Consider the following 57,671-nt stretch of genomic DNA (forward strand, 5'->3'; position numbering starts at 1 on the left):
AACAAGATGGGAACGTGCTAAGCATGCTGCAGAAGGCCAAGGAACGACTGAGTTCGTCCGAGACCTTACCCGATAAGCCTCAGGCAGAGCCAAAGAGTAACAATAAGCCTGAGGATCAGAAGGAACAGAATAAGACACCCGAACAGAACGGGCAGACGACAGAGCCTGCCAAACCGGAAGCTGCAGCATGGAAACCATCAGCCGTAACAGGCCTGCATGGTACGCCAGTATATTACGATGAAGTGCTGACACCGATCGGTACACTAACGCTCTGTGCCACGGATAAGGGCCTGTGTCACATTGATTTCGGTGCATTCCATGTGCGCGAGGCGCATCTGCAACAATGGGCCCGTACATGGATTGGCGAATATCGATATGAGAAAAATGAAGAGAAGCTGAGTGAAGCTGCACAGCAGTTGAAGCAGTATTTTGCAGGAGAACGAAAAGCGTTTGAACTGAAGCTCGATTTGTTTGGAACACCATTCCAGCTACAAGTATGGCAAGTCCTGTCCGATATATCTTATGGAGAGGCCTCAACACACCAACAGGTTGCGGAAATCATCGGTAGGCCCAAAGCTGTTCGAGCAGTTCTGGATGCCATTAGTAAAAATCCGATTCCGATTATTATTCCCTGTCACCGCATCAGCGGTAAAGACGGAACCCTGGTGGGTTATGTAGGTGGGCTGCAAACCAAAGAGCAATTGCTCACATTGGAGCAGCAATCGTAAGAGCGGGGGACGTTCATGAAGTATGTTAACGTGGAGAGCGTGGAAGCGGGAGAGTTTCTGGGCAAAACAGTATATTCCGGTAACGGTACGGTATTGCTGTCTGCCGGAGTCCAACTCACCGTATTTATGGTTAATACGCTGAAGCGTATTGGCGTGACCATGCTATACATCCAGGATGAAGCTTATAAAGATGTGGATACAGAAGACATTCTGGATGAAGCCACGAAAAAAGCAGTTATTAATGAAATGAGTGTAACTCTTGAATCTATCCGTTCCGGGAAGGACTGGAGCCCGAAGAAGGTCGCCATCAGCATCGATAAATTGTTGAACGATGTTCTGAATGGGCGTGAACTGCTTGTCCAGCTCACAGATATTCGGACCAAAGATAACGCACAGTATGTTCACGCCATGAATGTATGTTTGCTGTCTTCTGTCATTGGTCTGAATCTGGGGCTTAACTATGTGCAGCTCAAGGATCTAGCCGTCGGAGCTCTATTGCATGACATCGGTAAAGTGGGGGAGCCACCCGGCAGCGGTTCAGCAGCGAATTCCTCCCTGCATCACACGTGGAGAGGGTTCGAGTTGATCAAGTCCAAACGGGAGTTCAATCTGCTTGTGGCACATACAGCTCTGCAGCATCATGAGCATGTGGATGGAACGGGACAGCCGAGAGGTATCAAGGGAAAAGACATTCATCTGTTCGCCAGAATCGTCAGTGCAGCTAACACGTATGATAATCTGATCAATGGCCTTTCGGGTCGAAGGTTGCTGCCGCATGAAGCCTGTGAAGAGATGATGGCGATGTCTGGCACGAAGCTGGATCGTGACATTTTGATAGAATTCAACCGGAGTGTATCCGTTTATCCGAATGGAACAGCAGTTCGATTGTCTACCAGAGAGACCGGAGTCATTGTGCGTCAGCACCGGGGTTTGCCCGGTAGGCCGGTCATTCGGGTGGCACGTGGCAGTACACGTTATGATCTGGATGTGATTGAAGTGGATCTGGCTCAGCATACAACCGTTTTCATAGAGGCGGTACTGATGTAACTTATACGGATGTTCCTGAAAGATTTATTGAATGTTTTCGATCTGTTTTCTGGATGTTAAATTCAGTAGATAGCTGGAAAATCCGTTTGCTCAAGGCGTGCGGAAATGCTATGATAACTTTCAGGAAATCCGGTGCGTGTCATGTTTGCATTGTGAGCGTATAACATCATGTGCTGACACGGATCATCAGGCTTTTTAGATTGCATACAGAGGTGTCTAAGAGATGGAAATAGCAATACCGATTATTACATTGATTGTTGGTCTGGTCGGAGGATTTTTCATTGGGGTATACTACTTGCGGAAGCAGCTTGAGAAAATGCAAAGCGATCCCGACATGCTCCAGAAGATGGCGAAGCAAATGGGTTATAACCTGAATGGCAAGCAGATGCAGCGCGCCCAGCAGATGATGAAGAACCAGCAGCCTGGCACTAAGATGCCTCAGCCGCAACAACATCCTGCGCGTAAAAACTCGGGCCGCCGAAAATAATAGCTGTGAGTGAGCATTTTGCTTAATGCTGGAGTGAATGGCTACTTACAGCATGTGGTTCGAAAGGAGGCGTTCGGCAGTGGCTGGCGTTAAAGATTATTTGAATTCAAAAGTATCCGACAATCGGGAGAAGATCGAGTATCACATTGAGCAGATCTTGCAATTGATCGGTGAGGATAGTACGCGGGAAGGGCTGCTTGAAACGCCTGCACGCGTAACCCGGATGTATGAAGAGATTTTTGGCGGGTATGAAGTGGACCCGCGCGATGTACTTGGAGTGACGTTTGACGAGAATCATGAAGAACTGGTCATTGTGAAGGACATTGTCTATTACAGCCAATGTGAACACCATATGGCGCCTTTCTTCGGCAAGGTGCACATTGGATATGTACCGAGTGGCAAGATTGTGGGATTAAGCAAAATGGCCCGTCTGGTGGAGGCAGTTACCCGCCGCCTGCAGGTTCAAGAGCGCATTACCTCACAGATTGCCGATATTCTGACTGAAGCGGTAGAGCCGAACGGTGTCATGGTTGTCGTGGAAGGCGAGCACTTGTGCATGTGTTCCCGCGGCGTGAAGAAGCCGGGCAGCAAGACGGTAACGTCTGCGGTACGTGGTTCTTTCCGTGACAATCCGGCACAGCGTGCCGAGTTCCTGTCGCTGATGAAAGATTAAGATCGGCTCATTCCACTCGTTGGACAAGCCAGAAGCATTGGATCCTTTGGCACCATCATGTTGTTTCCATTCGGCAATTTGCTGGATCTGAAATGGCAGTATAGATGCTTGTGCCAATGGAAGCTTTCATAAATAAGCCGTGTTCCCTGGGGAACCGGCTTATTTATATATTACTTTTGCATTCATGGGGATACATAAGGATCACGTAATTATTTCAATTCATCCAGATTAGTTTAGTCGGAGGCTATCTTATATGAGTGTACCGTCCAATTCAGATCAACCCGGATCGCCGGGAATAAAGCAGCAGATGCAGCTGGATCATTCATTGCGTCTACAGATTTGGGAGACACCGCTGCTGCGGCACGGGAGCAGTGTGCTTGAAGCATTTGCTTGGGAAGAAGTCATGTGCCGCCGGGTGGGAGAGGGTCAGTTGCCCGTTGCTCATATATGGCGGCATCCAGATGCCTTTGTAGCAGGGCTACGGGATCGGAGGCTACCACAGGCGGTAGAAGCGATGGAACGCATTAGAAGCCAGGGAACAGCGGTCTGCGTTCGTCCATCCGGTGGTGCAGCAGTTCCCTTGAATCCAGGGGTGGTTAACGTTTCTTTAATTTTGCCCAACCCTGGACGAGCCATCAATATACACGATGATTTTCGGGAGATGGCCTCACTGATTGCTGAATCGCTAACACCGTGGTCGAGTCAGGCACGTACGGGGGAGATCGAAGGCGCCTTCTGTCCTGGAGATTATGATGTCAGCGTGGGTGGACTGAAATTCTGTGGTATTGCCCAGCGCAGACAGGCCAAGGCTTATATCATTACGGCCTTTATCATCGTGGAAGGACAAGAGGGGACCAATTGGCAGCAGACGTGCGTAAGTTCTATCAGGATGCAGCAGACGGTGCCAGCGAAGGCTATCCGGATGTTCGGCCCGGAACGATGGCGAGTTTGCAGGAACTGGCAGGTGTCCCTTCTGCTGCGGCGTATACAGCTTCGCTGGTACGTACACTGCGTCAGCGTTTTCCCCTGGCGGAGACGAGCCGTGTGTTGACCGTGGATCGGGAAGCCGTTAGACGGACGGCTGAGCAGATGAAACTACGTTACGATTAGGTTCAGAAGCTTGGACTTGGAATTGGGTAATAGAGATGATATGATGTGATTTCGGAAGGAGAGTGTCTACATGGAAACTTTAAGATATACGTACTTATATGAGGTCATTTCTACAGGCGAAAAGTCTGAATTCAGCCAAATGGCTACAAGCAAGGAAGAAGCAGCTGCCCTGATCGTTGCACGTATCGCTGATCTTGAATTTACAGGTGAAGAAGATATCAAGCTGGGCGATCTGATCGCAATTAGCAAACAGGTTGGCGACAACTATGTTGCCTGTGAAGGCTGCGCGTCTTAAGGTAAACGCTCTGCACAGTGGTTCTCAAATGATAAGCAAGTCTCTAGTATAGAGGCTTGCTTTTTTTGTATCTGCATTTGGATTATTCGATTCAGGCGCGCCCCGCTGAACAACAAATTGCACGGGAAGAAACATGCTTATTTGAAAGTGGTTTTGCGAAAATGCGAGAAAAGGCATATTTTCACGAAAAATGACGATAAATGTTCAGAATCCGTTCAGAGCTGATAGTTATAATCTTCCTACAACAGAAAGAGAAGGGAAGATTCGAACATGCGAAAAAAGGATCACCAGAAGCGCGCCAGGCTCCTGAGACGAATAGGGGTCGTGATATTATCGTTCCTTATGGTCTTCGGTATGCTGCCAGTTGTGTTTCAACAAGGCGTCGTTCAGGCCAAGAGTTGCTATGAAATAACGGAAACGGATTCTGATGATGTTGAATGGAAGCTCATTAGTACGCCTGAAGAGCTCTATTGCGTAAGAGAAGACTTAAACGGTAATTACAAGCTGAAGAATGATATTTCTGAAGCAGCCATGAGCACGTTTTTGAACGGAGGATCTTGGAATCCAATTGCTGACATCATAGAAGGTGAGCTTATGCCTTTTACAGGCAGGTTCGATGGGAATGGTTATTCAATTTCTGGTTTGAGAACAACAGATGATACCCATAAATCTGTGGGGCTGTTCTCAGTTTTACAAGGTGCTGAGGTTAAAAATCTTATATTAAACGATGTTTCTATAAAAGGAAATGTGATCGTAGGCGGACTTGCCGGACGGAGCATAGAGTCGCGTATTGAAGGGATCCAAATCAGTGGAAATATACAAGGGAATATGAGAGTAGGCGGTATTTCAGGTTTATCGGACGACAGTGAGTATATAAATAACAGCACTAATGTCGAGGTGATCGCCTTAGGTGAGGATGGCGACTCACTCGGGGGACTTGTTGGAGAAAGTAATAAGAGCACAATCATTGCAAATGCTGCTGAGGGTATAGTGAGTGGTTATGAGGCTATAGGTGGACTGATCGGAGAGTCGAATGATAATTTCATTCATCAGAGCTACGCTTCAGGACAGGTGACGGGTAACTACCAGGTAGGCGGCTTGATTGGCCAACTTAATTATGAATTTAGCCAAACCATTGCGGATAACTATGTGGTTGGTTCAGTGAGATCTAATGCTACAGGGGATAATGATTTTTCTGCTGAAGGTATTGGCGGCTTGTTTGGTGAAGTGAATAAAGTACGTGACTCGAGTAACAACTCTCAAATAAATGTACTTAATAATTATGTGGCGGCATCTGTAAACGTTATGTCTGATAATTCATCATCACCTATTGATGATCAGACAATAGGGTCAGTCATTGGTAATCTGAATGATCCAGAGAATCAAGTTATCTTTACTAATAACTACTATGATTTAGCCAAGAGTAGTACGAACCAGCAGAATGGTTTTAATTATGCAACGGGTCTTACTACCGAACAGATGAAACAAAATTCTAATTTCAATGGATGGGATTTCGATGGAGTTTGGACAACTCGTAACAGGATCAATGATGGGTACCCGATCTTGCGTTCATCCAAGCTTATGAATGCACCGACTCCACCACTGCCCGATCCTACAATAGATTATCTATATCCATTTCCTGTTAATGGAACAATTACCCAGTCCACATCTAAAGTTAAAGTGAAGCTTAATGAAGCCGGTAGATTTTATTTTGACAATCAATTGTATGATGAGGAAATCGTAGGACAGTCTGACGAAGATACTAAATTACATGCCTTAGCTAACCTATCTTATGTTGATCTAGAAGCCAATGAAGAGAAATCGTTCTTGTTCACAGGACTGGACGAGAACTCTTCGTATCGAGTGTTCCTGGCGGTAGAAGATAAGAATGGTCAGCTCAAGAACATGGGAGATCGGGGATATTCAACACTTGCAAACTCAACTCCTCTTCCACAAAACGTAGTGGCTACATCTGGTGATGGTCAGGTTGCCATTGAATGGACTACAGAGCCAGAATTAGATTATCGCGTGTATATGTACCAAGGAACAGCAGCACCTGAGGATCCCGATCTGTGGACGGATGTGACGGACAGTTACAGTGATGGACATATCAGTGATCTGACAAATGGGCAGTCCTATATATTTGCAGTTAGATCGTATACTTCCGATGAAGAAAATTCAGATTATGTTGCATCTAACGTTGTGATCCCGCAAGAGGAAAATAATAATGGTGGTGGATCTAATCCAGATCCAGACCCGAACTTTCCTGTACCACAGCATGTAGTGGCAACAAAAGGTGAGAAAAAGGTTACGTTAACTTGGGATCCAATCATGAACGGATTAGCTTCGGTCTATATGTACGAAGGTTCATCAGCACCAGTAGACCCTTCACAATGGGTACTTGTTACTTCTAATATTATGAATAGTAGTTGGGAAATTAATGATCTTAGAGAAGGCGAAAAATATATTTTCGCGGTTAGAGCTGTATATGAAGATGGCGTATCCGAATATGGAATATCTAATTCAGTGAAGATTAACATAACTCCATCCAATCCAGAAACGCCAGGTAATGGGGGAGGTGGGGGAGTTATTACTCCAACTCCTGTAACGCCAACAACTCCACAAGCTCCACAGAAAGAAGTAATCAAAGTGGATGTAGCGAATGGGGATCAAGCTTCAACGATCGCTTCCTTGGAGATTAATCGTACTCGAGGAACAGATGGTACGGTTAAGGATGAACTTTTTCTTGATCAGAGCAAAACGCAAACCATTATCGACCAGTTGAAACAGACAGGCTCCCGTACAGCGGTTGTCTTGATTCCAGACGCAAAAGATGAAGTATCACAGTGGGATCTGAAGCTTTCTCCACAATCGTCAGCAATGCTGGCTGAGCAAGGAGTGAATCTGGTTATTTCCAATCCTAATGTGAAGATTATCATTCCGGCGAGTTCCTTGAACGGACGCACAGATGATATTTATTTCCGTCTTGTACCGGTGAAGAAGGAATCCCAACGTTCAGAGATCCAAACGAGAGCACAGGCGAATGAGTCGATCATCCAATTCGTAGGCACAACGGATATCCAGATCATTGGACGTCCAATGACGATCGAAACGAATCTACAGAGCAGACCTGTTACGCTCATATTGCCTTTGGATGCTAATCAGGTTGCAAGTGTGAAGTCTGAGGAGCTAGGTGTATATATTGAGCATAGTGATGGAACGAAGGAGCTTGTACACGGCAAACGGGTTACCCTAAACGGTGATCATCAGCAAGGCGTCGAGATTGAAGTCAACAAATTCAGTACATTCTCCGTTGTTAAGGTCAAAGACTGGACAGACAACACATTGAAAGCACACCCTTATATTCAGGGGTACACGGATGGCAGTTTCCGGCCAGAGCGTAATGTAACTCGTGCGGAAATGGCAACATTAATCACGCGTATTCTGGGAACATCGACTCTTGAGGGAAGTCATGAATTTACAGATGTTACATCCAGTCACTGGGCAGATTCGGCTATCTCAGCAGCAGCTCAATCCGGTTATGTTCAAGGCTATACAGATGGCAGCTTCAAGCCGGATCAAGCGATTACTCGCGCGGAAATAGCTGTCCTGTTACAGCCGTTATTAACATCTGATCAGATGACTACTGCTCCGACAGCATTTACCGATGTAAACGAGCATTGGGCGCAACAAGCAGTAGAACAATTAAGTTCGGCGGGTGTAGTTACCGGATACAAGGATGGCACGTTCCGTCCAAGCCAGCCGATCACCCGCGCTGAAGCTGTTACAATGCTGAATAAGCTGATCGGTTTTCAAGCTGAAACGAATGCGGTAGGACAGTGGTCGGATGTACCCGCCACACATTGGGCTTATGAAGCGATTGAGGCAGCTTCTATCCGCAAGTAAATAGTTGTATTCAAACTCAAAGAGAGATATCTTTCAGTCATTTGGCTGGAGATATCTCTTTTTTTACATCAAATTATTGAACCATGGATTCAATGCGCTCCAGAGTACTCCCCGATGCTATGCTTAGCCCGAGAATACTAATAAGGCGGCCATAAGAGCTTGCGCGCAGTTTCGTAACGTTCCGCCACAGCTGGCCAGTACACAACCTTCCACCAATCCTCGATATATTTTTTGCGTTCATTCTGGTGTTTCAGATAGTAGGCGTGTTCCCATACATCAAGCGGCAGGAGAGGCACGATGTCGGACTGGGAAAGGTTCTGATGTTTCTCCGCCTGCAAAATCTCCAATCTGTGCGCCCGCGGGCTCCAGACCAGCATGGACCAGCCACTGCCTTCCACTTTGTTGGCGGCTTCGGTAAATTGATTCTTGAACGCTTCATAGCTGCCGAAATCCCGCTTGATCTGCTCTGCGAGCATACCGGAGGGTTTGCCTCCACCCTTGGGATTCATAATCGTCCAGAAAATGGTATGCAGGTAGTGACCTGCACCATTAAATGCGAGTTCACGTTCCCAATGTTTAACGAGTTCAAAATTATTCTTTTTGCGCGATTCCGCCAGCTTTTTCTCCGCGGTGTTCAGCCCATCCACGTAGGATTGATGATGCTTGTCATGATGGATGCGCATCGTCATCTCGTCGATATGTGGTTCCAGCGCATTGTAGGCATAGGGTAGGGGTGGCAGTGTGTGTCCACCAATAGGGACAGGTTTCTCTTTGACTAGCGCTGCTGAAGAGTTGGTTGTGCCCTCTGCGTTTGCATTGGGAGACTGGACAGCCGCTGAAGATTGTGCCTGTACCGCTGGAGTGGAGTTATTGATTTTTCCCGCAGCATTGGACGATTCTTCTACAGCTTCACGATAGGCTTGTTCAGATACGGGCGTTGAAGCAACTTGTACGTTGGGATCAGCCGGTTGTTCTGAGGTTTGAAGAATATGGTCCAGTGAAAAAGATGGATCAGACACCAAATCTCGCAAAGCTCCAGATTGTTTCAACGTTTCAAGTACCCCCAGGAAATACTCCGATTCACGTATGAAATGCAGAATAACCACTTTGGCAATCGGCACCTGCTGAACAGCAGTACTTTGCTCCAGCAGGACGTACAGCTGTCTAATGAACTCACGCGATTGTGTGCAGGCCGCAGCCACGAGCTGTTCAATACAGCGGATGATGTAAGGAGCAGGCGGTTGGGTTCCCGGCAGTATTTGCTTCAACAGCTGATTCGCGACTCGTTCGCTATTCTCAAAAATCGCTTCCCATTCCGCAAGCCATTTGACATATGAGGGTTCAAGATCAGGAACCAAGGCACGAATGACAATCGTATGTTCCTTCTCTTGCTCTTTCCAGAAACGGACTTCTTCGAGTACCCGCAGAGGCAGCAGATGCCCATATCCATACCAATTCATAAGCGGTATACCTCCGTTCAGATGAATTTGAATTCAGATCCAGTAGCAGAAACGAATTGCTTCCCCGGTTCGCTCAATTTTGTATTGTACAAGGTAGAGCTGCCTTTAATTACATCCCAAAAGTATATTCTTCAGGCATGTTGTCCTATGTATACACAAAAAAAAGAGCCCCTAGGGGCTCTTGAATTACCGGATTTTCACGATTCTCCGTTATTCGTATTTTCCACATCATCGCTGCTCGTCTTGGTCACATGACTCAGGAATGTGGAGACACGGCGCAGATATTCCTTCGGATGCTCCCGGAAGATCAGCTCATGATGCGCACCGTCCACAATCCATTCATCGGAATTCGGATTGGTTTGGTTGCCGGCAAGCAGCTCTGCAATCGGGTAAGGAGCTTTCTCATCCTCGGTACCATGGATGAAGAAAATCGGGAAAGGATAATCTTCTTTTTTCACTTCTTGATACGGAATTTGCTGCAATCCGGTCCCGTTCAGAATCGGGAACAGCAGGTTCATAATCTCCAGCGTAGGCTGCCGCGGAAGATCAATCTGATTATGGATGTTGTGATACAGCGTATCCGGCTCAAGCAGGAACGTGCTGTCCAGAATCATAGCATCCACATCTTTGGTAATAAGCCCAGTCTGCAGGGCTGTACCTGCACCCATGGAGAAACCCCATACGACAAGCTCCTGAGCTCCGCGCTGCTTCGCAAACTGGATAGCACCAAGCAGCTGCTGGGACTCGGCTTTGCCGCCTGTGGCAACAGCTTTGTTCACCTGTGAAGCGAAACCGTAATCGAACATCACCACATTGAAGCCAAGTTGGTGAGCATAATGGGCCAGATCATACATTGGTACCCAGGTCTCTTCACGATTCGCACCATATCCATGGCTGAATATGATGGTTTTGTTTGCATTATCATCAGCCGGAATATACCAACCCTGCATCGTTCGACTGCCGTCTGCTGCCGGGAACGTGATGTCTTGATACTTCATGTTCTTCGCCTGCATGGGATTGGAGAATACAGGCGCTACAGTTGGATTGGATAATACCCAAGCAATATAACCGTGTAGTGCAATGAAACAAAAGAGCAGAAAAAATACAACGGAGAGCAACAACGCCACGACAATATGCTTGAACCGGATCAGCCTCGGTGATAACGAAGAAGGCAGATCTGACACTTTCGTTTGCAGCGGGGCTTCGCTCTGGGATGTCGGATACATGATTGCCCCTCCTTTAAAAATCAAATGAAGATAACAACGAGACGAACAGAGCGGATAAATGATTTTTCTGACTACATATGAAGCAAAATCTTAATTTAATATATCTTTATCGTATGTTCCAATATAGTCAAAGTCAATTGATTGAGGCCATTTGTTACGCAATTGTTATATAGTTTTGAAGATATATGGGTAACATTTCCTTAGGGTGCAAATTGCAGGGGATTCTAATTTATAAAAAGAAAATATTTACAAATATCCCTATTACAAATGGCGCTTTTTGGTTTACAGATGAGACCGTTTCTCATATAATTTATGTAACCAAGTTTCATGTGATGAAACATGAGGAGGGCAACTTGCCATGGAAGACCGAAAGTTAACCGTCCGGGCTGTAGAACGGGCGCTGGATATATTATTGTGTTTTACAACCCGCAGTGATCTGGGGCTCACGGAAATTGCGAGCCAGATCGGTCTGCACAAAAGTACAGTCCATCGTCTGATGGCTACTTTGGAGGACAAGGGGTTTGTGATCCGGGATGCAGCAACCGAGAAGTATCGACTCGGCATACGTATCTGGGAACTGTCTGCCCATATGTCTCGCAGCGATGATCCTGCCATTTTGCTCCTTCCTGCGATGGAGCGGCTGAGAGATCGACTGGGCGAAACCGTGAGTTTATATCTGCGTGATGGCAGTGAGCGGATTCGAATTCAAGCCGTACAGAGTGATCAGGCGATTCGTCGTGTAGCTCCGGTGGGCGTCAGACTTCCGTTATCTGTGGGAGCATCCAGTAAAGTGTTAATGGCTTTTGCCACCGAAGAGGACCGCGAAGATCTGATGAATGGACCGGAATGGCCGGTATTTATCGATCCCAAAGTATATTTGGCCCAGATGAAAGACATTCTGGAATATGGCTACGCAACAAGTTATGAGGAGCGTGAACCAGGAGCCGCGGCAGTATCTGTACCCATCATGGATCGGAAAGGCAACATCGCTGCTGCTCTGTCGGTATCCGGGCCTGTTAGTCGCCTTTCGCAGGAGACGTTGCATGAATATGCACCTGTACTGAAGGAAGCTGCTACACAGATGGGACTTATGTTATCCTGATTTTATGTTCTGGAATATAAAGGTTGTTTTTATGATTCGGTTGCGCTACTCTGTAATGGACGGCCCAACAGGGTCAGCAATTGAATATAAATTTGCGGCTTAAATGCTGCAACTTGTTAACGTTACTGGGGGAGTCCGAATTGTCCGGACTGAGACGGAATCGCATGAGATTCTGGACCCTTTGCACCTGATCTGGATCATACCAGCGTAGGGAAGTAATCGGCGATACGACCACGAACACCGTATAATGTGACCTATGGATGGACTCCGTTATGGAGTCTCTATAAGGTATGTTATTGGTGATGGACATAAGCCGGTTCCCTTGGGAACCGGCTTTTTTTATACAGTAAACAGGCGGAAGCTGGTGTCAGATCTGCTTTTGGATAAAGGGCTGGGTGCCATTGGCGAGCATTGGGTGTAAACCTTTTGCTTCGACTGTCTGTATTAATTGAAGTGTATGTCCCTATTTTGTGTGGTATGGTCGCTCTTCCTTTTTCTATGTTGTGGATGATTTGGACCCGTGAGCAAGCATTTCAATCCAGGCAATCACTAATGAGGAGGAGACAAGAGCGATGAGCACAGGAAACCGAATGATGGGACAGGACAAGCAGAATCTGCAGTTGGCAGAGGAAAAAGGTACGACAGGACGGGTTCAGCCCTTCCCGGGCAGCCGCAAAGTATACATTCATGGCTCACGACCGGACATTGCTGTACCGGAGCGCGAAATTGCCCTTCATGACACCAATACTCCCCAAGGAGTGGAGCATAACGAACCGCTGCGTGTTTACGATACGAGCGGACCAATGACCGATCCTGGATTTCATGCCGATATCCGGGCAGGGCTGCCAGCGCTGCGCACCCGCTGGATTACGGAGCGTGAAGATGTTGAAGCCTACCAGGGAAGAACGGTCAAACCGGAGGATAACGGATTGAAACCAGGAGGGAAGCGAACTGGAGCCGAGAAGTATCCAGGCTTGCGTGCTAAACCATTACGTGGACAGGCAGGGCGCAGTGTGACTCAGATGCATTATGCACGGCAGGGAATGATCACGCCGGAGATGGAGTTCGCCGCTATTCGTGAGGGTGTGGAGCCAGAGTTTGTGCGGCAGGAGCTAGCGAGTGGAAGGGCCATCCTGCCGTCGAATATTAATCACCCAGAGAGTGAGCCGATGCTGATCGGGCGTCATTTTCATGTGAAGATCAATGCGAACATCGGAAACTCTGCGGTATCCTCCTCCATCGAGGAGGAGGTGGAGAAGATGACTTGGGCCGTACGCTGGGGATCGGATACGGTGATGGATCTTTCCACAGGCAAGGACATTCATACGACCCGCGAATGGATCATCCGCAATTCACCTGTACCGATTGGAACAGTACCGCTCTATCAGGCGCTGGAGAAGGTCAATGGCGAAGCAGAAGCACTGACATGGGAGTTGTATCGTGACACGCTCATAGAACAGGCAGAGCAGGGTGTGGACTATTTTACGATCCATGCAGGTGTGCTGCTGCGATATATTCCGCTGACCGCCAAACGTATGACGGGCATTGTGTCCCGGGGCGGGTCCATCATGGCAGCATGGTGCCTTGCGCATCATCAGGAGAATTTTTTGTATACCCATTTTGAAGAAATCTGCGAGATTATGAAAAGGTATGACGTGGCGTTCTCACTCGGAGACGGACTGCGTCCAGGAAGCATCTACGATGCTAGTGATGAAGCCCAGATGGCGGAACTGGCTACGCTTGGTGAACTAACACAAATCGCCTGGAAGCATGATGTGCAGGTGATGATTGAAGGTCCGGGACATGTGCCGATGCACAAGATCAAGGAGAATGTCGATCTGCAAATGGAGATTTGCAAGGAGGCGCCGTTCTATACGCTGGGGCCGCTGACGACCGATATCGCCCCAGGATATGACCATATTACCTCGGCGATTGGGGCGGCGATGATCGGCTGGTTTGGCACGTCGATGCTCTGTTATGTTACGCCAAAAGAACATCTGGGCCTGCCCAATAAGGATGATGTGCGGGAAGGCGTTATCGCCTACAAGATCGCTGCTCATGCCGCTGATCTGGCGAAAGGTCACCCACGTGCCCAGCGGCGGGACGATGCGCTGTCCAAGGCACGGTTTGAGTTCCGCTGGAGGGATCAGTTCAACCTGTCACTGGACCCGGAACGTGCGCTGTCCTACCATGATGAGACGTTGCCGGCAGAAGGGGCTAAGGAAGCCCATTTCTGCTCCATGTGCGGCCCTAAGTTCTGTAGCATGCGTATTACGCAGGATATTCGTGCTTTTGCGGCAGACAACGGCTTGTCCGAGAATGAGGCTGTGGCCGCGGGTATGTTGGAAAAGGCTGAGGAATACCGGACACGCTCTTAAGCGTCGTTACAGCGCAATCTGGGCGGCCTGACATGGTGAAAAGCTGTTCTTCTCCGTGATTGAGGAGAGGAACAGCTTTTTTCTAATTTCTTGTATGTGTACAATCATCTGAACAATCAGTTCTCATCAGTATGAGTTTCTTGATTTTTCTTGTTCCACATTTTATATAAAATCCCCGCAATAACAAATAACAGTGCATCACTGAGTTTGAGATTACTTCCATGTAAAAATGCCGAACAGGCAAATCCAACTACAAATAATATAACAACATAAAGAAAACGCACGCTTATTCCTCCCGTCAATTGTAGATGTAGATGGTTTGAATGGCTTACGTCTCGGATTCAAAGTCTAACGCCGCTTCAAGCTCAACTTCTTCTCCAAATACGCCGCTAGCGATGCCAGCGGGCTATAGATCGCCATGCCTGTATCTGATGTGACCCGTGCTGCTGCGGGAGCCATCGACAGTTGAGCGGCTACGACAGTGCTATCTGGATACTGCTCAGCAAGTTGCTGTAATCCGGTGCTCACTGCTGCAAGATAACTTTCCTTATCGCCTCGCATAATTAACTCGAATGTGCCCGGGATCAATACTGCTTCGATCCCGTTTCGCTGCTCATCCTTATCATCTTGCTGCAAAGCCAGATTCACCCGCGCCATCGTTCCTTCAATCGTTGCGGGGTTGGTAAACGCTAGGATATACTCGCCAGGATTCTGCTGTATTTCCTGAAGTAATGGATCATCAATTCCAATCACGGGCACGGGAACATGCTGTGCCTCCTGCTCAAGTACGGCTGCAAACAGGGTACAGGTGACGAGGATGGCATCTGCATGACAGTGGGCGATCCATTGCAGCGTCTGTGATACTTTCTCATGCGTAACTGCTTCGCTGAAATCATCATCATGTTTGAGGCGATCCAGACCCGGATCGACATAATGTACAAGTTCAACCTCATAAGGAGCGAGTGCTTCTTCAGTTAGTGCAATATTAGAATAGTGAGCGTGAAAACAGCCAATGGTCATCATCATACTATCCCCCTGAAATGGATTATGTCTCATATAAGTTCGAAGATTTTTAACCCATTATAGAGATTGTGACAATAGACTGTACATATTTAAAATAATTGAGGTAGCAACATTTATCGTGAAAACGCGAATAACCGTTCATCCACAACTTCGCAGAGGAACGGTGCGAACCACGTAAGCGATTCTCAATTCGCTCATCATTTCATTTATCGCATAGAAGGGGCAGCATTCTTTTTAGCCATTTTTTGTTGCAAAATTTCATGAAAGGATAGACCTTGAGTGTTCTCATTCTCCTTTTTGGGAGCAGTGGTCGCCGTGTTGCGCGGATATTGGTGGTGGTACGGGATCATTTGCTGAATAGGCATGCGGATCATCTTGGTTCCTCCTTTAATGCATTTTCGAATATGCATATGTGATTATTAATAGGTTATGTATTCCGACGGGTTATCGTCTCTGTTACGCAAATAGGTATATGTGACTTGTTAGACGAAACAGGCAACTTAAGGTGTAATTCCAATTGGATTGTAGTGATTTTACCCCGTATTCAGGAGATGTAAACGTTTTTAAGTAAATTCAGGAGGAAAGGACCGCATATGTGAGGTTTTGTATGGGAGGATAGAAGCGGTCGTTAAGTGAATAGACCCAGTTTTGGGAATGCCAGTTGTGTCGAAATTAAGACATATTGTCTGGTTGTATAGGTACGACGCAAGCTAGCTAACTTGGTACCATGGTCGGTTGTCGGGTGCATATTAGAGCAATTTTGAACGGACAGACAAAGGCGGAATGCCAAAAAGCCGCCAGGAAAACCTGACAGCCTCACATCATTTTGCGTAAATCCCGCGAGCGGTATTCGATTGGCAAGATATAGATCGAAACGGTGCAATTGGAATTAAGAAATGATCATAATCACTTTTTTCTTATTTTTCCTGCCGAACAGCGATATATAGATCTACTTGTACATTCTCAGGATCCAGACTTCGTTCATCATACAATTCGAAGTCCCCGGTAAACGTGCGTTCCCCCTGATTGTTCCAGGCCCACACCGCACCCCAGGCCTCACCTACGACCTCGGCCATTGGGCCCTTTCTAGAGGTGAATACCGCATATGTTGCAGGTGGCAGCTCAACGGAACTCACTCCCTCAGGCAACGCTTCATCCGGACCCACCTCATGACCCACCAATATGGTGTATTCTCCATTTATACCATCTGTATAATCAGCGTAACAGCCAAAGCGGGCGGCTTCAGGGGCAGGCTGTTGATCTGAGGCGAAGTAGCTGTTCCAGAGTCCCTGAATACAGCCTTTGCCACTCATCTCAATGGCATTGGTTGTTCTGGCGGACACACCTGCAAGGCGCTTCTCTGGCAGCGTGACATACCGAATGGGCTCTGTGGAAAGCCGATTGTCGTGAGTTCCTTGATTAAATTCAACGGACTCATCCGAATGTTCTGCCCCAAATGCCACGTTCCGTTTTGAGCCGGATGCATTCCATCTTTTCAAAAAAGGAAGTTGGTTGCGCAGCATTGCCCTTGCTGATTCCTCGTCCATTCCTTCCTGATTCAAGATGGCGGTGCACATTTCAATCATGCCCTCCAGTGTAATATCGGGCTGCTCGAACTGGCCTTCTTTATAACAATAGATACAGTATTCGCGGGTTGTAGTACCATCCGTTTCTGTTCCGAATTGAGCAGGGGTAGTAAGTGGCATTCCGCAACTCTGGCATACTGTGACGTTCATCAGCAATTCCTCCTCGTTATGTACAGCTTGAATATAGTAGAAGTATAACGGGAGGAACTGGACACCTGTCTGTCAGGTTAGGGGCGGAGCTTTATAATTTTGCACAATTTGTTCAGCAATTCTACGAATCTCTTCCCGAATATGTAGAGGCTCCAGCACTTCAACATCCGCGCCAAATCCAAGAATGAACCCATACAACCAGTTGTCCTCCGGGAATGCGACTTGGCTGATATAATACCCCTCACCATCCGAAACGACGTTCTCTATGCCAAACCATTCCTCTGCGATGTGACGGATACGAGCATGGAATCTCAGGCTCAGGGCCACTTTATTATCCGGAGTTGCCCACTCTTGCTGCCAGGGCCTGTCCTGCAGGTTGATCGGCTTGCGTTCGAAGCTTCCTTGGGCAAGGACGACATCTCGCATGCGGACCAGCTTGAACATGCGGAAATCGTTTCGTTCGTGACAGAACGCATAGAGGTACCAGGAATGCTTTTTGAGCACAAGAGTATGCGGGTCGGTCGTTCTATGAGTTTGAGTACCTTCTGCACTACAATAGGTAAATGTAATGGGCCGCAGTTGATCCATGCCCTGTTCAATAAGCTGAAGTTTGATTTGCAGCTCTTCGGGATGCGTCCACATCGAATAATCCACAATGAAGCGGCTGGTATTGGCCTGGAAGTCCTCATTTTTGGCTTCAGGTACGATGCTGCTGAGTTTCTCCATCAACAGATCCCGTGCTACATTCGTATGGGAGGTGGAGACACTGCGCAGCGCAGTGACAATGGAGGCCAGATCCTTGTCGGTCAGTACATTTCGGTCAAGACGATAGCCCTCTGCCAGGCCAATACCACCGCTTGCACCCTGATAGGTGACGACAGGAATACCCGCCTGACCCAGGGTGTCTATATCCCTGTAGATGGTGCGGATGGATACTTCAAACGTATCCGCCAGATCCTTGGCCTGCACCCGCCCACGATTGATTAACAGCACAACAATGGCTAATAAACGGTCCAGTTTCATATATTGGATTCCCTTCAATCATTTATAAGTTGGATTCAGATATGTTATATTGTTGAGCATCACATATAGGAGTGGAATAAGCAATGAAGCGTATTACGATTTTGATCGCAGATGATGAAGTTGAGATCGCTGATCTGGTTGCATTGCACTTGCAAAAAGAAGGATATCACATCATCAAGGCATTCGATGGGAAAGCGGCGGTTCAAGCCGTTCAGACACAAGCAATAGATTTGGCCATTTTGGATATTATGATGCCTGGTATGGATGGATATGAGGTGACCCGCAAAATTCGGGAGCAGTATCACCTGCCTATCATTTTTCTGAGTGCCAAAACCTCGGATATGGATAAAATCACCGGGCTCGTGATGGGCGCAGACGATTACATGACTAAACCATTTAACCCGATGGAACTGGTCGCCCGGGTCAATTCCCAACTGCGCCGTTCCCTTCAATTCAGCCAGTCTGTACCGGTCCAGCGCTCCATTCTGGAGAAAGGCGGGCTCATTATCTCGCCAGATCAACATAGCGTTACCCTATACGGCAAGCCAGTAGAGTTAACACCGAAGGAGTTTGACATCCTGTATCTGCTCGCAAGTCATCCCAAACAGGTGTTCAGTGCGGAAAGCATCTTTGAACAAGTGTGGGGAGAGGCTTATTATGAGAGCGGCAATACCGTGATGGTTCATATTCGGACCCTGCGCAAAAAGCTGGGCGAAGATGTGGACAAGAACAAGTTTATCAAAACGATCTGGGGTGTGGGGTACACGTTCAATGAATAAACGCAGAAGTTTTCGAACGACCATGATTCTGTTGCTTGGTTTAAGCATGCTGGCATCTGGCGCGATTACCTTTGGGGTATATAAAGTGATGCAATACTATTACACTGGTGTGCGTGCGGAGGATCAGTTAGCAGAATATCGTCATTTTATGAGAAGTATAGGGGATATTTACTTTTTCCTCATCTTGTTCATACCGCTTGCGATCCTGTTTTTCTTCTGGTTTACCAAGCCGTATGTTACCTACTTCAAAAATATTTCCACAGGTATCCGGCAACTCGCGAGTGGTGATTTCCAGCACCGTGTGCAAATTTCGACGAAGGACGAGTTGGGCGCGATTGCAGAGGATATCAATCTGGCGAGTCTGAAACTGAGGGAAGCGGTAGAACGGGGAGATTTTGCGGAGAGCAGCAGGGACCAGCTGGTTGTAAACCTGGCGCATGATTTGCGTACCCCTTTAACATCAGTATTGGGTTATCTGGATCTGTTGATGAAGGATGATCAGCTGACGGAGGAGCAGGTCAGGCACTTTACAGCGATTGCTTTTACCAAGTCTCAACGTCTTGAGAAACTGATTGATGATTTGTTCGAGATTACACGAATGAACTATGGCATGTTGCCGATTGAGAAAAAGAGGCTTGATCTTAGTGAACTGCTAAGGCAGATGAACGAAGAGCTCTACCCTGTTTTTGAAAAGAACCGCTTGGTCACCCGGCTGCATATCGATTCCGAGTTAACCATTTCCGGCGATGGTGAGGTGCTTGCGCGCGTGTTTGAGAACTTGTTGATTAATGCAGCGCGTCATGGTACAGATGGTCTTTATGTGGATATCAACGGACACCGTGATGCAGGACAGGTTATCATTCAGATCATGAACTATGGGGGACATATTCATCCGGATGATCTGCCTCATATTTTCGATATGTACTATACCGGAGATCGTGCGCGGACACCTCAGGAAGGTGGAACAGGTCTGGGCCTGTTTATCGCCAAAAATATTGTGGAGCAGCATGATGGGTCCATTTCGGCCCAAAGTGATATCGTACGGACCGTATTTGAAGTGCGATTGCCTGCATTAGAATGAAGTAAAAGGCTGAATTTAAGAAAAACTTTAGAATTGCCCTGCTTTTTTTTAACTAGTTTTCTCTATCCTTGAATTACGAGGTAAAGGAGGAGCATGGAATGAAAAAGTGGGGATTTTTGATATGTATCATTGTACTGGGATATATCTTTTCCAAGTCACCCGCACTGTTTGAGCAGAAGGAAGAGGCGAATCTGGAAGTTCAGGATATGGGTGAAATTCGTGCAGGATATACCAAAATAATTAACGTGGATATGCAAGATCAAGTACATAAAGGGAATTTATTGCTAGTCAATTCGGAGTATCCCGTTCATGCGGAGGGGATTAGAACCGATATTGTCAATCTGGCTGAACAACAAGAACTGATCCGTGGATACGGATTGCTGGATAATAACATTATGTTGTCAAAGTACGTAGCGCAAGCATTCCAGAAGATGGTTGAAGCTGCTGGGAAAGATGACGTACGATATTTCATCATCAGCAGTGGCTATCGGGACTTTACGAAGCAAGAACAGCTTTATGAGGAAAAGGGATCGGACTATGCGCTTCCCGCAGGTCATAGTGAACATAACTTGGGCTTGTCCATGGATATCGGCTCTACGCTGGCTGCTATGAGTGAAGCGCCGGAAGGAGCCTGGCTGGAAAAGAATGCATGGAAATTCGGATTCATCTTGCGTTATCCGAAGGATAAAGTGGACATCACCGGCATCCAATTCGAACCATGGCATTTCCGGTATGTGGGATTGCCGCACAGCGCCATCATGTATCATAATCATCTGGTGCTGGAGCAATATTTGGAGCTGCTGCAGCAGAAAAAGAGTATTTCCGCTGAAGTCGGGGGCGAGCACTATCTTATACGTTATTACGATGCATCCAAAGATGAAACCATTAATATACCTGAGCATGGTCAATATGAGATATCGGGAGACAACATGAAGGGAGTTGTCGTGACGGTGGAGGAATAAACAACTAGAAATACATGGAGGTTCATATATGAAACCAAAGGAGTTCAACATGAAGATGATATGGGTCGCGGCATTGATCGTCTATCTGTATCTGCTAACCAAGCTGATATTATTCAAAGGGCATACGGTGGATTGGGACATTGTGAGGGTTCAACTTATGGCGATCGCGCAACAGCCGGATCTGATTCATACGCGAACCGTTAACCTGACGCCATTTCAGGAAATCTCAAGAGACTGGCATAGCCTGTCGTTACATCGTCCGGGTACCGCAATACATCTGCTGGGCAATGTCATGGCCTTTATCCCACTGGGTATTTTCATTCCAGTGCTGATGGGGAACAAGCTGTTGTCAGGGGCCAAGGTACTCGTACTTTCCTTGCTCTTAAGTTTTGCTTTTGAAGCGACACAGCTATTGACAGGCATGGGCATATTCGACGTGGATGATCTTATGTTGAACACCTTTGGTGGAATGATCGGTTATGTTCTGTACAGCCTGCTTATCGGTCTGAAACGGATAATCATAGGTGGAGCAGCTCGCACTACCAGAAAAGAGTATAATTCCAATCAGAGTCGCGTTTAAGGAGGGGGAGCACACACTGCAATCCCTTGATCAAGTTTCACATTACATTGGACATTAAAAGGAAGTGTAGAGGCGTTACACAGCCTTTGTCATATTAATAAAAAAAAGCTCCCCGTCACCGTGCAGAGCACACGTGACGGGGAGCTTTTTTGTATAACTTAATTGCATTAAATATAAATGCGATTAAGATTTTTTCATCATTTGACGCAATACGGTTTGCAGGATACCGCCGTTGTGGTAGTAGTCCACATCAACCATGCTGTCCAGACGAGCGATGACAGGGAAGTCGAACTTGGTGCCGTCCTCACGAGTTACGGTAACCGTCAGTTCTTGTCCTGGTTTCACATCATTGCTCAGACCTGTGATGTCATACGTTTCACGACCGTTCAGACCGAGGCTGGACCAGCCGTGACCTTCCTGGAATTGCAATGGCATTACGCCCATGCCCACCAGGTTACTGCGGTGAATACGCTCGAAGCTTTCTGCGATAACGGCTTTGACGCCAAGCAGGAATGTTCCTTTTGCCGCCCAGTCACGCGAGCTTCCTGTACCATACTCTTTACCTGCGATAACGATCAGGTTCTGTCCTTCGTCCTGATACTTCATGGAAGCATCGTAGATGGACATTTCTTCGTCCGTTGGCAGGTATTTCGTAATACCACCCTCAGTACCTGGAGCTACTTGGTTACGGATACGAATGTTGGCAAACGTACCACGCATCATAACTTCATGGTTACCACGACGGGAGCCGTATGAGTTGAAGTCTTTGCGTTCTACGCCATGTTCTTTCAGGTACAGTCCAGCCGGACTGGATGGTGCGATATTACCCGCTGGCGAGATGTGATCCGTTGTTACGGAGTCAGCAAGTAATGCCATAACACGTGCGGAACGAATATCTGCGATATCAGTCAACTTGTCGCCAAGCTCCTGGAAGAATGGTGGATTCTGAATGTACGTGGAGTTTGGATCCCACTCATACAATTCGCCTTCCGGTACAGGGATCGTATTCCAACGTTCGTTAGCTGTAAATACGTTCTCGTATTTGTTGCGGAACATCTGTGCGTTCAGCGAGCTAGCGATGGTATCCTTGATTTCCTCGGAGCTAGGCCAGAGGTCTTTCAGGAATACAGGCTCGTTGTTGGTATCATAACCGATTGGATCGGTTGCAAAATCAATATTAACGGTACCCGCGAGAGCATACGCCACAACGAGTGGCGGAGAAGCCAGATAGTTGGCTTTGACTTGCGCGTGCACACGACCTTCAAAGTTACGGTTACCGGACAATACAGCCGCTACCGTCAAATCGTTCTCGGAGATTGCTTCGCTTACTTCGTCTGGCAGTGGGCCAGAGTTACCGATGCAAGTTGCGCAACCATAGCCGGCAACGTTGAATCCGAGTTTGTCGAGATATTCGATCAGACCTGCTTTTTCCAGATACTCGGTAACAACGAGGGAACCTGGAGTCAAGCTGCTTTTCACGTAGCCAGGTTTAGTCAGACCACGTTCAACGGCTTTTTTCGCAAGTAGACCCGCTCCGACCATAACGCTAGGGTTGGATGTGTTGGTGCAGCTTGTGATTGCCGCGATAACGACAGCACCAGCAGACAGTTCGCTAGTGGAACCGTTCGGGTGTTTCACAGGTACTTTTTCTGCAATTTTTTCGTCGCTCAGTCCGTAACCGCCTTTGTCGATCGGCGTACGGATGATACTGTTGAAGCTATCCTTCATTTGAGTCAACTCGATGCGATCTTGTGGACGCTTAGGTCCCGCGAGACTTGGTACAACGGATGCCAGGTCAAGTTCGATCACATCTGTAAATTCAGGATCAACCGTATCAGCAGTACGGAACATGTTCTGAGCTTTGTAATAAGCTTCAACCAGATCCACCTGTTCGTCGGTACGGCCGGTATTACGCATATAGTTCAGTGTTTCGCTATCAACAGGGAAGAAACCAATTGTTGCGCCGTACTCTGGTGCCATGTTGGCTACCGTTGCACGGTCAGCCAGGCTGATGTTGCTAAGACCCGGTCCGTAGAACTCGACAAATTTACCGACAACGCCTTTTTTACGCAGCATTTGAGTAACTGTGAGTGCCAGATCCGTTGCCGTTGAGCCTTCGCTCAGGCTACCTGTCAATTTGAAACCGATAACGTCCGGTGTTACAAAATAAAGCGGTTGGCCCAGCATACCTGCTTCAGCCTCGATCCCGCCAACACCCCAACCAACAACGCCGAGTCCGTTGATCATGGTGGTGTGGGAGTCCGTTCCTACGAGGGAATCCGGGAATACAACAGTTTCGCCATCAATGGTTTTGGTTGCAGCCACGGAAGCCAAGTACTCCAAGTTAACTTGGTGAACAATCCCTGTGGATGGTGGAACTGCACGGAAGTTGTTGAATGCCGTTTGTGCCCAGCGCAAGAAGCGGTAACGCTCTTCGTTACGCTCGAATTCAACCTTGATGTTGTAGTCGAGTGCATCGTTCGTTCCGAACGCATCAACCATAACGGAGTGGTCGATAACGAGATCGACGGGAACGAGTGGATTGATCTGTTTTGGATCGCCGCCTGCTTTTTTCACGGTATCGCGCATTGCTGCAAGGTCAACGACCACGGGTACACCAGTGAAATCCTGCAGAACGATACGTGCAGGGATAAATGGAATTTCTTTGTTATTGTCACGGCCTTCTGCCCAGCCGGTCAGTTGTTTTACATGTTCTTCGGTAATAGCACGTCCGTCGAATTGACGAATAGCTGCTTCGAGCAGCACTTTAATGGAGAAAGGGAGCTTGGAAAGGTCGCCGTAGCCGCCTTCCTGAAGAGCATCTAAACTGTAGTAGCGATAAGACTTGCCTCCGACCTCAAGACTGCGGGCCGCGGAGAAATGATTCTTGGCTGACATACATGTACCTCCTTAAAATGTGTCGGTGAGATGAAGAAAACGTTCATTTAGGTGAAGAACAGGCCTTCATCGTTCCGTGTCCTTGTTCGTTAGTTTCATTAGGTGAAACGTAATTTCATAATCGTAACTTTAGTTTTAAGTATACCGTTTTCAACTCCGTACGTAAAGGGCTTTTTGCCTGTCCAGCCAAGCCATTGAGAGATTGAATGCGTTCTCAAGTAAAGGGAATGGACGCGATCTCTTCCGTACGCATTATCCCCGATAATAAGGCTTCAAAACAGAACCAGACACATACAACCGAAATTCTCTCATATAAATAAAAAAGAGTTTTCATGCAATGGATCATTCCGGACAGAACTCATGCCAAAGGGGGACACAGGCTTGGAACGCGAATGGAAGAGTGCCTTATATACCTACGTGAACCAGTATAATCGCTGTGAGATCGACTACCGTCCACAGACAAGCGAACGGATTGTCACCGATCCGGAATTTGTGCTGGAACGGGGAGAGCGGATGGCCAGACTGGACCAATGGTACCGCAAGCGGCGGGCGGTGCCTCTTCGCAGTGAGACCAGCGCCAAGCTTGTGCGGACACTTATGGATGGGTCCGATGAATCGGTCGTCGATGTGCAATTGTACAGCAGGCTGTTCTATGAGAAGAATGGTTTGACCCATCGGGAAGACCGGATTGAACGGGAACGCCTGACCTTTCTTAGGCAAGGTGGAGTTTGGACCATTGCACGTGTAGAACGTGAAGTGCCGGAGCGTCGCCCGGTAGGAGAGGGCCGTCCTTTTCAACAAGCTGATTTTGTACAGGCGATGAATCGGCCGCTGCTTAACCGAGAAGTACTGGGACAGGGTAGGAGATCGAAGCAGCAGCTGTATCGCAGGGATCTGGCTGTCGCCTATGCGGACCGGTGGTGGAATGCGGGAAACCCGGCATTTGAGGAATTCGAAGTAGATTGCACCAATTATGTGTCCCAATGTCTCTTTGCAGGGGGAGCACCCATCCACTATACTGGTAAAAGAGAAGCAGGATGGTGGTACAAAGGCTATGTAAATGGCTCTGAAATGTGGAGTTACAGCTGGGCCGTGTCCAATAGTCTGGAGCGTTATTTATCTGGCAGCAGCTGGGGATTGTCAGCAACCGAAGTGGATCGTCCAGAGCAGCTAATGCTTGGAGATGTAGTCCTCTATGACTGGGACGGGGACGGCAGGTTTCAGCACAGTACGGTTGTGACCGCTTTTGATGCGGGGGGCATGCCACTTGTGAACGCACATACAGTCAGCAGCCGCCACCGTTTTTGGGATTACCGGGATTCTTACGCTTGGAACGAGCGGACGGTGTACCGGCTTTTTCACATTGCAGATGAGTTTTGATGGTCAAAGATTTTACGGGATTCGGTGACGTGGACATCCGGTTCCGTGTAAAATAAGTCTAGATAACAGAATAAAAGTGGTGCTGAACATGCAGACATGGCAGCATCATTGCACAGATAATCGGAGGTTACACATGAGTATGGATAAATTAACAGTAGGCGTCGTTTACGGCGGAAAGTCAGGCGAGCATGAGGTGTCGCTGCAAACGGCGTTTGCTGTAACGAACGCATTTGATTATGAGAAGTATGAACTGGTTCCTTTTTATATCTCCAAGCAAGGTACGTGGAAAAAAGGATCCGTCATGCATGCGCCATTCGCGCAGATTGAAGATTTGAAGCTGGAGCAGGCGGCGGGCGGAACACAGGAAGCGCTGAACGCGCTGTTCGGCCGTTTATATGGCGGAGAAGAGGCGATGGACGTCATGTTCCCGCTGCTGCACGGTACGTTTGGTGAGGATGGCACGATTCAAGGGATGTTCGAGATGGCGGATATGCCTTATGTTGGCGCAGGTGTACTCGCTTCGGCAGGCGGCATGGACAAAGTGGTCATGAAGAAACTGTTCGCGCAGGCCGGAATCGACCAATGTGCCTTTACGTATTTTAACGCTACTCAATGGAAACAGACCGAACATGAAATGATCTTGCAGGTGGAAGATCAACTGGGCTATCCGTGTTTCATTAAGCCGGCCAATCTCGGTTCCAGCGTAGGAATCTCGAAGGCGCGTAACCGGGATGAACTGAAGAAAGCAGTGGAGTTCGCTCTCCGTTACGATACCAAGGTAGTCATTGAGGAGTTTGTAGAGGCTCGAGAAGTTGAAGTCAGTGTACTTGGAAATGACGAACCGATGGCTTCTGTACCAGGAGAAATCGTATCTTCCGGTGAATATTATGACTATGCAGCCAAATACATCGATGGACAGTCTCAGATGCTGATCCCTGCTCCGCTCGACCCGGAAGCCGCAGATCGCATTCGTGAGGCCGCATTGCAGGCATTCCGTGCGATTGAAGGCAATGGCATTTCCCGTGCAGACTTCTTCATTCGCAAATCGGATGGGGCATTGCTTATTAATGAAGTAAACACCATGCCTGGTTTCACACCATACAGCATGTACCCGCTCTTGTGGCGTGAAACGGGCGTATCGTATGCCGAACTGCTGGATCGCATGATTGAGCTGGCTTTGGAACGCTACAACCGCAAGCAGGCGCTGAACTATGAGAATGGCGTACAGGCATAGCCTAAGGACGACATTATAAGGAGGGGTATGAATGGGATTTCAGACCGAATTCAATTCCGTGTGCAAGTTCAAGAATGAACAAGAGCTGTTTGAATTGCTTGAATACGGCCGTGGCAAAATGGTCAAACAAGGCTTTCGTGTATTTCCTACCGGACAGAAAGTCATTGCTTACACACCGGATAACGTGGCCGTAGCCATCGTAAAAATCGTAGTCTCCATTGCTGAGATTAACTTCCAGGGTCAAGAAGTGACCGAAGTGGAGATGCAATTGATCCGTAAACTGAACGAGGAAGAATCACGCATTCAGACTGCTCTCGCGGACGAGATGTTCTTTGGTGAACAGGCACAGGGGTAGTTTGTTACATGTGGACCGGGATTGAATGGACGGATTTGTCCAAATCACGATTATGGTCACTCTTTTAGGGTAAAACTTGGTTATATAAAGTGAAGGGAAGACTGCCGGCTTCATATACCGGGAAAGGAATCCCGCCCTAATAGAGAGGAAGAAATTCATGCTCGTACGTTTTGGTTATGTGGCGATGTCCGTGCTTGTGGAGAATGCTTCACCTTCCCGGACGATGACTATGTCCAGCTTTAAGAAAATTGATGATAGGGAAGCAGCAATTCGCAAGCTTGAACGGATTGCAGCCGAGAATTTGCATAATACATTACGTTTGCTCAGACACAACAAAGGAAGCCATATTCATGTATATCGTTTCTCTTCCAAATTAATTCCGCTAGCAACGCATGAGGATCTCAGTGATTGGGACCCGTTTCCCGCGCTTAAGCAGGATTTTGCCGCGATTGGCGATTTTGTGAAGGAGAACCAGATGCGTGTGTCTTTCCACCCGGATCATTTTACGGTACTCAGCACACCTCGGGAGGAAGTGCTGCGCAACTCCATGCGCGACCTTCGCCATCATGTACGGATGCTGGATGCCATGGGGCTGAATGCCACTGCCAAGAACAATATACATATTGGTGGTGCATACGGGGACAAGCCTAGTGCAGCGCTGCGTTTTGAAGAAAATTTTCTGAAGCTGGATCGGGATATTCAGGAACGGATGACGCTCGAAAATGATGACAAAACGTTCAATGCTCCCGAGACCCTCTCGGTATGTCAACGTATGGGGCTGCCCATGGTGCTGGATATCCACCATCAATGGGTGAACAATGAAGGCGAACAGCCATGGGATCTCTGGCCGGATATATTGAAGACTTGGGAGTCTCCGCTTGCTCAAGCGGATTCTCCGGCAGACAAGCCGTTGCCGCCCAAAATTCACGTCTCCAGTCCAAAGAGTGAGAAGGACCTGCGTGGTCATGCTGATGGTGTTGAGGTGGAGCCGATGCTCGCTTTTTTACGTCATATTGCAGCAGATACGCCCGCTCTTGATGTGATGATTGAGGCCAAACGCAAGGATGAAGCTCTGGTGCAGTTGATGCAGAAACTAGCATTCTATCACGAAGAGGGTGTGGAATGGGTGGACGAGTCGACGGTAATCATTCATCCGTAGCGCCAAAAGGGGCCTGGGCAACGAGAAACTTTACGACCCTCGGGGCGTATACTTTTAACAAGTATTTTAATTTTTCGTAGATTGATATAGAAAGTAGAGTGAACGCTTTGAATGAGAAGGAAAAAACACCTTATGTCGTGACAAGCAAAAGCTATACTGCCGTCGCCATTAATGCAGCTTCCAAAGCTGGAGAGTGGATCAAGAGCCGTCTCGGAACTGTGGGAGAGCCCGGAACCAAGTATTCGCCGCAGGATCTCGTTACTGAAGTCGATAAAGGTGCGGAACAGATGATCCGACGCCTAATTCTGACGCATTTTCCCCATCATGCCATTCTGGGTGAAGAAGGCGTGGAACCGGGACCGGAAGCATCAGCGAAGGCACTGAAAGAAGCTGAGGAAGAAGAGTTTCTCTGGATTGTGGATCCGGTGGACGGAACGACCAATTTCGTACACGGTTTTCCGTTCTACTCCGTATCCATTGCCTTGGCTCATAACGGTGAGGTGATTGTGGGGGTAATCTACGATCCTTCCCGTGACGAGATGTTTGTTGCGGAAAAAGGAAAAGGTGCTTATGTCCATGGAAACCGGATGCTTGTATCTGGTGAACAGGAACTGGCCCAGAGCCTGATCGCAGTTGGCTTCCCGGCGGATACAACCTACGCGTTGCCGATCAATATGGCCGCTGTTCAGGCACTGGCACCGCAAGTGCGCAGTCTGCGTGCAGGTGGTTCTGCCGCCCTGCATTTGGCATATGTTGCAGCGGGGCGCCTGAGCGCTTATACCGAAGTCGGTTTGAAGCCTTGGGATATCGCCGCAGGTGCACTGCTAGTTGAGGAATCCGGTGGCAAGGTTACCGATACCGTGGGGACGCCTTACCAACTGTCGGTGAGCCATGTGGTTGCCAGCAATGGCAAGATTCATGATGCACTGACGGGTGTGCTGAAGGAAGCAAACGCAACCGGTTTGGAGTGAGTGAGTTTATTCAATTCATCAATGTTTTAAAAATCTGAAATTGTACATTAAACGGAGGGGACTGAACAAATCTGAAGAAGCGTAGCGCTCGCCTTTATCACCGGATTTCTCCCTTGGACGAGGGGAATCAAAGAAATCTGGGGATAACAGCGATCGGAAGATTGTTCTGTCCACGAAGTGAAAGTACAATAGTAAGATTAGTGCATATGTGACTTTAATTTAAGGAGCGAACAACAATGGATGAATCCAAAGAACTGGAACGACGTTTGAGTGATATGCTGACTGAAGGGGAGATGGAGGAGTCCGGCGATGCTGACAAACGTGAACGTCAGCTGATTCCTCCCAAGTACGAGGTGCGCATTCAGACAGAACGAGACCCAATTGTTGAAGAAACGTTGAAGTACCGGGACATGGCACGTGAGGTGGACGATCGCTACGATCGATATCTAGATCGGTCTGCCGGGAACAAAACGGAAATGGACACGAATGGTTCTGATTCTGGAGACACGAATAAATCAAAGTCTTAACGAGTGAACATCGTGACTATACTCAACGGATAACAGACTTCCCTAATTAGGGGAGTCTGTTTTTCGTGCGGATATGGGGTGGAGACGACAGCGCCCCTTTAATAATGTTAGAATAGAGTTACACGAACTTCTGTCACCGGAGTGAACAGTGTAATATGTAATTATTTTTTTTATTTTATAGATACGGGAAAAAGGAGTGTTCTAAGAATGAAGCGTAAACGCATATGGAGAAGTACCGCCGCGGGATTAACGGCAAGTATGCTAGCAGGGATGCTGATTTTGGCATCATCCGCACAGTCCGCTCATGCTGCGGATAGCAATGCGTTACCCGCAGGAAGCGTAACATCATCATTGCCTGTACAGAAAGATGCGATATCAGTAACCAAGGAATTCCGCCTCGTCACATTGGGGGACTCCATCACCGTAGGGTATGAGCCGAACCTGAAAGAACTGCCCTATGGTTATGTAGAACGGTTGCAGGAACAAGGTCTACTTCACGGACGTACTCAGGTGGACAACTATGGTATTGCCGGATTGAAGAGCAGTGGTTTGAAAAACTTTGCAGATGCGATTAAAGAAGGGAAAGCGCTCACTTCCGAAGCCATTCAACCGAGCCTCCCTGATCCAAGAGCGGCACAAGTTGGAGCCAATATTGCTGCCATCCGGGAGAGTGTAGCTGGGGCTAATCTCGTTGCCATCACAATCGGAGGGAACGATGTGTCCGAGTTGCTCGGTTCAGCAGATAAGCTAAGTGATGCGGAACTGGAAGCAAAAGTGAAGGAATTGCTATCTTCCTATACAGCCAATGTTAGCGCAGTTATCAATGATATTCATGAGATTAATTCTAATGCCAAAATCGTAATCGCTGACCAGTACCAACCCATGCCTGAAGTAGCTGGTAAAGCGCTCTATGCGAAACTGATGGAGGTTTCCCAAGGGTTTACTGCGACCATTGATGGAATTGCGACTGAATTTTCCGCTAAAGGAATTGATGTGAAAGTGGCTCATGTCGCCAAGGAATTTATTGGCGGTGAAGGCACGATGACTCACATGATTAAGGACCGCGATTTCCACCCGAATCAGTTCGGATATGAAGCGATTGCCAAAGTATTCGCAGAAACGATCTGGGGCGATTACACCAAGCTGACGGCTCCTGCTGCAGGCCAACCGATGAATATCATTGTCAGTGGTAAAACGCTGGACACGCCGTACAAACCAATCAACCGCAATGGTAAAAACTTTGTGGCGATCCAGGATATCGTGAATGCCGTTGGCGCAACTACGGTATGGGATAACAAAACCTCAACCGCAACGATTACATACGGAGATCGGAAGGTTGCCGTGAAGATTGGTGCAACGGCCGTTCAGGTGAATGGTGCATCCGTAGCCGTGGATACACCTGCATTCTTGAACAAGGTGGGCACAGAGTCCAAAACATATGTGCCGGTTGCTATGGTAGCCGAGGGTCTTGGCTTTGATGTGCAGTATGTCGCCAAGTTAAAAACCGTTTTTGTAAATCCGTAACGAAATAATTAGCACTCTTATACACTATCGACAAGATATTGAGCAGCCAGATTTCCTTGATCTTTTCAGGGAATCTGGCTGTTTTTGCGTCTATGTTCATACCAGACCAAGGATACACACCTTCGGAAATGACCTAAAATGTTGCATAAATATGACTTGTCATCTGACCATGGATGTGTAAATATGAAAATAACTTACAGTAGATCGAAAACAGTTTCGAATGACTGCACCCTTCGTGAGCCAAAGGAGCGCTTTGGATGAGTAGAATTAAAAACGCTTTCACGACATTGCCGATTCATCACAAAACCATTCTTCTCATCGGATTACTGATGATGATCAGCTTCACGTTCTATGTATCTGTCCTGGGATATGTATTCGGCATTTATGATCGACAAATCTATGAGAAATCCTCACAGGTGCTTAATATGTCTTCGGTGGGCATCGAGAACCAACTGCGTGAAATCTCCAATCTATCCTTCAAGGTCATGTCCGACGAGCCTCTTCAGCAATATCTTCTTCAGTTGGATAAGGCTGAATCGGGGTATGAGAAAAATGGCCTGCGCAAAAAAATTACCAACAGACTGGTGGCATATGCAGGTTCAGAGAAATACGTCTATTCCATGATCTTTATCGATAATGATAATAATATTATGGCAGCTGGAAACCGGGAGGGAATCTCGGAGAAGAAGCAAAGAGAATTGGTTGCTTTGGGACAGCAATATTCGGGCTCTAATGCTTGGTACACAGGCGGGGACCAACAAGCCAGATTACTGTCGGTTAGACAGGTAAAGTCTTTTACCGGTGGAGCATTTACGCTGGAGAAGTTGGGCACCCTGGTTATTCGTGTACGATTGGATCGGATTGTCCAAGACCAGATGCAACACCCGGCAGAGGATTCACAGCTATTAATTACAGATGGCCGGGAAGTAATCTACCCAACAGAGTCGACTGTCAGTAAATCTGAAATCGAGTCTGAACTGAAGCGCACTCAGCCCTATGGGATAGCCATGTTCGAGCAGGGAAGGAATTTTGTCGCTCGTGCGAATTCTCCTTATACCGATTGGGTGTATCTGTACATGACGCCCTTTGACCAAATGTTTAAGCAGATCCAGTTTGTTAAACAGCTGGTGACTGTCATTTTTATCATGATATTCCTGGCGGCACTTATATTCGGAGCCAAGTTTTCCCGCAGCATTACACAGCCCATCGCCCAGTTGATCAAGAAAATGCGTAATATCGAAAAAGGCGATCTGGATAAGCTGGAGGAAGTAGCGCTGGGCAATGTCCCGGTATCTTCACAAAATGAGGTCGGATTGCTGCATCGCACGTTTAAGATGATGGTACAGCGTATACGTGAACTCATTGACGAGAATTATGCGAAGCAACTCGTGATCCGAGAGACTGAATTGAAAGCGCTTCAGGCACAGATTAATCCACATTTTCTATATAACACACTGGAATCGATCAACTGGCTTGCTAAAGTGCAGAAGCAGCATCAAATCTCCGAAATGGTTGAGGCCCTCGGATTTCTTCTGCGAAGCTCAGTGAACATGTCCGAGAAGTGGATTACTTTGGAAAGGGAACTGGACATCGTCCGCAGTTATGTGACGATCCAGCACACGCGATTCGAGGAAAGACTTGATTTTGACATGGACATTGCGCCCGAAGTGGGAACTGCACGCATTCCGAAGTTAACTCTGCAGCCATTGGTGGAGAACGCCATTCATTATGCATTGGAGCCAAGCATAGAACCTTGCCGTATTCGGATTAGGGCGAGAGCAGACGGAGACAACGTTGTAATTGATGTGGAGGACGATGGTCCGGGTATGACTCCCGAATTTCTGGAGCAATTGCAAGAGGGACGCGTACAGACGAGGGGACAGGGGATCGGGCTGTCGAACATCAAAGAACGGATCAGGTTGACCTTCGGCGACGAAGGCGAAATGATCATGAGCAGCAATCCCGGATCAGGGACCGTAGTATCGATCAGAATACCTTGGGTTAGAGAGGACGATGACGATGTACAAAGTGATGCTCGTAGATGATGAACGTGTCATTCTGGAGGGGATTTCGCAAGTTGTGGATTGGGCTGCAGCGGGAACGGAACTGGTGGATACCGCGAGAAACGGGATTGAAGCGCTGGATAAAATTGGTCATTCGAGACCGGATATTATCATTACGGATATTTCAATGCCGGGCCTGGATGGTCTTGGACTCATTGAAAAAGCATCTGAGGCTTACCCTGGACTCCGCTTTATCATGTTGTCTGGCTACAAAGAGTTTGAATACGCTCGTCGGGCGATGCAATATGGAGTGAAACATTATCTGCTCAAACCGTGTAACGAGAACCAGATTCACGATGCCTTGTCCGAGTTGCTTCAGGAACACCAGGATGCCCAGGTAAAGGAACATGTGGCCGGAGAGATGAAACAGCGTCTGCAGCGGGTGCTGCCACATGTGAAGGAGCAGTTCCTGCTGGAATTTATGACGAACCAAACCTATGGTCCGGTCGATCTGGAGTATTATCAGGAGCTGTTTGACTTGGAGCTGGAGGATAACGAAGTTCGGCTGCTGCTGTTCCGGATTGCAGATGAACATGATTATAGTCATCTATTTGCAATCAAAAACATTGCCAGTGATCTGCTGCCCCATGTTCTATTAAGCACTACCATTGAAGGCAAACTGTTAATTCTGTTGGGGGACTCTGCCGATTCGGTCGGTCTAAAGGAGAGCATCGAAGAAGTGCGGACTGCTTTCACCAGACTATATAAACTGGAAGTTACGGCTGCCCTCAGTGAAGCAGATCGAATGATCCAGTCCCGGCGTTTGTTCCGTGAGGCGCTGCAATGCCTGAACCATCGCTTTTTTATCGGCGAAGGCAAGCTGATTACCAAAAGTGATCTGGAGCTGGCCGGGGAATGTGATGGTGTACATGTTGAACAAGATGCAGAGCAGTTATGTCAGTTGATTAAGTCAGGCAATACGGAAGAAGCGGGCGCTGAAGTGGATCGCCTGTTCGAGCTTTTGTCTGGTCAGCAGCTTGAAATCGGGATTACTCGTTCGTATGTGGTGCAGTTGTACTCCGCAATGATTCATGTCTGTCCTCCTGAGGAGGCGACGGAATTCACCCAACGGATGGCAGAGCTGCCCCATATCGACACATTGTCTGGCTTAAAATCCTTTGTTGCCAGTAGCGCAGCCCGGTTAACCTCCGGTTATTACAAAAACCATATTAGCCGTCAGTCTTCTGCTGTGGAGAAGATGATGGATATTGTGGATCGCCATTATGGTGAGGCTGATCTCTCGCTTAACGGGGTTGCCCATCAGATGTTATATATGAATCCGGATTATCTCGGCAAAATTTTCAAAAAAGTGACGGGTGAAAACTTCTCCAACTATGTGAATCGTTTGCGCATTGAGCGTGCCTGCGACCATATTCGCAGAGGTGGAGATGTGAAGGTCTTTGAGCTTGCCGAATTGTTTGGCTTCGGGGGGAACTCGCAATATTTCAGTCAGGTGTTCAAAAAGTGGACCGGCATGACACCTACCGAATTTCGCAGAACTGGCTTATAACAATTGACTGACGATTATGGAATCGAAATATGAGGGGGACGAACAGCGCCGATAGAGGTGCAGTTGTCCTCCTCTGTTTTTTGAACCAACAAGACGGTTTTGTGTATTCAACTATGGTCCCACATTTGCGAAAATGACAATATAAAGTTCGTGAAAGCGTTATCAGAAAGTGAAAGGTAACTCGTTCACACAACCATTTCAACATAAAAGGGGAGATTGGCATGGTGAAAAAGGCGATATTCCTGATGATGGCGGCATTGCTGGTATTAACAACGGCGTGCAGCAGCAGCGGTGAATCGGGCGGAACATCTGGGGATGGTTCGGTAACACTTCGTATCGCATGGTGGGGATCAGATGCACGTCATGAATACACACAGAAGGTCATTGACCTGTACAAAACGAAAAACCCGAATGTCAAAATTGACGTGGAATACGCCTCATTCGATGACTACTGGAAAAAGCTTGCTCCACAAGCGGCAGCGAATCAACTGCCGGACATTGTTCAGATGGATATTTCCTACATCAGCCAATATGCAAAGAACGGACAGCTCGAAGATCTGTCCCCGTATCTCGGAAACCAGATTAAAGTAGACGACGTATCCGAGAACGTAATCAGCACAGGCGTTATCAACGACAAACAATACGGAGTACCTGCTGGTGTTAACGTACTGGGTTTCCAGTATGATCCGGCTTTGCTCAAAAAAGCGGGTGTGGATTCCATTCCCGAAAATATGACTTGGGAATCGTATGAAGAGCTTGGCAAGCAAACGGCTGCCAAAGGACTCTTTTTGGATGGGGGCGTAGCGCCGGATATCTTCTTCCACTATTTCCTGCGGACCAAAGGACTGTCCCTCTACAATGCTGAAGGAACGGGTCTTGGCTATGATGACGACAAACTATTCGTTGAGTTCTTCGGACTCATGCGGCGGATGATTGAGCAGGGAGCTGCACCTTCACCGGATCTGGTTAACCAGACGAAAGGCATTATTGAGGAATCCGATCTGGTTAAGGAAAAAGGAATTGGCGTATGGCAATGGTCCAACCAGTTTGTGGCCTTGCAGCAGGTAGCTAATCGTCCTTTGGAGATTGCACCAATGCCTGGACCGGATATGGAAAAAGGACTCTATATGCAGCCAAGTATGTACTGGGCTGTAACATCGAACTCGAAAGTGAAGGAAGAAGCAGCTAAATTCATCGATTTCTGGGTGAACGATGTGGAAGCTAACAAACTGATCAAAGGCGAGCGCGGTGTGCCGATTTCGGGCAAAATCAAAGAAGCTATCGCTCCTGAGTTGAGTGATGCAACGAAACAGGTATTTGACTTCGTAGCGTCCATGGAGCCTAAGGCTTCGCCAATGAGCTCACCACCACCGGTAGGTTCGCCGGAAGTCATTGCTTCTCTAGCGGATGTTGTGGAGGAACTGAACTTTGGTAAGGTTACACCGGAACAAGCAGCAGCGACATTCCGCAAAAATGCCGAAGCCGTTCTTGCCAACAATAAATAACAGTTGAATGATCGCTTGCTCATCCCATTACCGGGATGGACGGGAACAGGGCTACTCGCATACCGCGAGGGCCTTTCCCCGTCCAGTAGCTCGAAGCAAGGTTGCGGAAAGCAAGCAGATCAATAAAGGAGGTTCGTTCCGTTGAGGCAATATTCGTCGTTGCGTAGAAACCTAACCGGGTATGCTTTTATTAGTCCTTTTATCATCGGCTTTCTGGGCTTTACGCTTATTCCGATGTTTGTATCCCTATACATGTCGTTTACGAGTTATAACTTGTTCACTTCACCGCGGTGGATCGGGATGGACAACTACACCAAAATGTTCTTTGATGATCCGAAGTACTGGAACTCGGTTAAAGTAACGTTTCTGTATGTGTTCATTGGTGTCCCTCTAAGACTGGTCTTCGCACTTTTCGTAGCCATGATCCTGAATACGGGATCCCGTATGGTCGGAACGTATCGTACCTTGTACTACCTGCCATCCATTATCGGTGGTAGTGTGGCCGTGTCGATTATGTGGCGTAACCTTTTCAGTAATGAAGGTGTCATCAACAGTGCATTAACGGCAATCGGAATTGGGCCAATTAGCTGGTTTGGTGATCCGAATGCGTCTCTGGTTATGCTGATCTCGTTATCTGTTTGGCAGTTTGGATCTTCCATGCTCATCTTCCTGGCTGGTCTGAAAAATATATCTCCCGAGATGTACGAAGCAGCAGGTGTGGATGGTGCCAACCCGGTACGTAAATTTTTTGGTATCACCTTACCGCTACTCAGTCCAATCATTCTGTTCAACCTGATTATGCAAACCATCGGTGCATTTATGACCTTCGTACCTGCATATATCATCTCTAAAGGCGAGGGCGGTCCAATGGACGGTACGATGCTTTACTCGCTGTATCTGTTCCGTCAGGCCTTTATGTTTAACAACATGGGTTATGCTTCGGCCATGGCCTGGATCATGCTTATTATGATCGGTATACTCACAGTCGCGGTGTTCTTGACATCCAAGTTCTGGGTGTTTTATGAATCCGAAGGAGGGAAGTAACGATGGTTTGGAGAAATGTGAAATGGCCCATCTATCACCTGTTCGTTGCAGCTTTGGCCCTCCTGATGCTTTATCCCGTTCTGTGGATGCTTTTCAGCTCATTCAAAGAAAGTCGTACCATCTTCGTAACTGCCGAGTCCTTGTTCCCTACGGAATGGATCTGGAGTAACTACGCGGATGGCTGGAAAGGCGCAGGCGGAAGACCGTTTATGGATTACATCACCAACTCACTCGTTATTGTGGTCATCTCTACGATTGGTGCCGTGTTATCCTCATCGTTGATTGCCTTTGGTTTTGCCAGACTCAACTTCAAAGGACGTAACTTTTGGTTCTCCCTGATGATGTTAACACTTATGTTGCCGCATGACGTTGTACTCGTACCCCAATATATTATCTTCACGAAGCTTGGTTGGTTGAATACCATTCTACCGATAGTTGTACCTACGTTCTTCGGGATGCCGTTCTTCATCTTCCTGATGGTACAGTTCATTCGTACGATTCCGAAAGAGCTGGATGAGGCTGCTACCATTGATGGATGTAACAAGTTCAGACTGTATGTACAGATTATTATGCCGCTCATCAAGTCATCACTTGCAACGGCTGCAATCTTCTCCTTCTACTGGAGATGGGAGGATCTGCTCGGTCCAGTACTGTATCTCAACTCGCCGGATAAATATACGGTCTCCATGGCACTGAAAATGTTCCTGGACAGTGAGTCTGCCTCCAACTGGGGAGCGATGTTCGCGATGTCCATTGTGAGTCTCGTACCCGTTGTAGCCGTGTTCTTTATTTTCCAAAAACAAATTGTACAGGGCATGAGCACCAGCGGACTGAAAGGATAAACGATATTCACTGGATTCAAACCTGAATTGGATATTGAACAAGGAGGTTGTTCCTATTGAATAAGGCCCAGGGTAGTCAGGCTGTTGCCACGGAGGTAACGGCAGAGGGCGGTGAAGAGGCCGTTACCCACTGGAAGTTCAATTTTGGACCGGACTCTGGCAGTGCAGGTGAGGTTGAGGGTTATTTGAAAGTGTCTGCCAGCACTGCATATGAAGAACAGGGAGAATACGGTTTTGAATCCGGCTCCCTTGTGTATGAGAAACAACGGATAAGTGAAGACGAAGTATCGAATTCCAGTAGGGCAAACAACGGCAAACAAGGGCAGGCCAATGTGTCTGCCCGATTGCTTTCAAGCTTTTGTATTCCGCTCAAGGCATCTTTCATCGTTGATGTACCTGATGGAACCTATCAAGTCTTGTTAATTGCAGGGGATGAATTGGCGGAGACGATCACCAGAATCAAAGCCGGAGAGGGCAGGCTGATGCTGCCAACCATTCGTACACTTCCTGGGCAATGTGCAGAGGTTCGATTCTCGGTTGTGGTTCGTGGCGGAAAGCTCCGACTATCCTTCTCCGGTCCTGCGCCGCGGATTAATGCATTGGAGATCACGCTTGCCAATCAGACGATGACTGTATTTATCGCTGGTGATTCTACCGTGACGGATCAGCCGGAAAGTGGATATCCATACTGTGGCTGGGGGCAGCTGTTACCCGCACAGTTCAAACATGATGTTGCTGTGGATAATCATGCCCAGTCTGGACGCAGTTCCCGAAGCTTTATCAATGAAGGCAGATTGGATGCCATTCTGGAGAAGATGAAACCGGAAGATTTTCTGTTTATTCAATTTGGACATAACGATGAGAAGCCGGACCCTGACCGGGGAACGGAGCCTTTCACAACATATAAGGAATATCTGAAAAAGTATATCGATGCCGCCCGCGAAGCTAAGGCTCGTCCGGTGCTCGTGACACCCGTGCATCGGCGCTATTTCGCTGATGACGGAACATTGACCGACACCCATGGTGATTATATCGTCGCCGTGCGCGAGCTGGCACAAGAGGAAGGGGTACCGCTGATCGATCTGGCTGAGCGAAGCCGCATCCTGTTCGAGCAAGCGGGCATTGAAGGCAGCAAGGAGGACTTCATGTGGGTGCTGCCGGGTGAGTATGTAAACTTCCCAGCAGGCGTGGAGGATAACACGCATTTTCAGGAGCGCGGTGCCCGTCGCCTCGCCATGCAGGTAGCGGAAGCCATCCGCGAGCTGCGACTGCAGCCGCTGCAAATGTATTTGAGGTAAGCAGCGGAGGAGGGCGGAATCGGAGCAGAGGGAGCGAAGCGTCCGCCTTTGGAGTGGGATTTCCCCCTGCTGAGGGGGAATGAAAAAGAAATCCCGAGCCAACAGAGACCCACAGCCCGATCCGCCCACCGAAGCTTCCGCCCCGCAAGCAGCCTTTTTATTAAGCGAGTTAACGAAGTAACGAGCAAGGTTGCTTTTAAGCTGCCCAGCGAACATAGCGAAGGCAATAAGCCTTTAAAAAGCAATGGCGAGCGTTGCAGCGAAGGAGGGCGGAATCGGAGCAGAGGGAGCGAAGCGTCCACCTTTGGAGCGGGATTTCCCCTGCTGAGGGGGAATAAAAGAAATCCCGAGCCAACAGCGGCCCACAGCCCGATCCGCCCACCGAAGCTTCCGCCCCGCAAACAGCCTTTTTATTCAGCGAGTTAACGAAGTAACGAGCATCCCAAAAAGTTGCCCAGCGAACATAGCGAAGGCAATAAGCCTTTAAAAAGCCATGGCGAGCGTTGCAGCGGAGGAGGGCGGAATCGGAGCAGAGGGAGCGAAGCGTCCGCCTTTGGAGTGGGATTTCCCCCTGCTGAGGGGGAATAAAAGAAATCCCGAGCCAACAGAGACCCACAGCCCGATCCGCCCACCGAAGCTTCCGCCCCGCAAGCAGCCTTTTTATTAAGCGAGTTAACGAAGTAACGAGCAAGGTTGCTTTTAAGCTGCCCAGCGAACATAGCGAAGGCAATAAGCCTTTAAAAAGCAATGGCGAGCGTTGCAGCGAAGGAGGGCGGAATCGGAGCAGAGGGAGCGAAGCGTCCGCCTTTGGAGCGGGATTTCCCCTGCTGAAGGGGAATAAAAAAGAAATCCCGAGCCAACAGAGACCCACAGCCCGATCCGCCCACCGAAGCGCCTGCACCACGAGCCTTACGCGCGTTTAACTAATTATTGCATTAGCAAAGGAGGAATTATTAATGGCACAGGATCAGACGAACACTTCAGCACATAAAACATCTTCCACTTCGACAGGTCACACCTACTGGGTGATCCCCGATGGTTACATTCCACCGGACAGCTCGGGCTCACTGGAGAGTCACGAGAGCATCTGTGTGCTAAATACAGGCATAGTGGATGCACAGCTGCAAATAACGATCTATTTTGAAGATAGGGAACCGCTCGAAGACATCGTGGCTGAGGTACCTGCGCGGAGAACAAAGCATATTCGGACAGCGTCGTTGAGATCGGGTGAACAACTCATCCCTCCGGGAGTACCCTATGCCATTACCGTCTCTAGCAATGTTCCTGTTATCGTCCAGTACAGTCGTCTGGATACCACTCAGCCTGAATTGGCACTCATGAGTGTTATGGCGTTTCCATTGGGATAAGACGTTATGTTAATTATGAAATGAAAAGACGACCCGTAACCTTGCATGGACTGCAGGCTACTGATCGTCTTTTTGCGTTACTCATCGTATTTATACGTACTGGCATTGAGGATTTTCACATGAACCTCGACCTTACCGAGTTTAAACCCCTCAAGTGGGTTGGCCCGTTTATATACCGCCTGTCTCCATAGGGGGAGATCATGACGATATAGATGTTCCACAAAACCGTAGGAATCAATCTTTCGTGCTTTGGTTTTCTCAAACGTATTGCGAATTTCGGACTCAATCTGTTTCTCCGCTTCCTTTTCCATAACATGGGGAGAGCGATGAGAGTTATGATCCTCGATGATGGCGCTTTTAACCGAAGTAACCAGGTCGAATGTAACGCCATTTCCTTCTTTCCTCGCCTTAATCGTGGTCTTTGGGTGATTAAGCCTAAGCGTCAGCTCCGGCGTTTTGCTCCCGTTGCTGTATACATACAACGGATATTGAAAGACGCGGTCATAATTGACGTATCGTGTGCCATCAGCATCTTTACCCGTTAACCTGCCTTGACTTTTACCATTTGAAATGACGTAAAACCCATCCATCCTAATAAGCGGGGGGGCTTTTTCTCCGTTAAACCAGGTCTCATTCTGATTGGTAATGGAAGGCAAAAGAATAACTGAAGCAGGCTCCCGAAATCCGTCAAGGAGCTGATGAAGCCGGATGGGTTCATAACCGGAATGTTGCTTATACAGCTTCATCGGTTCAAACAGCTCTATGGTCTGGGCGGATTGGTTCAGCAGTGCAGAGGGAGCGAGTACATCTGTAATGTTACGCTCTGTACCGTAGAGCCATGGGGTATATCTCAGTTGGCCTGAATGCAACAGTGTATTAAAGACATCTTCCAGCCGTCCATTCAACACATTTTTGGATAAGACAATCGCTTTTACATGGGTCCATAACGTTTGTTGCTGAGAAGTTTGATATAGATCATCAATAGCCATACTCAGCGTAGAACCCTCACCCCGTCCGATCCAGATATCACTTGCTTGCCTTGAAGTTGGCCCTTCCTGCTTGGCAATACTGGAGAAATCAATGAGTTGGGCGTAAGCAACATATTGGTTGTCTACATAATCTATCCCTACAGCCGTGATAAAGTTAATACTCTGAACCTCTTTGGAATCCCAGCACCCGGTCAGCAGGATAAAGCAGCTTATTAACAAGCTAACTTTAGCCATCCATCTTGTCACGAGCCTTTCCTCCGGCGAGTGGAATCCTGTGTATGGAGTACAGCTGGGCGCTTGGTCCGTTTCATAGAAGGGGGCATGGATACGGCTTGGGTGAAGTCGCCGGGTATATAAGGTGAGACGGGTGACAGGTATGAGACGCCATAACACTCCAAGGATACGAGGTGCACCAGCAGACCCAGTAGTCCAATCATGAAACCGAATAACCCAAGAATGGAAGAAATGACTAGCATCCCAATCCGGACTTGAGCAGTAGCCCCACTAAGCACGGTATTCACCAAAATATAGCTGGAGATTACCGAAATAGCCACCGTGACAATGATCGTGGGGGAAGTAATTCCTGCTCGAATAGCTGCATCTCCGATAATAAGCCCACCTACGACGCTGACGGTTTGCCCCAAGGCTCGTGGGAGTCGGCGGCCGGCTTCATTAAATAGCTCGAACATAAATATCATTAAAAATGCTTCCAGCGTTACTGGCATAGGTAGACCCATCCGTGTACCCGAAATGGTTGCAAGCAGAGGCAAGGGGATCTGCTCCACATTAAAACTAGTCAGGCCGATATAGAAGGCAGGAAAGAAGCAGGCAATCAGTAATCCGGAAATGCGCAAAATTCGCTCAAAAGTAACAATGAAAAAAGGGGTACTCTCGTCTTCCGGCGATTTTAACTGATTAAACAGAGTGGTTGGAGCGATAATGGCTACTGGTGAACCTTCAATGAGAACCGCAAATCGCCCATTTAAAAGGGAGTCCACGACATAATCGGGTCGCTCCGTATTATCCGTGAGTGGGAAGATGCTGCGAATTCCCCCCATAATGGCACGTTCCATAATAGAGGTACCAAGAATGCCATCGATTTCAATTTGGTCGAGATTTTGGCGTGCTTCTTTCAGAATATCCGGATTAATGATGTCTTTGACGTACAACAGACCAATAGCGGTCTGGGTACGACCACCTTTAACATATTTCTCATAACACATGGAAGAGGTTTTCATTCGTTTGCGAATGAGGCCAATATTCACGGATAACTCCTCAGTGAACCCATCCCGAGGTCCTTTAATCGATGACTCGATCGCCGACTCCTCAGGGGTTCTTCCTGGTATACTCGCGATATCTAGACTGCAGGATTGATCACCATTTCCGAAAATGAGCAGTAATTGTCCGCTGAAAATCAGAAGATTTAAATTCTCTGTATCTGTGAGATCATCCACCGGATTCAATGTTAACCCCAATTCTTTGGGATGTGCTTCTTCTTCATGTAGAGAATGCTGTTCCAGCCGTGGGATAATAAACTGATTGATTTGTTTACCATCGACCAAACCGTCGCAATAGAGCATAATCACCGACATATCGGTTTCATCTTTGGCAGGAAAGCTTTGAATAACAACATCTGCGCAGGGACTGAACTGCTCTTCGAAAGAGGCAAGCAGCGTTTCATGGGACGTGGTGTCAATCGTTTGGTGCTCCATGATGTTTCCTCCTCTGATGGCGTGAACTGATGTATGCAACTGCTGTTGCAACCACCGCTAGTCCGCTCAGATACACGAGATTGAGCGGGAATATGTATTGGACAAGCAGTTTTTCGAATGTCATATCATCCAGAGGATACAGCATGGTAAGAATAAAAAAGACGCCAAGAGTGGCACAACATATGATCCTTCTGGAGGCGCTCTTAATATTCCAAATTTCTACTACAATATACATGGCCAGACTAATCCGGGTAAAAGAACCGGCGAGCCACTGATAAATGGAAAAGAAATCAGTCTGGGCAATATATTTGCCCAAGGACGCAATTCGCCATTCTTCAAAGGCGGGATATCGCATTTTGGCAGCTTCAAAAGGGTCAAATTCCACGATCGCCCCAATGAGCGGACCGAGTGTCAGCCCAAGGATAATGATCGCGAGCATCAGGTACTGCCATACACGTATCCGTTTGGAGAGGTGGGGCTGCAAGTACCAGATGAACAGCAACTCAAACATGCCTGCAAGACTGTAGACTGTGCCATGAAGCACGGGATGCCAGCCATGTTCAAGCACAGGCAGCAGACGACTGTAATCCTTGTATTGTGTATTGACGATAGCTACATAGAAGCCAAGCAGCACAACCAGGGGCAGGATTAATCCTGCTGTAAATGCCAGAGAGCGTATTCCTTTATAGGCCGCATAGGCACAGAGAGACATCAGAGCAATGCTTGTAACCAATATTGGCGTCTCCGTCAGGTAATTGGTTTTGGCCCAAGTGGTGGTATCATGCAGAGTGAAGTAGATCACGGACAGAAAAAAGAGGCTGTTTCCCACCCGAAACAGCATGCCAAGAGGCTTGCCAAGATGGGAAGTCAGCCACTCATGCAGGGTTTGGTGCTGGAGAAAACGAGAGACATAGGCAAGCATTAGAGTGAATAAAAGATAAGGCCCTGCAGACAACAGAACGGATATCCATGCATCTCTTTTTGCCGAAGACAAAAGGGCAGGGATGATCAGGACGTGACTGATCAGGCCAACAGATAACATCATTAACATCATGGCTTGCAAAAAAGAAGGCTGTGTTGGTTTCATGCTGAGGGGACCTCTTTTCCCAATATACTGTTCTCAGCAGTGTTAACGTGATCAAGCCTTCTCATACCGTCAGTCGAAATAACGTATCCCCATCGCTTCACGAACCTCAAGCATCGTCTCACGTGCAGCCTGACGGGCCTGGCGTGTGCCTTCCACGAGGATTTCTTTCACTTCATGTCCACGTTGTTCATAGTAATTTCGCCGTTCACGGAAAGGGGAGAGCAGTTCGTTAATTGCAGTGCCTGCAATCATCTTGCAATCCTTACAACCAATGGTGCCGTCACTACAGCTCGCATGAATCTCAGCGGCCTGATCCTTTCGAAACAGCTGGTGATAGGCAAATACCGGACAAATATCCGGATGTCCCGGGTCAGAACGATGAATGCGGGCAGGATCGGTTTTTGCCCTGGCCAGCTTGGCATACACATCGTCAGGATGAGCATTCAACGAGATGGCATTGCCCATGCTTTTGCTCATTTTGCCCACGCCATCCAGTCCGCCCAGCCGTTCTCCGGTCAGAATACGTGGTTCAGGCAGAACGGGCGAATATAATTCATTGAACCGCCGGACCAGTTTCCGCGCTGTTTCGATATGTGGGATCTGGTCTTCCCCCGCTGGAACAAGGGTTGCTTTGCAGAACGCAATATCCGCAGCCTGACTGACAGGATAACCGAGAAATCCGTAATAGAGATCCTTATAGCCACGGTCACGCGCTTCGTTTTTAATCGTGGGATTATGCCGAAGATTGTTCACCGTGATAAACATGGAGAAGATGACAGTCAGCTCGGCAATTTCCGGAATCATCGACTGGATGAACAGAGTGGCTTTATTGGGATCGATACCTACGGCAAGATAATCGAGTGTCACTTGGTGCACGCTGTCTGCAATAAGTCCCGGTTGATCATAGTGGGTCGTAAGCGCCTGTACATCAGCCAGTAAAATATACGTTTTGTACTCATCCTGCAATTGCACCCGACTGCGCAGGCTGCCAACGTAATGGCCGAGATGAAGCTGTCCGGTTGTCCGGTCTCCGGTTAAAATAATGTCTTTGTTCTTGTTCATGGTTCATTCTCCTTTGATGTTGTAATTTTTCGATCCTTAATTGCTGACGCCACCAGCCGTCTTCCACGACCATCACCTCCTTTCAGCCTGCAACAGTTTTGGGTACATACATAAATCAAAAAAGCCTCGTCCTTCATCCTGTTTCCCAGACGGGAACAGAATAGAAGGACGAGGCTTATGCTTCGCGGTGCCACCTTAATTGGCCGCTGGTTGCGGCCCACTTGAGGGATACGGATAAATATATGCAGGAAGCCCACATAATCCTTATCGATATCCTGTCCATGGATAACGGCTGAACATGCCGCCTTGCCTACTGACGATCCGCGCTCCTGAGTACAGGTGGCAGAAAGGGTTCAACTCGGAACTCCGAAGCCCATTTCCACATGACCGATACACCTGCTCACACCATCCGCCGGCTCTCTGAGGTATCCTGTCCTGTGTACTTCTCTTCATCATTGTTGATAACATCCGTTTATAATTTTTCACATTGTATCATGCTTTATCTGGATTGACCAGCTTGCGTTTTCTTCCGCTCATATTGGTGCCAAGTACACCTGCGATGATCAGCAAGGCTCCAACAAAGTGGTATCCATGGACAGGTTCATGCAATATCCAGGCTCCGCCAGCAATCGAAATGAGTGTGGACAAATTACTGAATACACTCATTTTGGAAGCTTCCAGATGAGTCAGGGCATAACTCGCCAGCAGCGTGGAGAACATGGTGGAGAGGACAGCCAGATAGGCCAGTGCTCCTAGGTAAGATGCATCTAAGAGTGGCTTCACATAATCCATCATGGTTCCGCTCGACGCATGACGAATCAGAGAAGCTGCGTTGAAGACGATAAATCCAACCATCAGGGTCACCCAGGTCAATTCCATCGGTTTATATTTCTGCGCTAAGGGTCTTGCCAATACACCATAACCTGCAAAACACACCGTGGAGAGCAGCAGTAAAGCAATACCTTTAAAGTTGCCTGCCGACATCCCGCTCCCTTTCATCAAGAAAATAAAGATTACACCTGCAACGGACAACAGCAGGAACAGTTTTTGCAAAAGGGATGTACGTTCTTTTAGAAAGATAGAGGCCAACACAAGTGTGAATACGGGGGCCATCGCCTGGATAATCCCTGCTTCCGATGAGTTGGACGAGACTAACCCGAATGCCTGAAAGGCAAAGAACAAAACAGGAGAGAGCAGCCCTAGCGGAATGATACGCCACAGATCACGAAGGGTTAGGTTGATCTTGATCCATCCGAAAATGACAGGGATGCTGACTACGAGTAATGACAAAGCAAAACGATGTGCAAGTACATCAATTGGATGTGCCACACTCACCGTCATTTTGACAAATAAAAAGGATAAACCAATAATGGCTGCATATAAAACAGCTGCTACATATGCGTATGTTCTAGTCTGGCTATTGTTCATATGGTTTCCTCCAATAATACGGTTTTTCTTTACTACTACAACCGCGCATATGTTGCTGCGTACGCTGTCTGACCTTATTCAATATACTGCCAGACCAATAGTGGTACAATAGACAAAAATGTTTACTGTACCGGTACACTTAAGGTAATGCTGAAGTCGGAGGAGTGGCAGAATCCAATGAGAAAATACGAAATCATCGCCGAATCACTTAAGCAATGGATTCAGGACCAATTGCGGCAGCAGAATAGTGGACAATGGCAGGATAAAGGAATCAAACTGCCGGCTGTGCGTGTTCTGGCTGAGCAATATCAATGTAGTGTGAGTACAGCCATACGAGCGTATGAGTGGCTGGAAGAGCGGCATCTGGTCTACGCGGTGCCTCAGTCCGGATATTATGCGGTACAGAATGGAGTCGAAGTGGAGGATGGAGAGTGGCAGGGACCGCTGGATTTTGCCTCCGCAGCTCCTGATCCGCGAGTATTCCCTTATTCCGATTTTCGCCATTGTGTGGACCAGGCAATGGAGAAGAAACAGGCGGATTTGTTTTTGTATGGAACCGAGAGAGGCTTGCCTTCCTTGATTGAATTGTTGCAGAAGCAATTCGCCGATTATCAGGTGTTTGCCCGGAAGGAGCAGTTCTTTATTACTTCAGGGGTGCAGCAAGCTCTAGCTGTGCTGGCGTTAATGCCTTTTCCAAATGGGAAAAAGCAGGTGATGCTGGAACTGCCGGGTTATCATAATATGCCTTCTCTTTTACAAGGTCTAAATGTACCTATTGCAGGTGTCAGACGCTCTCTGGAGGGCCTGGATTGGGACGCGCTCGAACGACAGTTCCGCGAAGGAGACATCAAATTTTTTTATGTTATGCCACGGTTTCACAATCCGATTGGGACTTCCCTGACGGCAGCTGAGAAGAAAAAATTGATCCGCCTGGCGCAGCGTTATGATGTCTATCTGGTAGAGGATGATTTCTTAGCTGATCTGGAAGAGAACACAAAGCAGGACCCGTTATGGTCGTATGATACAGAAGGGCGAGTCATTTATTTGAAAAGTTACTCCAAAATCCTGTTTCCCGGCCTGCGGATTGGCGTGGCTATTCTGCCTGCAAGTCTTACTGCATCGTTTAGTAAATACAAAAAAATGCTCGATATTGACACTGCGGTACTATCCCAGGCAGCACTTGAAGTCTACATCCGTAACGGGATGTTTGCCCACCATGGTAAAGTCATCCGCAGTCGTTATGCTGCCCGGATGAACAAGCTGTATCAACAGCTTAATGCTTACCCGGACTTTGCTCCGTTTGTGAATGCACCACGCACAGGAGGGGAGCATACGGTTCTGCCACTGCCTAAGGATATGCCACTCAAGGTCTTGCTGTCCCGGTTGGAGCAACGGGGAGTGATTGCCGATACAACAGAACGATATTTTCCGGAGGGTGCACAGGAGGTACATCAGGATAAAATGCTGCGGTTAAACATATCCAATGTACCTAAGCAACGGATCAAGGAAGGGCTGAGGATTATCCGTGAGGAGATAATGAAACTGCAAAAGGCGTCCACACAAGCGGAATAATCGCTTGTGGGACGCCTTTATTTCATGTGATTAATTTAATTTCAGTGACATGCTATGCTGCGACATGTGAATTGTTAGATAACGGTTTACGCCTGAGCCATAGCTTTGAAGGAAGATTCTGCGGCTTCCAATGTTTCTTGAATATCCTTGTCCGTATGTGCAGTGGTCAGGAACCAGGCTTCATATTTGGAAGGAGCCAGATTAATGCCACGATTCAGCATATGACGGAAGAAGGAAGCAAACAGTTCCCCATCGGTATCCTGGGCTTGATCATAGTTCGTAATCGGATGGTCACAGAAGTGGGTGGAAAAGGCACCACGAATTCGGTTAATGGTTAACGCAATGCCATGACGATCCGCAGAAGCCTGAAGGCCTGTAGTCAGATCAATCGCAAGACGTTCCATCTCCGCATATACACCTTCGCCTTGCAGAACCTCCAGACAAGCGATACCCGCAGAGATAGACGCAGGGTTACCAGCCATCGTTCCGGCTTGATAGGCCGGGCCGAGTGGAGCAACCTGCTCCATAACCTGTTTACGACCGCCGTAAGCACCGATGGGCAGACCGCCGCCGATGATTTTGCCAAGTGCAGTCAGATCCGGTTCGATCTCCGCATGATTGTCCAGTCCCGCGTACGTCTGTGTGGAGCCATAGTGGAAACGGAAGGCTGTAATGACCTCGTCGTAAATAACGAGTGAGCCGTTATCCCGAGTCATGGCACAGAGTCCTTCCAAGAAGCCAGGTTCCGGCATAACCATACCGAAGTTGCCGACAATCGGTTCAACCATGACTGCAGCGACATCATCGCCCCAACGCTCCAGAGCTGCTCTCAGGCTGTCCAGATCGTTGAAAGGTACCGTGATGACTTCATGCGCAATGCTCGTTGGAATACCTGCACTATCCGGAATACCCAGCGTGGAAGGCCCCGAACCTGCTGCCACAAGGACCAGATCGGAGTGACCGTGATAACATCCGGCGAATTTCACGATTTTATTACGTTTGGTGTAGGCGCGGGCAACCCGGATGGTGGTCATGACCGCTTCTGTACCGGAGTTTACAAAACGAACCTTGTCCATTGAAGGAATGGCTTCCTTCAGCATTTTGGCGAGCTTGATCTCAAGTTCCGTAGGCGTACCGTACAGTACACCATTAGCTGCTGCCTCGGTAATCGCTTGGGTAATATGAGGGTGAGCATGTCCTGTAACAATTGGGCCGTAGGCTGCGAGATAATCGATATAACGGTTGTCGTCGACATCCCAGAAATGCGCACCTTGCGCCTTTTTCATAAATACAGGTGCACCGCCACCCACCGCTTTGAATGAGCGGGAGGGACTGTTCACACCTCCTACAATATGTTGAAGTGCTTCTTCGTATAAAAGCTCGGAACGGGAACGTGATGGATTCATAAGATAACTTCCTTTCGTATTAGATAAACCAAACACAGCGAGAGGGCAGCATGTGGGCTGCCCTCTGCGTGTTGCACTTCATTACTGTGCGGGTTGCTTGGAGTTTTGTTCGTCACCACTTGCCGTTTTGTCTTCGGCTCCAGTAGTACTGCCTTCCTCTTGAGCAGGAGGATGAATGATATCTTGAATATATTGCTTAAGTTTTTCTTCACTGGTTACCGTCAGCACCTCAGCCCCGCCCGGTGTACGCTCTTCCTTGAGCATTTTCATTGGCGGGATTTGCTCGCTGCCGTTCATGCTGCTCTGATATCCGAGTCCGCCTAGCTTCCACATGTCGGAGAGGGTCAGATTCGTATCTACATAAGGATTAACTTCTTCCAGAATGGAAGGCAGTTTGGCAATGGTTGTTGTTGACTGCATTTTCGCTGCTACAGCTTTCAGGAATTCGCGCTGCCGTTCGGAGCGGGCATAATCCGACATGGCATCATGACGGAAGCGAACGTACATGAGAGCCGTATCGCCATCCAAATGCTGGTAGCCTTTTTTCAGATCAATATCGTATTCATTATTGTCCGCTTTACTTGTATAGTGCATGTCCTTCTCTACGTCAAAATCCACACCGCCAACGGCATCCACCAATTTGATGAATCCTTGGAAATCGGTATACACATAATACTGGACAGGGATACCCAGCAGGTCTCCGGCAGCTTTCATTGCTACGTTTGGACCATGGGTAATAGCAGTATTGATTCGTTCCTTGCCATATCCGTCAATGTTGACGTATGTGTCGCGCAGAATGGAGAATAGATTAATTTTTTTGGTGAGTGGGTCAAGCGAAACGACCATCATGCTGTCAGAACGAGGAACTTCCCCCTTCTCCAGCCCGCGGGCATCAACACCCATAACGAGAATATTAACCGTTTCGGTGCCTTCCCATTTCGGAGGATCCGGTGTACTTACTTTTTCAACATTTTCGATACCGGCAAACGGCGAATCATCGCCTTCCTTTTGCAAGCCATTCAACTGATTGAGAATAGAACCGAAATAAAATGCCGCAGCGCCTCCAACAATAAGCACGAAGGCGGCAAGAGAAATCCAAATGGTTCTCTTCGTCTTTCTGGTCATGCTAGCTCTCCTTTGTATTCAAAATAAATGAAGATGAGTCCAAATTGATTTAGCCCGGGCTTTCCGTACACGACATATCTGTGAGATACAACAGAGGACGCGGCCTCAGACTATTTTTTAAAGCTTGCTGAATTTTGACTGATACTATTATAATTTCTTTTTGGGCTACAAGCAATTTCAACAAAATCCAAGTGAGGTATAATCATGCTGGCGATTGATGTCAAAGATTTACGCAAGTCGTTTAGCGTCCAGAAAAGTCGAGGAGGGCTTAAGGGCGCATTTCAGGATCTGTTTGCACGTCAATACCAGGAGGTCTTGGCTGTAAATGATATTTCATTTCAAATTCCGCAAGGCGAAATATGCGGATATATTGGGGAGAACGGTGCCGGTAAATCAACAACGATTAAGATGTTGACCGGCATTTTGGTGCCTACTTCAGGGCAAATATCGGTTGGTGGATATGTTCCGTATCAGGAACGTGAGAAGTTTGTGCAGAATATTGGTGTCGTATTTGGTCAACGCAGCCAACTCTGGTGGGATATCGGTGTTATTGAGTCCTTCCATCTGCTGCGCAAGGTGTATCGAGTAGGTGAGGTCGATTTCCGCAAACGTCTGGATGAACTGGTTGAGCGGTTACAGCTTCAGGATTTGCTGAACCGTCCTGTTCGTAAGCTCAGTCTTGGACAGCGTATGCGCTGTGAGCTGGTCGCTGCGCTGCTGCACAATCCAGATATTGTTTTCCTGGATGAGCCTACCATTGGTCTGGATATTGTTGTGAAATCGGAAATCCGTGAATTTCTGAAAGACATGAATAAGGAACACGGAACAACCATTTTGCTGACAACCCACGATCTGCAGGACATCGAAGCTTTATGCTCTAGAGTTATTATGCTCGATGCGGGCAATATCATCTATGATGGCGGGTTGGATCATCTGAAATCTCAGTGGGGCAAGGAACGGGAGATCCGGTTCAAGTTTGGCACTGCTCATCCCATGGAACAAATGCTGGAGTGGACTGCTGCGCTCCCTGTTCGCTGGACGGTGGAGAATGAACTGTCCGCATCGGTCTGGATTCCACTTGAACTCAACGTGTCGGATGTGCTGGGACGCGTCGTTGGACAGGCAGATATTACCGATATTCAGATTATTGAGATTAACACGGATGAGATTGTGCGCAGTATTTACCAATCCGGTTCCGCCGAGCGTCCCGAGATTGTGGGCGCAAAGAACGAAGCGGTGGGTGTGTCCTAAGATGAATAGTGCATTCTTTGATTTTATGCGCATCCGGTTCCTGACGATGCTTGCATACCGGGTGAATTATTATTCCGGCATTTTGATATATACGCTGAATATCGGCGTGTATTACTTTACATGGCAAGCCATTTACGGCAGTAGTGGTGAACTGGGCGGTTTTACGGCAGCTCAGATGACGACATATGTGGCTGTATCGTGGATGGCGCGTGCGTTTTATTTTAACAACCTGGACCGGGAAATAGCCGCAGACATCCGGGATGGCTCCATTGCCATTCAATTCATAAGACCGATCAACTATGTCATGGTCAAAATGATGCAGGGTCTGGGCGAAGGTATTTTCCGTTTCCTGCTGCTTATGATTCCTGGAATGCTCATTGCGATTCTGTTGTTCCCGGTTGAACTGCCCACGGCGCCGTCTGCGTGGATTGGCTTTCTGGTCATGCTGTTCTTCAGTTTCCTCATTAACTCCCAGATTAATGTTATTACGGGACTTGCCGCATTTTTTGTGGAAAACAATGAAGGCATGATGCGTATGAAACGCGTCGTGGTTGATCTGTTCTCAGGTCTGATCATTCCAATCAGCCTCTATCCGGGCTGGATGTCCGCAGTGATGAAAGTATTGCCTTTTCAGGCCATTACGTATCTACCCGGTTCGGTTTTCACAGGAAGAGTGGAGGGCACAGGCATCTGGAGCGTACTCGGCATTCAGGTGTTCTGGTTTGTCATACTGCTCATTCCGATGATGCTGATCTGGCGTCAGGCGCGCAAGCGTCTGTTCGTGCAAGGAGGATAACAGAGTGTACTATATGGGTCTGATCTGGGAATATTTAAAAAATTACATGAAAACACGTCTCACGTACCGCGCCGATTTTTGGGTCGAAATCCTTTCGGATTTGCTGTTCCAGGCAACCAATCTGATCTTTATCTTTGTGGTTTTCCGACATACGGATAATTTGGGCGGCTGGAGTGAGAGTGAAGTCCTTTTTGTTTATGGATATTTTATGGTGCCTTACGGCATCTTCAGTTGCTTTATCAATCTGTGGGGGTTCAGTGAACGGTATATTGTCAAAGGCGAGATGGATCGCATATTAACACGACCTGCGCATAATCTGTTCCAGATTTTACTTGAAAATGTGGACCCGCCTGCACTCGTTGGTTCGTTTATCGGTCTGATCATTATGGTCATCAGCGGTGCGGAGATGGGACTTGTGCTGGAGTGGTGGCATATTCCGGCCCTGATTATTCTTACTATTAGTTCAGTGCTAATCTATGCAGGAATCTATATCACCTTGACGTCGTTATCATTTTATTCGGACGCGCCTACAGGTATCCTGCCATTAATGTACAACATTCAGGGATATGGACGTTATCCGGTAACCATCTATAACCGCGCGATTCAGGTCCTGTTAACGTGGGTCATTCCATTTGCCTTCGTGGGCATTTATCCGGCAGCCCTGTTCCTGGAACGATCCGAAATGCATCGTATGGCGATGCTGACACCTGTGATGGGATTGGTGTTTGGCTCCATCGGTCTTCTGCTATGGAATTATGGCGTGAAGAAGTATCGCGGAGCAGGATCATAACAGATATCCATTGAAAGTATAGACGAGATATAGGAGGAAATGAGATGACATTAACCGAAGGCAAGCTGGCACCAGACTTTGAACTTCCGTCCAGTACGGGAGAGACGGTAACACTCTCCGATTATCGCGGACAGCGGGTGCTGATATATTTTTACCCGAAGGATATGACTTCTTCCTGCACACAGCAGGCATGTGATTTCCGTGATCGTCATGAGGAGTTCAAGGGATTAAATACAGTTATTCTGGGGATTAGTATTGATCCGATGAAGCAGCACGACAAATTCATTGCCAAATACGGCTTACCATTCATCCTGTTATCCGACGAAGAACATCAGGTTGCCGAGCAATACGGCGTATGGCAGCTCAAAAAGATGTATGGCAAGGAATACATGGGGATAGTACGCTCCACGTTTCTTATTGATGAAGAGGGTATACTGCTGAAGTCGTGGTCTAAAGTGCGAGTCAAAGGGCATATTGAAGCAGCACTTGAGGCTTTGCAGCAACTTTAGGAAGGTAAACTCGTCTGTTCTCTATACAACAAAAAAATTTTCACTTCATAATAAAGGCTGTATTCGCGGGTTATACCGTTAATACAGCCTTTTTATGTGGGCAATCGTTCTGGATGGGACTGATTTTTTCTGTTCTTGCCAAAGCGAATGCGATGAACAAGTAAAAGCAACAGAGGAATAATAAAACTGCAAGTAATGTCCCAATCCACCCATGCAGGCATGATGGTTTCGATATAAAAAATGACATTGGGGGAGATCAGGATGGCCAATGCAAACATGAGCAAGGATGAAGGGAGAATGAGTGGTTTGTATGTTTTCAACTGAAACAGCTGAGCTAGTCCGATAACAAAAGCGAACATGTACAGCAGGCTTTTGAAATAGGTCGCAATTAACCAGGCAGTAGCCATGAAGGCTTCAATTCGCTCAAAGAAGTTACCGATATTAATTTTTTGAGACAGGGTGTACGAAATGAAAATATTATGCTGGGTTAGGAAAGGACCCACAACCATAAGGGAAAACAATAGCAATACACACAGGAGCAGACCTCCGCAGAAAGTGGCAAGCAACAAGTCTCGTTTAAGGTGCGGCCCTCGCATTACATAAGGAAGAATCATAGTAAGCACGAGCAGCTCCCCGAAGGCGGTAAAGGATCCGCGAATAACGGTTTCAATCAAATGAACCCGGCTGATGTTAAAGATAGGCTGCAGATGTGAGACATCTATTTTGGGCAGCAAACCCACGAACAGGAGAACCATAAAAACAAAAACAATAGGAGTCAATAGTTCACTGGTTGCTCCCATGGTTTGCAATCCTTTCATTAGGCCCCAGATCAGGGAACACATGAGCATAATCAAAATGACACGGATGGGGGTCTGGAGGTAGATTTGAGTCGTCATGAAGTCTCCAACTTCCCGGATACAGATGGCAGCGCCTATAGCGAAATAGAACAGGTAACCAGCAGACAAGACTGATCCAATCCATGGACCAAGCAATTTCTTGCAAATTTCGATTAAAGATAGTTCAGGGTAGGTTTGTTGTAGTTTGTACAAAATCCAAATGATAAATAGACCGATGGGCTGACTGAGGAAAGAGCATATCCATGCGTCCTGTTTACCCAAGGTTGTGACCAACGAAGGATAGATCAGAATCATATCCCCAACCATGACAAGAAAGGTAAGCAAGGTGAATTGCCGAATGGTAATTTTATCTTTAATTATCATGGTCTCCAGCCTCCTTCCTGACATATTAGAACTCCAGCATTGCCTTATCCCGAAGGCTTGTTTTTCCAACCCTTTTTGAACATATGTACCAACAGTAACAGCCCTGGCAATATAATGCTCAATGTGGTATCCCAATCTACCCAATATGGAACGACCGTAATGACGATGAAGGTCAAATTGGGCGAGACCAGATTGGCAAGGCCAAATATAAGCAATGTTGCAGGTAGGATGAGTATCCGATACTGCTTGAGCCTAAATAGTTCGGCGCATCCGAGGATAAATGCGTACATATACACCATCGCTTTAACATACGTGGAGATGAGCCAGGAAGAAGCCATAATGGCTTCAATACGCTCAAAAAAGCCACCAATGCTAATTTTCTGAGATAAAATAAAGGAAGCATAGATGTTGTGCTGTGTAAGGAAAGCACCCAGAACAAGCAGAGAGATGGTAACCAATATAGCCAGCAACAAGTTGCCAAGTCCTGCCGCCATAAGGACATCCCGAGTTCGGTGAGCCTGTTTTAGCGTGTAGGGAATAATCATCATAATGGGGACCAGTTCACCTACGGGATATATGATACTTATGAGAATACCCTGCAGGATGGGAACAACGCCAGTATCTGTAGCAGGCTTTAAATTGCTGGGATCAATCTGAGGTAGTAGACAGAATGCAAGCACGAGAATAAACACGATAAGGATAGGCATCAGCAATTCACTGCTTCTCCCCATCGTCTCCAGACCATGATATAACCCCCAGCCAACTGTAATAACAAACATCAGAATGATGACTCGAATCGGGGTGTACTGAAAGATTTGGGAAGTTAGGAAATCTCCGACCTCTCGGGTGTGCGTAGAGGCACCTATTACAAAAAAGAATAGGTAAAATGCGGATACAAGACTGCCTGGCCAAAATCCCAGAATGCTCCGTGAAATCTGTATCAGATTTTCCTCCGGATACAGACTGCACAGCTTTAAAAACATGAGCGTGAGGGCCATTCCCAACGGAACCCCGACAAGAGCGCATATCCAGGCATCTTGTTTGGCATAGGATGTGATGACCGAGGGATAGATGAGCATCATATCCCCGACCACCATCATAAAAATGAGGATGGACAATTGTCTTGTTCCGATGCGACCCTGTTCAAGCATAATGTCCCCTCCTTTTTTCCTTAAGTTCCAGTCAAGTGTGCCAGAAATTGATTTACAGGTTCATAGATCCATATGATGAGATAAAGTGGGCTTGGGATTTCCCACAGGTTGGCCGCAAAGACACTGAGAATGGTAGCCAAGAGCAGTAAGACACTGTAAACAGCTAATTCTTTCCATTCCTTGCTACGTATGAGCCCCGGCAGATCGAACCACCCAATGACCCCTGCGGTCACAATGACACTAAGTGTAATTAACACCTGTCTCACTCCCTAATTTGATCTTTGAACGAATCATCCAGTG

Annotated in this window: 50 protein-coding genes, 2 pseudogenes, 1 riboswitch and 1 other annotated feature (2 of these 54 cut by a window edge); of the genes and pseudogenes, 33 read left to right on the forward strand and 19 right to left on the reverse strand. The window is 47.7% G+C overall.

Annotated features, from left to right (window positions below; genetic code table 11):
* The 7 genes and pseudogenes from queG to BLV50_RS23800 all read left to right on the forward strand — a co-directional run.
* A protein-coding gene (gene queG / locus BLV50_RS23770) for a tRNA epoxyqueuosine(34) reductase QueG (protein WP_090810334.1) crosses the window boundary here: on the forward strand, positions 1–728 show its 3' end. It extends 1,111 nt beyond the left edge of the window; only the last 728 of its 1,839 coding nucleotides appear in the window; its start codon lies beyond the left edge, outside the window; it ends in the stop codon at positions 726–728.
* Positions 729–743: 15 nt separating this feature from the next.
* Positions 744–1,775 (forward strand): HD-GYP domain-containing protein, encoded by a 1,032-nt coding sequence (locus tag BLV50_RS23775; RefSeq protein WP_063568445.1) that lies wholly within the window; start codon positions 744–746, stop codon positions 1,773–1,775.
* Between the two features lie 223 nt (positions 1,776–1,998).
* Complete coding sequence (locus BLV50_RS23780; RefSeq protein ID WP_072734850.1) at positions 1,999–2,262, forward strand: YneF family protein; 264 nt, start codon at positions 1,999–2,001, stop codon at positions 2,260–2,262.
* 79 nt (positions 2,263–2,341) lie between these two features.
* Positions 2,342–2,935: a GTP cyclohydrolase I FolE gene (folE, locus tag BLV50_RS23785; RefSeq protein ID WP_063568443.1), complete on the forward strand. Its 594-nt coding sequence runs from the start codon at positions 2,342–2,344 to the stop codon at positions 2,933–2,935.
* A 307-nt stretch (positions 2,936–3,242) separates the two neighbouring features.
* A pseudogene (locus BLV50_RS23790) lies at positions 3,243–4,045 on the forward strand (biotin/lipoate A/B protein ligase family protein).
* A 70-nt stretch (positions 4,046–4,115) separates the two neighbouring features.
* Positions 4,116–4,340, forward strand: coding sequence for a hypothetical protein (locus BLV50_RS23795; protein ID WP_053779639.1), 225 nt, complete (start codon positions 4,116–4,118; stop codon positions 4,338–4,340).
* A 270-nt stretch (positions 4,341–4,610) separates the two neighbouring features.
* Positions 4,611–8,246: an S-layer homology domain-containing protein gene (locus BLV50_RS23800; RefSeq protein ID WP_090810336.1), complete on the forward strand. Its 3,636-nt coding sequence runs from the start codon at positions 4,611–4,613 to the stop codon at positions 8,244–8,246.
* A 137-nt stretch (positions 8,247–8,383) separates the two neighbouring features.
* Here the strand turns inward: BLV50_RS23800 and BLV50_RS23805 are convergent, their stop codons facing one another.
* Both BLV50_RS23805 and BLV50_RS23810 read right to left on the reverse strand, forming a co-directional pair.
* On the reverse strand, positions 8,384–9,706 hold the full coding sequence (locus tag BLV50_RS23805; RefSeq protein WP_090810338.1) for a Fe-Mn family superoxide dismutase: 1,323 nt from the start codon (positions 9,704–9,706) through the stop codon (positions 8,384–8,386).
* A 197-nt stretch (positions 9,707–9,903) separates the two neighbouring features.
* Positions 9,904–10,932, reverse strand: coding sequence for an alpha/beta hydrolase (locus tag BLV50_RS23810; protein ID WP_063568039.1), 1,029 nt, complete (start codon positions 10,930–10,932; stop codon positions 9,904–9,906).
* Between the two features lie 358 nt (positions 10,933–11,290).
* Between BLV50_RS23810 and BLV50_RS23815 the strand changes: the two genes are divergently transcribed.
* Together BLV50_RS23815 and thiC are read left to right on the forward strand one after the other, a co-directional pair.
* Positions 11,291–12,034, forward strand: a complete 744-nt coding sequence (locus BLV50_RS23815) for an IclR family transcriptional regulator (protein WP_063568040.1) — start codon at positions 11,291–11,293, stop codon at positions 12,032–12,034.
* A gap of 117 nt (positions 12,035–12,151) precedes the next feature.
* A riboswitch (TPP riboswitch) is annotated at positions 12,152–12,265 on the forward strand.
* Between the two features lie 359 nt (positions 12,266–12,624).
* Entirely contained in the window at positions 12,625–14,412 is a 1,788-nt protein-coding gene (gene thiC / locus BLV50_RS23820; protein WP_090810408.1) for a phosphomethylpyrimidine synthase ThiC, read from the forward strand.
* A gap of 116 nt (positions 14,413–14,528) precedes the next feature.
* Here thiC and BLV50_RS32895 read toward each other — a convergent pair whose 3' ends face one another.
* From BLV50_RS32895 to BLV50_RS23835, 5 genes are all read right to left on the reverse strand, one after another.
* Positions 14,529–14,696: a hypothetical protein gene (locus BLV50_RS32895; RefSeq protein WP_176854678.1), complete on the reverse strand. Its 168-nt coding sequence runs from the start codon at positions 14,694–14,696 to the stop codon at positions 14,529–14,531.
* Between the two features lie 64 nt (positions 14,697–14,760).
* The gene (locus BLV50_RS23825; RefSeq protein ID WP_090810340.1) at positions 14,761–15,435 is read right to left on the reverse strand and encodes an aspartate/glutamate racemase family protein; all 675 of its coding nucleotides are present in this window, start codon (positions 15,433–15,435) and stop codon (positions 14,761–14,763) included.
* Between the two features lie 206 nt (positions 15,436–15,641).
* Positions 15,642–15,809: a hypothetical protein gene (locus BLV50_RS32900; protein ID WP_161490662.1), complete on the reverse strand. Its 168-nt coding sequence runs from the start codon at positions 15,807–15,809 to the stop codon at positions 15,642–15,644.
* Between the two features lie 543 nt (positions 15,810–16,352).
* Positions 16,353–17,171 carry a zinc ribbon domain-containing protein gene (locus BLV50_RS23830; RefSeq protein ID WP_090810342.1) on the reverse strand — a complete coding sequence of 273 codons (819 nt, stop codon included), beginning with the start codon at positions 17,169–17,171 and terminating at the stop codon, positions 16,353–16,355.
* Positions 17,172–17,243: 72 nt separating this feature from the next.
* Positions 17,244–18,194: a helix-turn-helix transcriptional regulator gene (locus BLV50_RS23835; protein WP_064642392.1), complete on the reverse strand. Its 951-nt coding sequence runs from the start codon at positions 18,192–18,194 to the stop codon at positions 17,244–17,246.
* 83 nt (positions 18,195–18,277) lie between these two features.
* Between BLV50_RS23835 and BLV50_RS23840 the strand changes: the two genes are divergently transcribed.
* The 4 genes and pseudogenes from BLV50_RS23840 to BLV50_RS23855 all read left to right on the forward strand — a co-directional run bounded on the left by BLV50_RS23840 (position 18,278) and on the right by BLV50_RS23855 (position 21,596).
* Positions 18,278–18,973, forward strand: coding sequence for a response regulator transcription factor (locus BLV50_RS23840; RefSeq protein ID WP_063568044.1), 696 nt, complete (start codon positions 18,278–18,280; stop codon positions 18,971–18,973).
* On the forward strand, positions 18,966–20,054 hold the full coding sequence (locus tag BLV50_RS23845) for a HAMP domain-containing sensor histidine kinase (RefSeq protein ID WP_063568045.1): 1,089 nt from the start codon (positions 18,966–18,968) through the stop codon (positions 20,052–20,054). Before BLV50_RS23840 ends, BLV50_RS23845 begins: the two co-directional genes overlap by 8 nt.
* Positions 20,055–20,485: 431 nt before the next feature.
* Positions 20,486–20,813, forward strand: a pseudogene (locus tag BLV50_RS33830) (M15 family metallopeptidase); the annotation flags it as partial.
* Positions 20,814–21,044: 231 nt separating this feature from the next.
* Positions 21,045–21,596 carry a VanZ family protein gene (locus tag BLV50_RS23855; protein ID WP_090810347.1) on the forward strand — a complete coding sequence of 184 codons (552 nt, stop codon included), beginning with the start codon at positions 21,045–21,047 and terminating at the stop codon, positions 21,594–21,596.
* A 183-nt stretch (positions 21,597–21,779) separates the two neighbouring features.
* On the opposite strand, the gene acnA is transcribed toward BLV50_RS23855, so the two are convergent.
* Entirely contained in the window at positions 21,780–24,494 is a 2,715-nt protein-coding gene (gene acnA / locus BLV50_RS23860) for an aconitate hydratase AcnA (RefSeq protein WP_063568048.1), read from the reverse strand.
* A 360-nt stretch (positions 24,495–24,854) separates the two neighbouring features.
* Here acnA and BLV50_RS23865 point away from each other — a divergent pair, with 360 nt between their 5' ends.
* The 15 genes from BLV50_RS23865 to BLV50_RS23930 all read left to right on the forward strand — a co-directional run bounded on the left by BLV50_RS23865 (position 24,855) and on the right by BLV50_RS23930 (position 41,273).
* Positions 24,855–25,874, forward strand: coding sequence for an amidase domain-containing protein (locus BLV50_RS23865; RefSeq protein ID WP_063568049.1), 1,020 nt, complete (start codon positions 24,855–24,857; stop codon positions 25,872–25,874).
* A gap of 133 nt (positions 25,875–26,007) precedes the next feature.
* Complete coding sequence (locus tag BLV50_RS23870) at positions 26,008–27,108, forward strand: D-alanine--D-alanine ligase (RefSeq protein WP_063568050.1); 1,101 nt, start codon at positions 26,008–26,010, stop codon at positions 27,106–27,108.
* A gap of 31 nt (positions 27,109–27,139) precedes the next feature.
* Positions 27,140–27,463: a hypothetical protein gene (locus tag BLV50_RS23875; RefSeq protein WP_053779624.1), complete on the forward strand. Its 324-nt coding sequence runs from the start codon at positions 27,140–27,142 to the stop codon at positions 27,461–27,463.
* Positions 27,464–27,620: 157 nt separating this feature from the next.
* Positions 27,621–28,622: a UV DNA damage repair endonuclease UvsE gene (gene uvsE, locus BLV50_RS23880; RefSeq protein WP_090810349.1), complete on the forward strand. Its 1,002-nt coding sequence runs from the start codon at positions 27,621–27,623 to the stop codon at positions 28,620–28,622.
* Between the two features lie 107 nt (positions 28,623–28,729).
* On the forward strand, positions 28,730–29,593 hold the full coding sequence (locus BLV50_RS23885) for an inositol monophosphatase family protein (protein WP_371121658.1): 864 nt from the start codon (positions 28,730–28,732) through the stop codon (positions 29,591–29,593).
* A 236-nt stretch (positions 29,594–29,829) separates the two neighbouring features.
* On the forward strand, positions 29,830–30,120 hold the full coding sequence (locus BLV50_RS23890; protein WP_063568053.1) for a hypothetical protein: 291 nt from the start codon (positions 29,830–29,832) through the stop codon (positions 30,118–30,120).
* Positions 30,121–30,327: 207 nt separating this feature from the next.
* Entirely contained in the window at positions 30,328–31,644 is a 1,317-nt protein-coding gene (locus BLV50_RS23895) for an SGNH/GDSL hydrolase family protein (protein ID WP_090810351.1), read from the forward strand.
* 257 nt (positions 31,645–31,901) lie between these two features.
* Complete coding sequence (locus tag BLV50_RS23900; protein ID WP_090810352.1) at positions 31,902–33,689, forward strand: cache domain-containing sensor histidine kinase; 1,788 nt, start codon at positions 31,902–31,904, stop codon at positions 33,687–33,689.
* Complete coding sequence (locus BLV50_RS23905) at positions 33,664–35,217, forward strand: response regulator (protein WP_072734837.1); 1,554 nt, start codon at positions 33,664–33,666, stop codon at positions 35,215–35,217. The genes BLV50_RS23900 and BLV50_RS23905 overlap by 26 nt, the downstream gene beginning before the upstream one ends.
* Positions 35,218–35,438: 221 nt before the next feature.
* Entirely contained in the window at positions 35,439–36,722 is a 1,284-nt protein-coding gene (locus BLV50_RS23910; RefSeq protein ID WP_090810355.1) for an ABC transporter substrate-binding protein, read from the forward strand.
* 141 nt (positions 36,723–36,863) lie between these two features.
* A complete protein-coding gene (locus BLV50_RS23915) occupies positions 36,864–37,766 on the forward strand; it encodes a carbohydrate ABC transporter permease (RefSeq protein WP_024633027.1) in 903 nt (300 codons plus the stop codon).
* 2 nt (positions 37,767–37,768) lie between these two features.
* On the forward strand, positions 37,769–38,608 hold the full coding sequence (locus BLV50_RS23920; RefSeq protein ID WP_024633028.1) for a carbohydrate ABC transporter permease: 840 nt from the start codon (positions 37,769–37,771) through the stop codon (positions 38,606–38,608).
* A 185-nt stretch (positions 38,609–38,793) separates the two neighbouring features.
* Entirely contained in the window at positions 38,794–39,906 is a 1,113-nt protein-coding gene (locus BLV50_RS23925; protein WP_090810409.1) for a rhamnogalacturonan acetylesterase, read from the forward strand.
* 493 nt (positions 39,907–40,399) lie between these two features.
* Positions 40,400–40,573: a hypothetical protein gene (locus BLV50_RS33170; protein ID WP_218135424.1), complete on the forward strand. Its 174-nt coding sequence runs from the start codon at positions 40,400–40,402 to the stop codon at positions 40,571–40,573.
* A gap of 289 nt (positions 40,574–40,862) precedes the next feature.
* Positions 40,863–41,273: a sensory rhodopsin transducer gene (locus tag BLV50_RS23930; RefSeq protein WP_090810357.1), complete on the forward strand. Its 411-nt coding sequence runs from the start codon at positions 40,863–40,865 to the stop codon at positions 41,271–41,273.
* Positions 41,274–41,350: 77 nt separating this feature from the next.
* Here the strand turns inward: BLV50_RS23930 and BLV50_RS23935 are convergent, their stop codons facing one another.
* From BLV50_RS23935 to BLV50_RS23955, 5 genes are all read right to left on the reverse strand, one after another.
* Positions 41,351–42,508, reverse strand: a complete 1,158-nt coding sequence (locus BLV50_RS23935) for a Ger(x)C family spore germination protein (RefSeq protein ID WP_090810359.1) — start codon at positions 42,506–42,508, stop codon at positions 41,351–41,353.
* Entirely contained in the window at positions 42,505–43,974 is a 1,470-nt protein-coding gene (locus tag BLV50_RS23940) for a spore germination protein (protein ID WP_063568160.1), read from the reverse strand. Before BLV50_RS23940 ends, BLV50_RS23935 begins: the two co-directional genes overlap by 4 nt.
* A complete protein-coding gene (locus tag BLV50_RS23945; RefSeq protein ID WP_090810361.1) occupies positions 43,955–45,061 on the reverse strand; it encodes a GerAB/ArcD/ProY family transporter in 1,107 nt (368 codons plus the stop codon). The genes BLV50_RS23940 and BLV50_RS23945 overlap by 20 nt, the downstream gene beginning before the upstream one ends.
* 69 nt (positions 45,062–45,130) lie before the next feature.
* Entirely contained in the window at positions 45,131–46,123 is a 993-nt protein-coding gene (gene trpS, locus BLV50_RS23950; RefSeq protein ID WP_090810363.1) for a tryptophan--tRNA ligase, read from the reverse strand.
* Between the two features lie 161 nt (positions 46,124–46,284).
* Positions 46,285–46,588 (reverse strand) — a binding site (T-box leader).
* Positions 46,589–46,615: 27 nt separating this feature from the next.
* Positions 46,616–47,551 (reverse strand): DMT family transporter, encoded by a 936-nt coding sequence (locus tag BLV50_RS23955; RefSeq protein WP_090810365.1) that lies wholly within the window; start codon positions 47,549–47,551, stop codon positions 46,616–46,618.
* 177 nt (positions 47,552–47,728) lie between these two features.
* Here BLV50_RS23955 and BLV50_RS23960 point away from each other — a divergent pair, with 177 nt between their 5' ends.
* On the forward strand, positions 47,729–49,123 hold the full coding sequence (locus BLV50_RS23960) for an aminotransferase-like domain-containing protein (protein WP_090810367.1): 1,395 nt from the start codon (positions 47,729–47,731) through the stop codon (positions 49,121–49,123).
* Positions 49,124–49,209: 86 nt separating this feature from the next.
* On the opposite strand, the gene BLV50_RS23965 is transcribed toward BLV50_RS23960, so the two are convergent.
* Both BLV50_RS23965 and BLV50_RS23970 read right to left on the reverse strand, forming a co-directional pair.
* Positions 49,210–50,529, reverse strand: coding sequence for a glutamate-1-semialdehyde 2,1-aminomutase (locus BLV50_RS23965; RefSeq protein WP_090810369.1), 1,320 nt, complete (start codon positions 50,527–50,529; stop codon positions 49,210–49,212).
* 81 nt (positions 50,530–50,610) lie between these two features.
* A complete protein-coding gene (locus BLV50_RS23970; protein ID WP_090810371.1) occupies positions 50,611–51,654 on the reverse strand; it encodes an LCP family protein in 1,044 nt (347 codons plus the stop codon).
* Between the two features lie 204 nt (positions 51,655–51,858).
* Here BLV50_RS23970 and BLV50_RS23975 point away from each other — a divergent pair, with 204 nt between their 5' ends.
* Genes BLV50_RS23975 through bcp form a run of 4 tightly spaced genes read left to right on the forward strand, consistent with a single transcriptional unit; the run spans position 51,859 to position 55,000 of the window.
* Complete coding sequence (locus BLV50_RS23975; protein WP_063568167.1) at positions 51,859–52,905, forward strand: ABC transporter ATP-binding protein; 1,047 nt, start codon at positions 51,859–51,861, stop codon at positions 52,903–52,905.
* A 1-nt stretch (position 52,906) separates the two neighbouring features.
* Positions 52,907–53,701: an ABC transporter permease gene (locus BLV50_RS23980; protein ID WP_053779604.1), complete on the forward strand. Its 795-nt coding sequence runs from the start codon at positions 52,907–52,909 to the stop codon at positions 53,699–53,701.
* Between the two features lie 13 nt (positions 53,702–53,714).
* Positions 53,715–54,491: an ABC transporter permease gene (locus BLV50_RS23985; protein WP_170867911.1), complete on the forward strand. Its 777-nt coding sequence runs from the start codon at positions 53,715–53,717 to the stop codon at positions 54,489–54,491.
* Between the two features lie 44 nt (positions 54,492–54,535).
* Complete coding sequence (bcp, locus tag BLV50_RS23990) at positions 54,536–55,000, forward strand: thioredoxin-dependent thiol peroxidase (protein WP_090810373.1); 465 nt, start codon at positions 54,536–54,538, stop codon at positions 54,998–55,000.
* A gap of 92 nt (positions 55,001–55,092) precedes the next feature.
* On the opposite strand, the gene BLV50_RS23995 is transcribed toward bcp, so the two are convergent.
* The 4 genes in view from BLV50_RS23995 to BLV50_RS24010 are tightly spaced (at most 44 nt apart) and all read right to left on the reverse strand, a layout consistent with a single transcriptional unit that may run on beyond the window.
* Positions 55,093–56,220, reverse strand: coding sequence for a GerAB/ArcD/ProY family transporter (locus BLV50_RS23995; protein ID WP_090810375.1), 1,128 nt, complete (start codon positions 56,218–56,220; stop codon positions 55,093–55,095).
* Between the two features lie 44 nt (positions 56,221–56,264).
* Positions 56,265–57,371, reverse strand: a complete 1,107-nt coding sequence (locus tag BLV50_RS24000) for a GerAB/ArcD/ProY family transporter (RefSeq protein WP_063568171.1) — start codon at positions 57,369–57,371, stop codon at positions 56,265–56,267.
* Between the two features lie 20 nt (positions 57,372–57,391).
* Entirely contained in the window at positions 57,392–57,628 is a 237-nt protein-coding gene (locus BLV50_RS24005) for a hypothetical protein (protein ID WP_063568172.1), read from the reverse strand.
* A gap of 5 nt (positions 57,629–57,633) precedes the next feature.
* Positions 57,634–57,671 carry the 3' portion of a Ger(x)C family spore germination protein gene (locus tag BLV50_RS24010; protein WP_063568173.1) on the reverse strand. Its footprint extends 1,165 nt past the window's final position, so the window shows 38 of its 1,203 coding nt (coding positions 1,166–1,203); its start codon lies beyond the right edge, outside the window — the gene reads right to left on this strand; it ends in the stop codon at positions 57,634–57,636.

The organism is Paenibacillus sp. 276b (genome assembly GCF_900107875.1).
Lineage (GTDB): Bacteria > Bacillota > Bacilli > Paenibacillales > Paenibacillaceae > Paenibacillus > Paenibacillus marchantiae.

What these genes read in the sequence shown, in the direction of transcription:
- uvsE (WP_090810349.1), top strand. Translation starts at nt 27,621, where the DNA reads ATGCTCGTACGTTTTGGTTATGTGGCGATGTCCGTGCTTGTGGAGAAT.
- BLV50_RS24000 (WP_063568171.1), bottom strand. Translation starts at nt 57,371, where the DNA reads ATGCTTGAACAGGGTCGCATCGGAACAAGACAATTGTCCATCCTCATT.
- BLV50_RS23870 (WP_063568050.1), top strand. Translation starts at nt 26,008, where the DNA reads ATGAGTATGGATAAATTAACAGTAGGCGTCGTTTACGGCGGAAAGTCA.
- BLV50_RS23810 (WP_063568039.1), bottom strand. Translation starts at nt 10,932, where the DNA reads ATGTATCCGACATCCCAGAGCGAAGCCCCGCTGCAAACGAAAGTGTCA.
- BLV50_RS23890 (WP_063568053.1), top strand. Translation starts at nt 29,830, where the DNA reads ATGGATGAATCCAAAGAACTGGAACGACGTTTGAGTGATATGCTGACT.
- BLV50_RS23960 (WP_090810367.1), top strand. Translation starts at nt 47,729, where the DNA reads ATGAGAAAATACGAAATCATCGCCGAATCACTTAAGCAATGGATTCAG.
- BLV50_RS23875 (WP_053779624.1), top strand. Translation starts at nt 27,140, where the DNA reads ATGGGATTTCAGACCGAATTCAATTCCGTGTGCAAGTTCAAGAATGAA.
- BLV50_RS23855 (WP_090810347.1), top strand. Translation starts at nt 21,045, where the DNA reads ATGAAACCAAAGGAGTTCAACATGAAGATGATATGGGTCGCGGCATTG.
- BLV50_RS23905 (WP_072734837.1), top strand. Translation starts at nt 33,664, where the DNA reads ATGTACAAAGTGATGCTCGTAGATGATGAACGTGTCATTCTGGAGGGG.
- BLV50_RS23975 (WP_063568167.1), top strand. Translation starts at nt 51,859, where the DNA reads ATGCTGGCGATTGATGTCAAAGATTTACGCAAGTCGTTTAGCGTCCAG.
- BLV50_RS23830 (WP_090810342.1), bottom strand. Translation starts at nt 17,171, where the DNA reads ATGAACGTCACAGTATGCCAGAGTTGCGGAATGCCACTTACTACCCCT.
- BLV50_RS23800 (WP_090810336.1), top strand. Translation starts at nt 4,611, where the DNA reads ATGCGAAAAAAGGATCACCAGAAGCGCGCCAGGCTCCTGAGACGAATA.
- BLV50_RS23865 (WP_063568049.1), top strand. Translation starts at nt 24,855, where the DNA reads ATGCCAAAGGGGGACACAGGCTTGGAACGCGAATGGAAGAGTGCCTTA.
- thiC (WP_090810408.1), top strand. Translation starts at nt 12,625, where the DNA reads ATGATGGGACAGGACAAGCAGAATCTGCAGTTGGCAGAGGAAAAAGGT.
- BLV50_RS23835 (WP_064642392.1), bottom strand. Translation starts at nt 18,194, where the DNA reads ATGAAACTGGACCGTTTATTAGCCATTGTTGTGCTGTTAATCAATCGT.
- BLV50_RS23945 (WP_090810361.1), bottom strand. Translation starts at nt 45,061, where the DNA reads ATGAAACCAACACAGCCTTCTTTTTTGCAAGCCATGATGTTAATGATG.
- BLV50_RS23980 (WP_053779604.1), top strand. Translation starts at nt 52,907, where the DNA reads ATGAATAGTGCATTCTTTGATTTTATGCGCATCCGGTTCCTGACGATG.
- BLV50_RS23840 (WP_063568044.1), top strand. Translation starts at nt 18,278, where the DNA reads ATGAAGCGTATTACGATTTTGATCGCAGATGATGAAGTTGAGATCGCT.
- BLV50_RS23795 (WP_053779639.1), top strand. Translation starts at nt 4,116, where the DNA reads ATGGAAACTTTAAGATATACGTACTTATATGAGGTCATTTCTACAGGC.
- BLV50_RS23910 (WP_090810355.1), top strand. Translation starts at nt 35,439, where the DNA reads ATGGTGAAAAAGGCGATATTCCTGATGATGGCGGCATTGCTGGTATTA.
- BLV50_RS23845 (WP_063568045.1), top strand. Translation starts at nt 18,966, where the DNA reads ATGAATAAACGCAGAAGTTTTCGAACGACCATGATTCTGTTGCTTGGT.
- BLV50_RS33170 (WP_218135424.1), top strand. Translation starts at nt 40,400, where the DNA reads ATGGCGAGCGTTGCAGCGGAGGAGGGCGGAATCGGAGCAGAGGGAGCG.
- BLV50_RS23805 (WP_090810338.1), bottom strand. Translation starts at nt 9,706, where the DNA reads ATGAATTGGTATGGATATGGGCATCTGCTGCCTCTGCGGGTACTCGAA.
- BLV50_RS23940 (WP_063568160.1), bottom strand. Translation starts at nt 43,974, where the DNA reads ATGGAGCACCAAACGATTGACACCACGTCCCATGAAACGCTGCTTGCC.
- BLV50_RS23985 (WP_170867911.1), top strand. Translation starts at nt 53,715, where the DNA reads ATGGGTCTGATCTGGGAATATTTAAAAAATTACATGAAAACACGTCTC.
- trpS (WP_090810363.1), bottom strand. Translation starts at nt 46,123, where the DNA reads ATGAACAAGAACAAAGACATTATTTTAACCGGAGACCGGACAACCGGA.
- BLV50_RS23815 (WP_063568040.1), top strand. Translation starts at nt 11,291, where the DNA reads ATGGAAGACCGAAAGTTAACCGTCCGGGCTGTAGAACGGGCGCTGGAT.
- BLV50_RS23995 (WP_090810375.1), bottom strand. Translation starts at nt 56,220, where the DNA reads ATGATAATTAAAGATAAAATTACCATTCGGCAATTCACCTTGCTTACC.
- BLV50_RS23965 (WP_090810369.1), bottom strand. Translation starts at nt 50,529, where the DNA reads ATGAATCCATCACGTTCCCGTTCCGAGCTTTTATACGAAGAAGCACTT.
- bcp (WP_090810373.1), top strand. Translation starts at nt 54,536, where the DNA reads ATGACATTAACCGAAGGCAAGCTGGCACCAGACTTTGAACTTCCGTCC.
- BLV50_RS23930 (WP_090810357.1), top strand. Translation starts at nt 40,863, where the DNA reads ATGGCACAGGATCAGACGAACACTTCAGCACATAAAACATCTTCCACT.
- BLV50_RS23920 (WP_024633028.1), top strand. Translation starts at nt 37,769, where the DNA reads ATGGTTTGGAGAAATGTGAAATGGCCCATCTATCACCTGTTCGTTGCA.
- BLV50_RS32900 (WP_161490662.1), bottom strand. Translation starts at nt 15,809, where the DNA reads ATGATCCGCATGCCTATTCAGCAAATGATCCCGTACCACCACCAATAT.
- BLV50_RS23825 (WP_090810340.1), bottom strand. Translation starts at nt 15,435, where the DNA reads ATGATGACCATTGGCTGTTTTCACGCTCACTATTCTAATATTGCACTA.
- BLV50_RS23775 (WP_063568445.1), top strand. Translation starts at nt 744, where the DNA reads ATGAAGTATGTTAACGTGGAGAGCGTGGAAGCGGGAGAGTTTCTGGGC.
- acnA (WP_063568048.1), bottom strand. Translation starts at nt 24,494, where the DNA reads ATGTCAGCCAAGAATCATTTCTCCGCGGCCCGCAGTCTTGAGGTCGGA.
- BLV50_RS23900 (WP_090810352.1), top strand. Translation starts at nt 31,902, where the DNA reads ATGAGTAGAATTAAAAACGCTTTCACGACATTGCCGATTCATCACAAA.
- BLV50_RS23895 (WP_090810351.1), top strand. Translation starts at nt 30,328, where the DNA reads ATGAAGCGTAAACGCATATGGAGAAGTACCGCCGCGGGATTAACGGCA.
- BLV50_RS23780 (WP_072734850.1), top strand. Translation starts at nt 1,999, where the DNA reads ATGGAAATAGCAATACCGATTATTACATTGATTGTTGGTCTGGTCGGA.
- BLV50_RS23970 (WP_090810371.1), bottom strand. Translation starts at nt 51,654, where the DNA reads ATGACCAGAAAGACGAAGAGAACCATTTGGATTTCTCTTGCCGCCTTC.
- BLV50_RS23955 (WP_090810365.1), bottom strand. Translation starts at nt 47,551, where the DNA reads ATGAACAATAGCCAGACTAGAACATACGCATATGTAGCAGCTGTTTTA.